This window comes from Cerasibacillus quisquiliarum, from assembly GCF_014202495.1.
GTDB lineage: Bacteria > Bacillota > Bacilli > Bacillales > Amphibacillaceae > Cerasibacillus > Cerasibacillus quisquiliarum.
Genome location: NZ_JACHHA010000001.1, coordinates 1 through 54183, shown reverse-complemented (window position 1 = coordinate 54183; position 54183 = coordinate 1). Strand labels below are relative to the sequence as shown.

The window sequence follows — 54183 nt, the reverse complement described above, 5'->3', positions numbered from 1 at the left end:
CCTTTTTTAATAAACCAATGGTACGATTTGAAGGAAAAAGAGAGGAACATTTGACATTCTTTTTGATCGACCCGGCGAATAACTTACTCGAATTCAAGTATTATCATGATGCCGAAATGGCTTATTAAAAAGGAACGGATGTTTAAATATATGTATTTATTGATTCAAACGACATATTCTATAATTAGAAATCCATAGCATAACAAAAGACCGCCCTTGCTGTAACATGAAACGGTCACCAACAGACCGAATCCTGACAAGAGAGATAGGCTCTATGATAAAAAATCCCTCACTGACCTGCTAAAGTGCATGAGGGATTTTTTATTTTTATCAGACATAATGAATGCTATTAACATAACGAATGAAATTATCAGCGTTAGCACAGCTTCCATACTCAGCGCCCAAAAGCGCTTGAACGGAGATTATTCGATTTATCCATATTTTCTTTCTGGCATCTCTTTTTTCGTTAGATGTCCTGCGCGTAGTTCATACATCGTATCTCCATATGCTCCAAGTTCCGGATCATGTGTCACAAGAATGATTGTCACCCCTTGAGCGTGTATTTCTTGCAATGCTTGAATGACTTGGTCTCTATTTTCGATGTCTAAACTACCTGTCGGTTCATCGCACAATAACATTTGTGGATCGTTCATAAGGGCTCGCGCAATGGCGACACGTTGCTATTCCCCACCTGATAATAGAGTAGGCATATGGTGAAGCCGTTCGGTCAAGCCAACGAGATTAAGTAATTCTTTTGCACGCTTCTCGATTTCAGACCAGTTGTGATCGGGAAGTTGAGGAATAATCACATTCGTTAACACATCAAATTGATCAAACAATTGAAAGTCCTGAAAAATATAGCCGATATTTTCCCTTCGAAAGCGACGTCGTTCATCGTCTGACGCACTTTCATACGACATGCCACCAACTGTAACAGTTCCTTCATCCACTAATTCAATCGCGGATAAACACCGTAACAACGTCGTTTTTCCTGAGCCAGAGGGACCTGTAATTGTCAGCCACTCCCCATTTTCAACCGTACAGGAAATATCCCTTAAAACATGAATCGAATCCACATTCGTTTCATAGGTTTTATGAATATTACGAAGCTCCATGTGCATCTATCGTTCCTCCCTTTACGTTCATTTTACTTAACGTATATAATGAAAATGTGATTGCTATACTGATGATGAGCACCAATCCGGCACTTTGTAATAGGACGATTGTCAGTGTCAGATCAAACAATAATAGCATTGTCCCCATACTCACAAGCATGCCTAGTACCGCCGAACCTCCTGCCCAAATTAATATTTCCTTTAAGAAATAATGGCGCACAAACTGCTTATCCCAACCGATCGTTTGAAATAACTTGATTTCAGCACCTCGCTGCTCCCACAATCTACGAAACGTTTGATAGATCGTCGTTAAACTCAGAGCATACAATAAAACAATAACAGCGGCAACTGGGCATGCTCTTCTAAAAAAATAGAACTATAATTTTTGTTGGTTTTATGTTGGTTTTTCATCAAAAAACGAGGTCTGTCATTAGACAAACCCCGTCATATCAACGTTTATTAAGTTTTAATTACATCATGCCTGGCATATGTCTTGTGTTTTTACATGGTTATTCACACATATAATTCTGTATAAAAATATAGGTTTATCATTATTTTTTTAGAACATCCGTTCTTATAGCTATACGCAGTTACAAATTAGCGTGATATTTTTGTGATATTTTCTTTTCTGCCTCTATAACCGAAACTAAACTCGGTTAGGGGGGATTATGTTAAAATATTTTCGAGGTGATCAGATGTGTCAGAAGTGTTCAATTTGTGGAACTTATTCAGATGATGGAACTATAAGAGATGGCGAATTGATATAAAAAAGACCGCCCTGGTGGGTGGTCTATTCCGTAATAATAGTCTTTTATTCTATTTACTACTTTTCATGTGATTATTTATCAATAAAAATATTATCATAATAACGATAAACAGGAGAAATGATAAAATGTAAATGCCTGAACCATTCAACATTATTCTATCCAATAAAGGTATTCCTCTTAAATTTTCTGTTTCATATCCATGTGATATGACTCCTATTAAAAATAAGTATAAAGTAGTCATCATACCAGTAAAATATATAGGGTGTTTTTGAAAAGGAGTATGATTACAAGGGTCATCCCTTTTACATCCACAATTTCTAATCGGTAACTGAACTATATTCGATATTGCTGTTAATAACATGTAGAGTATTGTTAAGATAGATCCTATAACTAAACTTGAAAACATTAACAATTTTGGAACTCTAACCTCTACTATATTAGACATGACATTTCCCAATATTTCCATACCGCCAAATACACCAAATGTTATAGCTGTAAAAATACCTAATATTGTTACAAACTGAGTATAGATACTCGATTTATACTTGTCTATATCAGAAGAAATTTTATTATAGTTTTCATTAAGACTTTCTTTAGTTTTAACTAGTTCTTGTGTTAACTTTTGAGACTCTGACCTGACATTCATTGTTGATTGGTGGATCCCTCTCAATAAACGTTCGTTCTTTTTTACTTCATTTTCTATGTATTTTCTTTGAATATGGGCTAAGTCAGTATGGTCAATTAACTTGTTAATGTTATGTTTAATATTATCTTCATTTTTCTTTTCAGCAAATTTTGCGATTAAATTTAAGTTAACAGCAAGAACATCAATATCCGAATCTCCTAAATTGAAAATATATCGACTTACCTCTGAATATTTATGTCTTCCGTTCTCTTCATAATAGTTTTTAAGTCTAAAAAAAAGAGACTCTTGACCACGTTCATCAGAGTCTAATAACTTTGATTTTGTCATCAAATCTAGGATATCTTTCATACCATTAACTTCCCCCTAGTACTTCATATAGCTTTTCTGGGAACTCTGTAAAGAAATCATATATTTCCTCATTTGAATATTTCAATCCCTTTTCTCCATCTTCAATACGCTCTTTATATTTCTTCCATGGATGGTGCTCATGAGTTAAATCAACTAATTTAAAAGGATCTTCATTTAAAAGTGAAATTATATCAGGCGTAATATTCTCTTTGGTTCCATCTTCGATATCGTTTTCATTAAACTCTACAGGTTTAATGTCAAATGTCTTATCATCGAAAATTATTTCGGTTGCAATTTTTTCAATAGGCTGCGATCCATACTCTTTGTATTCATGATATACTTGAGGAACGACTGGGCCTAATTTCCATTTTTCAATTGTATCATTAAACAAAGGAATTCCTTCAAAAACAAGTTCTTTTGCTTGTAAATAATACAATATCTTTTGTAAATGTAAGTTAGTGATTGGTCTTCCAATCCTAAATGCTACCGACACGATATAGTTAGCGATTTGTAGAGCCCGATACATATCCATCCCTCCTTCTAGATATTAAAAAGCATCTTTCTATACATAACCAACTACTACTACATAGTATGAGTATATGTAACAAAAAGATGTATTTACATGACATTTCCAACTGTTTATATGCGAAATTCCGTACAATGTTACTATTTCAAGTATATTACAAAGAATAGTAAATGTAAATTCAAAAGACGTTTTGAATGAATTTAAACGCAGTCAAACGTAATCAAACAAGCTCAAATGTGTTAAAATGCATTCAAATACAATCTATACGATACTGGACGAAACTATCTACAAAAGAGGGCTTAATTGCCCTCTTTTTTATTTTTTTAGTACGTATCCGATTTACGAACCCAGCTATATAACTCTTTAATTAGTACATCATCCTTACCCACCTGCTGAATTGTCAACGATTTATTTTTATACTTGCTAGGGATCGGCACATTGGATCGACTATATGTTTTAGCAGATGATTTTATGCGTACTCTTTGACCAACCTTGAATGTTCGTGGAATGTAGTTTTTGACACTTGTTGCAGTTGTTTTATTTCCACGTAAAGCGTTAAGTAATTTAGTGTTTTGGCTTGCAGTACCAGTATAGTTTTTTATGCCATGTTGCTGTGCTAACTTTTTACGATGTGCAAATGATGATGGTTGTCCGATTGACTTTAAATAATCAACAATGCTGTCTCCAGTGTAATTTGATGTTTGTTTATTGTTAGATTTGCTGGTTTTAGATTGTTTTGGTTTGCTAGGTTTTGACGTACTTGTACTACCACTACCGCCCTTTAATTTAAAAGCTTTAACAATACCTTTAGCATGTGCTTGGCCGATATCCTTTAGAAACTTATCATCTTTTAGTAAATTAGCATCTTCACGCCTGTCGATAAATAGGTTCTCAGTAAGTACAGCCGGCATCTTCGTTTCCCTAAGGACATGGAAGTTGGCTTTCTTTTTCCCACGGTTGGTAATACTGTATTTTGTCAACACCTTACTGATTTCACTATGAATTGTATTTCTCAATTTGGCTGATTTAGACGTATTACTTACCCCATTATAAATAAAGTCCTCGTATCCAGTTCCGCCACCAGCATTAATATGAACACTTAAAAAGAAGTCAGCGCCCCATTTATTAGCGTCATTAGTACGTTGTGCTAATGATAAAGTTTTATCATTTGTTCGTGACATTTTAACACTGCAATTATATCCCTTTAAATAATCTTGAGTGTGTTTAGCAATCATTAATGTTAAGTCTTTTTCACGTAAACCATTCCCAACTGCCCCTGGATCGGAACCGCCGTGTCCTGCATCAATATAGATTTTTGTCATTTTATCTACTCCTTTTTGTAATATAAAAAAGAGCAACCACCTAAGTGATTACTCTTTATCTACTGTGTTTTTACCTAACTCAAAAAGTCCTACAGATGCTAATCCACTAATACCGCCCGCCCATAATCGACTAGTTAAATTAATATCCATAAAAGTTGCTAGTAAGCCTAGTAACATACCGACAATAATCGCCATCAAAGGCATATATCGTTTGTCGACTAACTCCGTCATTTTGATTGCTTGGACAACACCGCTTGTGACTGCTGCTATAGCGGTGGCCATTGCTAGGATTTCAACCATGCTTTCTCACCCCCTCCAATTTATCGATACGTTTGTGTGCTGACTTCGTACTTTCATCTACACGAATAAGCTGTTCATTCATGCGACTCATTTGTTTTTCATTTGCTTTTAGATCGATGCGAATATCGTCAACACCTTTACCGATGGAATCTAGTTTCGTTTTGATCACTGCCCCATCCTCTGCTTCGTTTTTTATACTCTTGTCACGTCCTCTCATGAACGTGAAATAAGTGATTACCATACCGAATACAGTGCTAACTGCACCTAGTAATGCGAATTCCAATATTAATCAACTCCTTTATTAAAAATGAGCATGAAAAAAGAGCCCTTAAAGGACTCTTTCATATTTTTAGTTATTGCGCAGTATGTTCCAACTGTTTTATTTTTTCTTGAAACTCTATCACTCTATCATACATTTCGCTAATAGTCGCTGTCTCTATGTCTTTTTTAACGATATAATCTGTAATTTCTTCCAGTGTTTGCAAGGGTGTTTGATATTCACCCTCCCCAATCTCGTGACCGAATAAGATAATAATGGAATTAGTCTCAATTGCAAAGTCGATGTCCTCTTTTATTCCTTTAAGGTCGGTAGTGTCAATATTAACTGCATTTAAGCTTGAAAAATCAATACTATCCCATTCATTTGTTTTTCCGTGCGATGTAGAACTTACATTCCTGATTGTTTTTCTATGTTCCGCTACTAAATCTCTGTCTTTTTCATTAATTTGACCATAAGGCAATGCAAGGTGTTTTGGTTCGGGCAAGCCTAAATCTTTGAATTTTTGGTTGTTTTTTATTACCTGCTCCACCACTTCTTCGCTTTGCAGCTCTTTTAATCGTTTGTGTTCGAATGTATGCCCTTGAATATCCCATCCTCCATCTAACATTTCCTTAATCTGATCAACATTCATAAATCCTTCTTTATTAACCCAATCACCGACAACAAAAGATGTCCCTTTAATCCCCTTATCTTTAAACATAGGATAAACTATATTGTAATCTGTGCTCGTACCGTCATCAAAAGTAAAAACTAATAAAGGGTATTTAAGACTTTCAATTTTTTTCTTTTCTTTTTCTTCTAATTTTCTTTGTTTCTCTTTTGCTTCATTATATTTTTTTGCACTCTCGATTTGCTCTTCTGATAGTTTACCAAAGTTACTATATCCTATTAAGAAAACTAAAACTGTCAAAGAAAAAAGTGATACTAAAAAAATATATTGTTTTTTCATGTTGCACCCCTTGATTATATTACTATACATCATATTTTAATATAAAGTAAGGAGTAATTCCATTTAATTTACAACATTTTGATACTCTTTTACCCTTTCGTACATCTCATCTAATGTAACAAACTTCATGCCTTTTTCAATCGCGTAATCGACAACTGACAATAAATGTTCCAGTTTTGCTTCATATTGTCCGTTCGTTTCTAGTGAAACTTTGTGGACTATTAATATTAGTATTCCATTTTTTTCAATAGTTAAATCAATGTCTGATTTTCTTAAGTCTACTACATGAGGATTAGCATCAGTAATGTCCGCAGAGCGAGCATTTAAAGCGCTAAAATCAATTGTATCCCAATCATTGTAAATTCCGCTTGAATTAGAATGGATGTTTCTGCAACTCTTGCGATATTGCATAACAATGTCTTGTACCCTTTTTACGTTTCCACCACTACCAAAAGGCAGTGCGTGATGTTGAGGTAAAGGCAAGCCATAGCGCTCGAAATCTTGATTTACAGCCTGAAATTGTTCATGTATTTCTTGGTCTGATAATTCTGCTAAGCGTAGATGGTCTCTAGTATGACACTCAATACCCCACCCGTTTAACTTTAACTTAATTAAGTCATCGGGATTCATTGCTCCCGCGTAATTATCTGTTCTGTCAGTCCAAATATACGATGTTCCAGTAATTCCACGCTGTTTGAATTCAGGATAAACTAAATCTATATCACTTCTAAAGCCATCGTCAAAAGTTATAGCTATTAAAGGACGCTTTAAGCCAGCACCTCCTTTGTCCTTTTTATTAAAAACATAAGACATAAATGATTTCTGCACGTCAGCAACCTTCGCTCTATCGTCAAACCACTGATTAGGTAAGTTGTTGATAATTTCATCCATTTGTTCTTTTGTTGGCTCGCTTCCTGCTCCAAAAGTTTCAGTCAAGTCAATCGCGAGTACTTTTTGTACTTCAACAGAATTACCATCGCTAGATGTAGCGTCAGGATATTGCGCTCTAACCTGTACTCTGATATTCCCCTTTCCTTCTTCAGGCATTGTCACGGTAGCGCTAAACACCTTTTGTTCATTGACTTTAAAATCATTAAAAAACGCATACTGTATTGTGTTTCCTGCAACATCACTGTATGTTGCTATACCCAACCTTTCGCAACTTTGACTCGTTACTCTACCTAAAAATCTAATATACACTATCTTACCTGGTCTAAAAACAAAAGGTGTTTCTTGGCTAATTCTAGGTATGGTACTTGTTCCTAACCCGATGATCTTCATAGTGTTGTTGCTAATTTCCCATGTCGTTCCGCTTTCAGTTCGCCATTTTCCACCATTTTCATTTTCAAAATTTCCGTTGTCAATTCCATTTTTTAAGGATGAATTATTTATGATTTCTAGTTCGTTACTCATTCTTTCTATCTCCCTTTTATGGCTGATCATTTCTTTTAAGTTAGCACTGCTTAGGTTACCCGCATCTGACTCCTCGTCAAAATATCGATAAGGGTAGTTTTCTAAGAGTTTATCCATCTGATCTTTCGTTGGTTCATTTCCGTACCCAAAAAACTTAGTTAAGTTTATAGCTAAAATGTTGTCAACTTCCACTCTTTTCCCACTCGTGTTTTGCCCTGAAGGGTATATTCCGCAAGCGAAAACTCTAAACTCTCCTGTTAAATTATGTTCTTTTTCGGGATCGAATAAATAAGAAACATCATACCAAACTCCTTTTTTAACACTTCCTGCATTTTCTGAAACGGGATGTTTTATGCCTTTGATGCCTCTAACTCCTATCGTCAAATCATGCACATCTTCAACTGCTCTCATCCTCGCTTTAACGTACCATTTATCTAATTGAGGTATTTGTGATTGTAATGTCTGATATATCGAAGCTCCAAAATAATCACTACTACCGTTCGATGTCAAAACAACAGAATGATAGTCGTCAACATCATCTTCGAACTTCGATAATCGCATATTTCCATAAAAAACACCGAAATTATTTAAGTTATCTTCTTTAAAATCTCCGTTCTTCATCACGTTTTGCAAACTTGCGTTTGTTCGCTTTCTTATCTCTCTCATGTTTGCACCTAAGCTTTTTTTTCCTTCGCGAGCATTTATTATCTCTTGTTGGTTTACTCCATCTGCTGGAGTAGTGACTATATCGGCAATTTCTTTCCTAACCTTTTCTACTTCTACGTTGACGTATTTTTCGTCAGCCTTTTTGTTCAATTCCTCGCTAACTTGAGTCTTGGTCGCTCTTTTGTCAAGTTCTAAATCTGTATACTCTTTAAGGTTACTAAGTTCGCCCTCGACAAAAGTACCTAAATCACCAATGTCATTTCTGTTTTTGTTTATTAATTGCTTATTATCCGCCAACTGCGCAGAAACTTTTTTATTTTCCGCGTCTAATCTTTGACCTAAAGTTTGATGATTTTCTCCTGTATTTCTGTTTGTCCTAGCGGCAATCGTTTCCTCATTTGAAATAGGCTTATCACTTGTCCACTCGTTTAGCACATCATCAAATTGCTGTTCAACTGCATCTTGTCTTTGTTCAACGTTTACAGCTACTTCTGTAGCATCTTCTGTCTCCTTATTAATAGCTTCAAGACCATCTGCTAAAGAACCACGCACTTCCTTTCCGTAAATCGCTGTTCTAATTTTATTTAATAAATGTTGTATTTTAGCCAATCGGATCAACTCCTTCTGTATTTTCCAACGCTTGTAATCTAGCTTCGACATCAGCATTGATGTTCAATTGATTCTGATTAAATGTGTTTTGATTAAAATTAATTTGCTCTTGTGCTGTTCTAAAATCGTTTAACGCGGAAACAGATTCTTGCAGATTCGTTATTTCTCGGCCAATGTCACCAATGTTGTTATAAAGACCACCTAATTGATTATTAATCTGTTGCAATACCTGGTCCAAATTTTCAATGTCTGCATTATCAATAACCTGTTGCAGTCGCTCAATTTCTTGCTGTGCTTGTTGTGATGCTTTTGACAATTCGACAACTCGTTTGTTCTGGCGTGTGACTGTGCTTTCTAAGTTAACTATTTTGTTTTCGGCCTTTTTTGCATCGAGTTGATATTCAGATGCCTTCTTAAACTGATCCCCAATATTCAAGTCATTGTTTTCTGGTTCGATAATGTCAATTGACTTACCTACAATGCGTAAATTCTCATTAATGTTCATTACTGGATTTATAACTGGATGCCAGTTTCCTAATTCATAAGCGTCTGGATCAATGCCTAAAATGTGTAAATCTAAAGCAGTGATTTCGTATTGCACCTTTACGCGATTGTTATTTTTGATGTACTGTTCGCCACGTGTTTTTAGTATCGATGGAACGGTTATGTCATCCCAAACGACGCTTTTTGCAATAACACCGAAAACAGACATAGCCTCAGGATCATCAATATAGTCCTTGCCATCATTAACTTCTTCTATTGTTAAACGTCTTTGACTTGCGTCTGTTGCTTCTTCGTCTTCAGAGTCTAACGCTTCACCTAACGGAATCAGACGTGTAATTATTTCCGTTGGGTCAACTTCTTTGGTGATTGACTTCAAATTCTTGGCAAGTCTAATTTCAGTTGATTTACGCTCACCAATAGACTTCAAATAATCAAGATAGCGCACACCGTTAATTTTACGAACGCGTAATTCTCCGCCCAGTCTGTCGATTAACTTATCTTTTATCGTGTCAAATGTACTTTCGTAGCCTAAATAACGATAAAGCGTACCTGTCGAACTATCAACATCAACTATGCCAACTTTAAACGTCTTGTCTATCTCATCATCTGCTACATCTCGATTATGGTTATCAATAATGACTTGCAGAAAGTCTTTAACGGTAATATCGTGATACTCACCATGACGCTGTGCGCTGTCGTTTAGATAGCCTAATTCAGACTCACAAACAAATGATTTCGCAAATGATCCACTGTCAGACATTGATTCAGTTGGCATTAAAATACGCCCGTCAAACTCCATTTTCTGTGTCTTGTTATTAAACACTTGAATTAGAGTTTTTAATGGACGTATCAAGTTATATCCTGGATTATCAGGCAATATTGTAAACGTAAAGCTACTAGCAACATTGATTCCGTGTTTTATTGTTCCAGCCACTAATTTAAGTTCATTAAAATACGGACTATGAATAACTGTTTCTTTTCCATCGTTTACTAGAGTGACCTTGTACATTAGATCAGCTCCTTACGAAAATAAAAAGATATTTTTCCAATGCCTTTAATGGTCATTTTGTTTTCACCCTGATGCAATATAAAATCATGTGATTGTGATTCACCTACTGGAATATTGTAAGTGATGCCATCTTTGATTATTTCCATTGGTGATGATGCTTTCATTTTAGGTTTAACAACACTTGCTCCAGGATTGTATAAAGTGACTGTTTTGGTTCCTGCTACTTCAAAATCTGTTATTTGAGCAACGTCTAGCAAGAAATTGAATGGGTCCCATAAATCGTTTCCTTCTTCGTATTCGCCGATTTTAAATGGATACGCGGTAAAGTTCACGGTAAATACACCCCGAAATCGCAACTCGTCAAAATCGGGAGCTTCTTCAACTTCTGCTAAAAAGTAATAACCAGGTATATAGTCATCAAGCAACTGCACTTTTTCATTAGGTTGCATCAACCAATTAAGTATTTCAATCTTTTTAATTGCTAGATTTACCTTGTCGTAATCCCTTAAATTAAAGACGTATGTTAAATGTCTTTCCTCGTATTCTTGGCCACCATAAACACTACTAAAATCATATATTTTGTTAGAAAAAGGTACACGTTCTTTTCGTTTTATTTTAGAAGGGTTGCCGATGTGTTTTTCTAATACTCTTAGACCGAAATCGCGGTAACTATGCTTTCCATTGAATGTGATTCCAAAATGATTATTCAAGTGCAACCCTCCTTCCTTGTAAATTAATACGTTTTGCTTGTTCCTTGTCCATAAGAGAACCGACTTTTTCTAATCCCAAATATAAATCTGGATCCTTTTCAGCGATTATTTGAAGCAATCTAACAACTTTTGAATCATCATATTTGCTTGCATTTGATTGTTTAGAAATGATTTCTTGCTGTACCGATTGTGTTACTGGAGCCATTTTGCCTAGTGCTGCATTTGCGGTAAAGCCTTTTAGATCACTCAAAAGATTTAATTTTAAGTCTGATTCCGCTTCTTTTTCTAAATCGCTGGTTAAATCACTAATAGACTTAACAGCTTGTTTTGCATCCTCATCAATACCAATGGCCATACCCTCACTTATAAAACCACCAAACTCCATAAACAACCGTGATGGAGATTTGATTTTGAGCAGAGACTTAGCCTTGTCAACAACACTACCAACGACGCCAGTGATAGCGTCAATCGCGGCGCCTGCCATGTTTTTAATACCGTTAATAAGTCCGTTTATTAAATCTTTTCCAATGCCGATAAACATCTTTCCTGCATTTTTACCGATATCGAGCATATTAGTGAATATACTCTTTACAGCGCTTAACGCTTTTGACATCAATGACTTTATCGCGTTAACCATTGCACGGAATCCGTTAGATACAATGGATTTTAAACTGCTAACAGATCCAGTAAAAACACTTTTTATAGCATTCAAAATACTCGATATGACTGATTTAATAGCATTCATTATGCCAGTAATAACACTTCTAATAGCGTTAAATCCAGCTGTAACAACGCTTCTCACAGCATTCACAGATGCAGAAAATAGCGACTTAATGGCATTCCACAAACTTACAAAAACCTGTTTAAATCCTTGCGCAAACACCTTACCCGCTTTTAGAATTTTTCCGATAAACCACAAATTAATTAGATTCCAGACAACTTGCAAAGCGCCTTTAAAAATCTTCTTTGTAGCTTCCCACATTTCAGTCCAATTTCCAGTAAATAAAGCGCTAAAAAACTGTATAATGCCTAAAATAACGTCAAGTGCGCCTTGTATAACTCCTTTTATTGACTCCCACGTGTCAATAACTAGAAACTCGATTGCGGGCCATATAAATTGCATAATTTCCCATATAAACGTCATAACGTTATGCACTGTTTGACCTATCATTTCACCGTGAGTCTGAAAGAATTCAACGAATTGAGCCCAAATTGACGATGCAAAGGAAAACACCGCTTCGAAAGCAGGTGCAAAAAAATCAGTCAATGTTGATATGATGTTCATTACTGATGTTGTTACGCCATCTGTAGATCCTGTTAACTCTTGAAATTTACCGATAAGCCCACTAATAAATCCACCTACAAAAATTATACCGTCAGCAACCAATCTAAAAAAACCCTGAACAACAGGTTTTAATGAATTAATTGCTCCTTCAATGGATCCGACACCGCCAAGAGCTTCATCAAGTGCTGCAATAATATCAGTTACACCCATGACCACCCATGTTTTCATATTGGTCCAGGCTGTCTTTATTCCTGCACTTGATGTTTTTGCTGTTTCAGCAAATCCACCTTGCGCCTGATCTAACTCAATGAGTTTATCGTTAAATTCAGACATAGTGATTTCGCCACTTTTAAGTGCTTCATAAAAATCGTTAGTAGCTGATTTTCCTGTGAAACCAAATGCTTCAGCAGTTTTTCTTAGTGCGAAAGGCATTGTTTCTTGCAATGTACGCCAGCTCTGTAAGTCTACTTCGCCTTTTGATAGCATTTGAACATACTGATCAAGACCACGTTTTGCATCTTCTGTACTAGCGCCACTTGCTAAAAATGCGTTGTTTAGTGCTAATGTTGTATCAACAGCACCATCTAAATCACCAGTCATAATAGCAATGGATTGCGCTGTGCTTGCAACCTCATCTAAACGTGTCGGTAAACCCTGAATGCCATCACTTAACTTGTTTATCGCCTTTTGAGAAGTATCGGCATCAAATCCAATTTGAGCCATTACACGAGGGAAGTTATTTAACGTATCATAACGGTCAATAGCACCATCAAGAGACCGTTTTACCATATCAATACCTTTATAGGCAAGTCCAACAAGCCCCAAAGCTCCAGCTAACTTACCTACTGTAGCTATACCTCTTTTAGCAGCGCCACTAATGCCATTTAAACGTCCTTCGACTTTTTTAATACCACCGCTAACTTGTTTGTCGTCTAATATGACATCAATTACTACTTTTCCATCAGCCACATACTTCACCCCCATACTTTAAAATTAAAATTTGTTGAGTATAGGGGCTCGTGGCCCTCTTATTGTTCGAATTTGTTTAAAGTGTTACATCTTGTACACTTGATTTCAGCTTTACCTTTTAATTTAGCCAGTAATTTTGCACATTTTTTACAACGCACTTCCTTAAGTTGCATTACTATCATCTTCTTTTAACGCATAGTGTTCTTTCAGCTTTCTAATCCGTTCTCGCTCTTTTTGCATGCCTTTCCCTTTCGGCAATTCAGCTTGACGTATTTCAACGACTCGCATGAATTTAGACTTGTCGGTTAAACCGTTTAGCAACGCTTTAAACTTATACCAATGTAGTTTCCCTTGCACTTCAAACAAATCGATTCCATAGTCAGACATAAACGACGCATAAATGTATTCGGCGTCCTGAACTAAGTCATACGCCCTTTTATCATCGTTAGGTATATCAGGCATTGGATTTCCTTCCAAATCAACATTATTACGTTCTGATTCATCATTACCTACTGCATTTTTGAAAAGCTCAACGAATATCTTAGCTTTTACTTCAATTTCGTATTGTTCTAAATCATCGTTTATTAGCATTATTAGACCTGTATTGACTTTAGATGCATCGCTTAATGAATTATCTTTTAACAAATCGAACAAGCGCAATATGTTGTCATAAGACATGTCTAATTCATACGTAACTCCATCGATTTCAGCAATATCTTCAATTGGGTACGCTAAGTTCATAGCAGTCACTTCTTGCTGTTCTGTTTACTCTTTTGTTTATTAATCTTCTCTTTTGCTTCTAAGTATTTCTGTGCTTTACTTAGATTATCGTTCCCTAAACGTTTATTTATTTCTTCTTTCAATCCCTGCGCAATTTGCATGAAATATTCGACTACAATAAAAACAGATGGTGATAAATTATACAACTTATCAAATGATCCATCACCTAACGTTGCATCAATAATTTCTTTTATAGCTTTTTTCTGTGCATCAAAATCATTACTATCAACTTCACTAATTTTCTTCATTATTTCGTTCTCTGAATCGAACAATCTCTTAATATTTTCATCACTCATATCAAACTCTAGTTTGACATCGCCGATTTCAATCGGAATTACATGTGTTTGCGTTTGAATCTTAATAGCCAATTAAATCACTCCTTTTAAATTAAAAGAGGGCTGTGTTTAGCCCTCCACTCCACCGCCTGCATCATCATCACTCTTTGAAATATCTGGTTTTCTGTCCCAGGCAATAGCAAAGCTAAAATGTTGATATTCAGATGCTTCTCCACCTGTTACTTTCGGTTCGGTAACAGTTGCAGGACCTTCCAAAATTTCACCGCTTGTTCTTTCTTGTTTAAACCAAATTTTACGATCTTCTCCCACTTCAAATTCTAAATCAGCTATAAAACGGTGTGCTGGATCATCATTATCATAAAACCCCTCAAACGAGTACTTTTTCTTAACACTGATAACATCTTCTTCGGGTGTTCCATCGCCATCATAATAAGCTTCTTCTTCGACTTCTTCATCTGTATCGTCTTCAACCGCTTGGATCCATTTAGCTAACCTTAAATTAGCTTCTTTCTCTTCCAGGTCTCCAACATAATACTTTGTAAGAGCGTTTTTATATCTAGCCAATTAATTCAACTCCTTGATAGATAGTAATTTTACAACTAATGTTTAAAGCCCAAATAAAAAAGCCGTCCTCATCCTGTCCTACAAGATTGGGGAGCGACTTTGTCTCAATTTTATTAAATTCATAACTACCATTTTCAGATGGCAAATCATCTAGGTTTTCTAACGACTGATATATTGTCGTTAATGCATCAAAGCAGTAATCATTTCGTTTGCTTTTGGCATTTACCTGTATCTGATACTCCTTATCTCTTGTTCCATCAAAGTATACTGTTTCAACACCACCAGGCATTGCCATAATTGAAATACTTTCATCAGTTCCTAACAAACCAATTCTAGATCGTGCATAAAGGTCAAGACTATTAATCTTTTTATTTAACTGCTCTAATAAATCTAACTTCATAACATCACTCATTTCATCGCTCGTTTAGTGACTCGTTCCCACGACTTGCCATGGATAGCTTTAGCTTTTAAATCCCATCGTGGACCAGTGCCTGGTGTGGTATAGTTTTTGAACTGTGTAAAGAACTGAACCCGAGCATATGGCACGTTGTAAATTACAGACTTCGAATCAAGTGATTGGGTAGATTGGTTCCGTAAATCCCCACGTAAAAACGGTACATAATTATTCATGTCTGAATGTACTTGATTGATTAAAGCATATTGTCCTAATTTGGTCATGGTATTAACTCGCCTTGGTATTCTCGATAAATCTTTAGTTACTTTAATTTGCATTAGATCACTTCCAATTCGTAGTGTCTAATCTCGTTTTTATGAGGATAATAGCAATCTACTATTTTCTTGAGCGTGTAAGCTCGACCATTGAAAGTGATTTTTGAGCGTTCTTTGAATGTTGGCAATGGTTTACTATGCCTAGCATCTACAAAAACAATGGCTTCAGCTAGAATCTTATTTTGTGTACTATCACGACTAAATACAGTCGTATCGTCAAATCTCACGTATTTAATCGTAATTGGTTCAGCGTATTTATCATTGTCCCAATCGTCTTTACCTAAATATTCCTCGTATTCGATTGAATGAATAAGCCAACGCTTTGGTAATGGTCCAATACGCATTTAAACCACTCCAATTCCACGATATAAAAGGCCTGTACCACTTAAATACATATAAACATCTTCACTTACCAATTTGTTTTTATTATCTTCTACATTTGAATTAGAACGACCACCACTCGAAACGGTAGTTCTGCCAATCGTGACTGTTTCAGGCTCGTTTAATTCATGTGATGATGTACCGCCCATGTCATAAAAATAGGAAATTTGTGCAGCAAGTGCTTTTTTGAATTGTTCTTTTCTAAATTCAACATCTGATTCCAAGTCATTGTGCCTATAAAAATAGCGAGTGATGCTATCTAAAACACCACTCGCCCTTTTTAGTAGTTTTTCAAACTCGGATTGCTCCATTTCTTCAAAGCCTAGTTCTGTATATTCGTTGTAGGTTAAATAAGGCATTTAATCACCTTCTAACAGTTCAATCAGTTCCTTTTTCGTTGCATTTTTCTTGTACTCGACTCCTTTTTCGTCAAGCTTCTGTTTTAACTCGTTAACCGTTAAGTCGCTGTAACTTTCTTTTGATTGCGTTACGAAAGACATAATTTCCGCTTGATTTTGTGGCATGTTCCCGTATTTACGGACGATAGAAACAACTTCGCCAGCTTCAACTTCGTGTGTCGTATAGCCGACATGATTTCCTTGCGACGGATTATACGACTTGACACGTCCTTCTTCGTCACACATGACTAACGTACCTGCTGGAAGGCGTTGCGCCGCTTCTACGTTCCAAATAGGATTGTTTTTAATTACAACTTCTACCTCTTGTCCTTCTTCCAAGTCAACACTTGTCACAAAATCGGGTATCCAGCCTAATTCAGATTTTTTTAGATAAATTTTGTCATACTCACGATTCTCTACAGAACCTATTCCGGCTAATGCCACTAGTCGGTTAGCTGGAATATTCTGTATGACTTGCGCTTGGAAAGATGTCATTACCCTTCTACACCTCCGCCACTACCACCAGAAAACGTTACTTTAGCCACTGCCGCTTTGTTATCATCAAGGATAAATTCGCCTGCTTTACCCGCTCCTTGAAGTGCTACACCGTCAAAGTCCTCTGATTCGATGGTACGCGCTGTATTAATTCCTGTGAACGCTTTACCGATTCCTGCGATGTATGTGTAAGCAACTTCTCCCTCTTGCAATAAAGAGTCTGGAATTTCTGTGATAATAAAATCTTTAAACTTAATGACTTGGTTATTGTCGATGTTTGCTGTTGAGTTTTTGCCAGTTGTCATTAATGGATGGTCAACAATAGCATTGTATAAATCTGCGTTTACGTTTGCGACTTTAGTTCCTACAGCTTCAATGTTGATGTAGTACTTAGACAACTCGTTGAATAATTTCAACACTGCATCAGCGCTATAATCAGATAGTGTTTCTGTTTTTGTAGCAACGCTAGAAATGAACTTGCTGTGCGCATCATTGAATTGCTTGATTTTTGCTTGTGCTTGTAAATCCAAACGATCAGCGATAGTTGCGTTGAAATCATTATTTACTGTGTGGCGGTCAATACCTTCATGAATAACCCACTCCCAAGTGTACGGAACTGGTGTATCTTTGTAGATAATTTCAGTACGTGGACCAAATCGTGTGGAATTACCTGTTCCTGTGCCAAATGCCACATTTGCATCCTTGTTATATTCAGTTCCTACGACAACAGGGATGTCAGAAGTTTTGACATAGAAAGCTGTTTCATTATGCTGTACACCGTCTAATGCTTCGATTTCACCACCGAAAAAGTCACGGAAATAAGCCTGTGTACGAAATACCGCTTGTAATAACTCCTTAAATTGTTTTTGATAGCTACGTGCTGCTTGATTGTTGTTTGCTGTGCCTGCGAAAAACTGAATATCTAATCTTAATAGCTGTGTTTTTTTAGACATTTAAAATTACCCCTTTACTTATATTTTGCTAATTTTTGTTTGAACGGATCTGTTATCACATTTCCATCTGATTGATGCTGTCCAGTTGTAAATTGTGGTTTAGGTTCATCTTGTTCTTCTTGTTTCTGTGCAAAATGAGGGTATTTTTCAATTACTTGCTTAATAGCTGCTTCCATATCCACATCATCAGAAACATAATTTTTAGCAAGTGCTACAACATCTTCTACTGAGTCAGCTATAACCCCTTGTTTTAATGCACTTAATTGTGCTTTTAATGTTTCGTTTTCTGTGGTTGTTTGATTAAGATTATCTTGGAGTTGTTCTAACTGTTCAGCTTGCTTTTCTTGTTCTGTTTTCTGTTGATCTTGCCATTCTTTGAATTTCTGAAAACCCTCTTTTGCATTCTCAAAATCTTCAATTCCTAACTGCTTCAATAGTTTTTCTTGTGCCTTCTTAGCTTCACGAGCAACAATGTTATTGACATCCTCTTGTCTAAATGTCTTTTCCTCTGATTGTTGTTGGGAATCAGTACCCGATTGTTCTTCATTACCTCCAGATTGTTCAGATGTCTGGTCACCTTCATCTTCGCCCTGTTCAGCGAAAAACTGTAAATTCAGTGGTAAAAATCTATTTTCCAACATATAAACTCCTCCCTATTGGGTAATTTCCTCATGTTTTATTTAACGTCCACTACATGTAAACGGACAAAATAAAAAGTCGCTCTTAGACGACTTGTTCTCTTGAATATTCTCTTGTCCTACCAGTATCTGAAATAAATTTCCTCATTCTTGCCTGTCTATCCCTAACTAGCTTTTTGTAACGCAAAATAGACACTTCATCACCTGTTACTTTAGCTATATTTAATGAACGCTTAGCTTTTCGTATTTGGCGTTCATAATAACGTTGTTTTTGTCTTAACTCTCTATTTTTTGTCATTTCTTCTTCTGAATACTGAATCTGATTGTTTTCGTTGATTCCATCGATAAAAGGAAAAAACATATGACGGCAATTAACCCCTCTTAGGCCCCATGGTTCGCCATAACCAAATTCGTAAACAGATGGATATTTCGTGTCATTTTCTTCTGGTCTTTTAAGAGTTGCCACCCTACCTTGAATATGGCTGCATGCTTCTCTAGGATCAGGAAGGCTACTGACAAGTACTAAATCCAAGCCATATTCCTGCATTCGTTCTGTCCTTAAATCGTTGTAAACGTTATTTGTTGTTGTTCGTATAACAGATTCAGCATATCGTTCTAATGTCCACACGTTACCGCCTCTATCAATGAAACCAGTTCTAAGACCTTTGTTTCCCCACTCTACAATCGTTTCAGTCACTGCTTGATTAACTGTTTTTGTACCTGCTAGAACTTTACCTGTCGTTGTTTCAATGATGCGTCTATACATATCTGCAACAGTTCCATGACCATATGTTGTCGTTATAAGCGACTGATTCACGAAATTGTTATATTCTCGATATGCTTGTCTGACGAACGATTCAAGTACTCTATCAATATGTGATGGCATTGGCAACGGATCATATATGTCTTTTAATTCATGGTCTACACTTTCAATCGTAACAATGCCTGTATGTTTGATTGCTTTACGAATCTCTCGTTCAGTCTTTCCTGTACGTTTAGCAAGTAGTTTAACTGTTTCTTCGTTAATCATTCTTAATTGATTCATCTTTTCTATTTGCCATTGAAAAACAGTATCTTTTGTGATGTCCTCACTCGTTTTTAATCGTTTAGCTACCATAAGGAATATTTCCTCTTCTAGCGATCTGTATATCTCTATAACTGGTTCAGTAAATAGATTCAATTGGCTGGGTGTAATTTTTGGACGTTTAGGGTTCATTTACAACACCTTTTTCTGTATATCTAAGCATTTCCTACAATGGAATATGACGTACCCGCTTATTTCAACACTTATTTCACCGTTACCATACCTTATTTCATCAACATGAATGTTATCTTCAATTACTGCGTAATCGTGTTTACATTTCACTCAATCACCTTCTAACTCGACTGATAATACATCATCTTTGTTAAACATCTTTTTTATCTTGCCTTCTTCGTCATAAAAGACTATAAAACCGTTTTCTATAACAAAGCTTTTCACACCATCAATCAATTCGCTATAATCACTAGATTTCAACTTGATAACAAAACCATCAACGTTATTCATTTATTTACTCCCCTTCACCTAACAAAATAGAACTCAATTGTTCATCACGTTTGAATTCTTTAAAACCATTGCTTTCTTCAGCAATTTCCTGCAATATTTCAAGTGCTTCATCTTCTGTAACACCCTGAATCTTCATAATGGCTCGTTTTTTCGACTGCAACCCATTTAACACCATTTGTGATTGCTTATCAATTTCAGCCGCCTTATCTTCCGCAATCGAATCATCAAACGCTATCGACACTTCGTAATCATCTTTGGCGTTGAAAAGCGAATACTGTTTCGCTAGTGAAAGAATAGCGCCAATAAGCTCTTTCAATCCTTCTTCGATTATAACTTCATGACTTTGCTTTGATTTAAATGTTTTAGACTGCTCGGAAATAACCTCTGTTGCTGTTTTCATGCTTTGTCCATCAAATGTAAATGTACCTGATGAAAATCCTGTCTGCATTGCAAATAAGTTAAGCATGGCATTGATTGCAGCAATATGTTCATCAACCCTTAATTCAACGGAAATATCATGTACTTTAAAATCGTCCATTTCACCAGGAAGTGCTTCGTATGTTTCGTCTGATGTATCGAAATATCTGTGCATTCGTCCGTCAATCGGATCAACTACCGCTTTTACCATGTGTTCAGGCACGATTATTCTCTTTTTACCTAGTCTAAATTCACGGTTAAATGAATCAAACGCCACATCTATGGCTTTCATAGTATCTAATGCATTGGCAAACAGTGATATACCTAACGGACTTTGAGTATCAATGTTATTCGCTGTATTCGGCTTGAAGTAAACAAACAACGGTTTCTCAATCGCTGTCATTCCAACAATCGGTTCTAGATTTTCGTACTCTTTCAATGTGTTTAAAGGGACTGGAACACCTAGGTCTGTACCATTTCGTGATTCGTACAATTCATTGGTGACTGTATACACACCGTTTATCCATTCATGCCACTCAAGATGTGTGTATGTCTTGTCTCGTCTTTGTATCTGATTAATAAATACTCCTTCTCGAATCGTTTCATTGCTCCAGGAAATTGGCACGAAACAGTCAGCAGTAACAAACGATAACTTAATCTTGTCGTTTTCAACATAAGGTTTGATTACCACGCCACCCATAGCAAATGAATATTCTAAGTAGTCCTGGAACTTCTTGTTGAATTTGTTATCCTTAAAAACGTTATTAATGAATTCAGCAGTTGCATTTTTATCATCACCTATGCTAATCTCACATTTTTCGTTGTAAACCAGACTTGCCATTTCATTGGAGCTAACTTTGGCCATGTTCAATGTGTCCATTTTTCGCTCTTTTGTGCCTTCAATAGTTTTATATGTGAGTTTGTGCCAATCTTCGTGATAACCACGATAAAGCTGCTTCCACATGTCGATATACTGATACATTTCCTCATTGATCGGAATGTCTTTGTGATTTTCTAATGACTGCATGCCTTTCAAAATACCCAAATTGTATAGCCACCTCCTAACAGCGTTGATTGCTCGTTTAAACATTTTTTCACCACCTAAAATTTAAGCCCTAATTTGCGTAAATTGTCGTTTACGTAATAAATAAAAGCGTCGCAAGTATGATCATCAACTTCAATCACACGTGGATTGTCTGAATCTAGTGTTTTTTCATCCCACTGGTATTTCTTATGTTCTTCGATGAAAACCTTATTATTAGGTGTATCCAAATAATAAAAACGTCCATCAGCCAATAAGCTATGCACGTTATCAATCATTTCTATTTTCTTTTTCTTTGCAATTGGATGTAGTCTCAATCCATAATCTTTAAATATTTGATTTCGTAACGCTCCTTCTGCTGAATCGATGGTATGAACATCATATGGCTTTTTGAATGTTTCTCGTGTTTTTGTATAGAAATCGAAAAAGCCTTCCGATAATTCACTTGGCGCTTTCTTGTTAACTTTACCTTGTGGACTATAGTAATACGTATCTAGCAAAATAACCTTTCGTTTTGCAGTCAGTCCGAAAGCAAGATGAGTAGTTGCGCTCACTTGGTGACCAGTATCCGTTGCAGTATCGATTAAAATCAATGGATCATCGTCAAATAATTCATCAATCGGTTTAAACAATGACATATTATACACGTTTGTTCCCAAGCCCACAGGTTCACCCAAGTACAAGTAACGGTAATAATCATAATCATTACGTTTAATACGCTCTATGTCCGCAAGCATCTGTTCAGTAACGAAACCCAGTTCGTCATCTTGATAACTAGAATGATGCACTAAATAGTCATCTTCACCAATCATTGAATCTGACCACTCATTTATCCAGCTATACGGGTTACGCGGTGGGTTGTACGACCAAAAAAACTGTACGAACGGTGCTAATTCATGAACTTGTCGCATAAACGTTACGTTTGTTTGGTCAAATTCCTCTTGATTCTCAAATTCAGCACTTTCTTCATACCATACAGCTATAATGTCGTTAATGTCATTAGATTTGAGCTTCTCAAACTGATCTAGTCCATAGAAATAGAATGTAGAACCAGTAGCGTTGTGCGTAATCTTAAACGGTGCTACTGTCGCTTTAAAGTCGCCACTTTCGTTACCTGCAACAACAGTAAAACCAAATTTACCAATTGCCCACTGTATTTTGTTATAAACACTATCACGTATCGTACTAGCGACTTTACGCAATACTACAACGTTAGCTTTTTCGCCTTTACGGATATATTGCAACATCATATAAACTAATTTCAACGCAATAACAGACGACTTAAACGAGTTTCTACCGCCTTTCAATATGTTATAAGGCTTATTACTCGTCCACACCGATTTAAACGCTGGATTAACTTCCTTCTGGATATTGATAACATGTTTATTACTCATCGTCATCAGTCCAAGCATCTACTATTGTTATTTCTGGTGGAGCGTCTGTTGTGTTTTCTTTATTTATTTGTTCGATTTCAGCATTAGTCTTATCAATCTGTGCCTGCATACGTTTAATTTCAAGCAACCTGTCATCATCATGAGTAGATAACTCAACATATTGCTTTAACATATTTCTTAGTTCAGCCATAGAACGTGATAATGAATTCATGAACGTTGCTTGTTTATCCCAAGCGAACTGTAATTCATATTCTTTTTCAATCGGAACTTGAATCTCGTTCCCTTCTGAATCAATCACATTTTCTACTTTTAATTTCTTTAATTCCCTTGTTGTATCTTCTTTATTTTCAACAAACATAATCTGTTGCGCTCGAATGATAGATGCGAATTGCATTTGTATATTAGTCCACAATATATCAAGTGGATCTATGTTATTAATGCTGTTCATGATTTCAAGTGTTTCGCCTGGAAGGTACTTAGCAAATAAACCATGTGTTCTAGCGTTACTATTCTTCTTCATCTTTGCAGGTGGAGCGCCGGTGGACTTTCCGCCATGCATTCGACAACGACCGTTTGCCATTGCTCTATTTCTGCAAGGTTTACCACTTCTTGTCTTAGCTCCGCAATAATTATCTTTTTTGTTTGCATGGGGTTTGTTTTGCATTTACATTCGCACCTACCTCCTAAACTCATTGTTTTTAATTAGCTGATGTAGTACTTTACCAATCCTAATAATCATTTCTTCATCCTGATCATCGTATCCGGCTTCGTAAAAAATGGCGTGAGTTACCTCATGGAAAAATACATCTTCTTTTCTTTCTTCGCTTAAAGATTCCAGTATCTTTATCTTTGTATTTTGATAGTCACAAACCCCTTGAAAGTTTCTATCCGAATCTATTTCTATAAATTGTTGAAATTCAATATCGTATTCTATTCCGCCAACTAATATTTTACTAGGTATATTCATGTAATCACCTTATTTATTGGTATAATGTTCCTGAAGGGGGGTGAAAATGTATTGTCGAAAAAGAAATGTAACCCTAGCCCGAAAGTAAGAAAAGCTGGTCGAACTTTATCGACAAGCAAATCAAAAGCTAGAAAGTCTCAAGCTGGGAGAACTCTAGCTAAACACAAAGCTAGGAAACATTGAAAATACGAGCTAGCGTTATGCTAGCTCAACTATTATTTTAAGCATGAAAAAAGCACCCTGTTAAGAGTGCTTAGATATTTTCTTCGATAATTTTTGTTTTTAGAACGATCATAGATTTATCATTCTTATCTAGTGGAACTAAAACATCTTCAACCATTGCCATTGTCGGTATGACTTTATTTGATTTCTTGAGTGTTACTACAGCACTCATTGCAACTTTTGCATCTTTATTTGGAAACTCTTCAAGGTGTTTAATAAGTTCACTGACTTTCATTCTATCACCTCCTTTACCCCATCATACAACAGGGATTTTGAAGGCGGAAGGAAAAGTGCCGTTTTTTTCTTAATATAAACTCTATCTATGTTATGTGCATGCTATTACTACCACACACCAACACCGATTAATCTATGAGTTTGTTGCGTGATTTCTAACTATATTAGTAATAATACCCTTTCACCATTCATATGGGAATGAATGGCAATGTAAGGCAATCATACGGCATCTGTAAGGCAAGAAACTTTATTCTTTATCTTCGCTTTTGCTCTTTCGATATACGATTGAATCGTTCCTTTACTTAATTTCAGTTCATCTGCAATTTCTTCAAACGACAATTGATTTACAAAATGCAGCAAGTAGCATTGTCTTTCGCGTGGTGACAAAACTAATAAAATATCTGCAACTAATTCTTTTTCTTCATTCGTTAATTCGTTGTCATCTTCTTTCAATGAATCTGGTACTATATCAAGTGACGGGAATAGATCCATGTCGTATAAAACCCTTTTTTGATAGGCTGACCTTCTATCAATGCCTCTTAATTTGAATGGGTCCCTTCCCGTCTTTAACCACTTGATGACATCTGATATTTCTCGAATCATGCTGTTTATCTGTGTTTTGTCTATTCTATCTAATTCAGAATCACCCAAGGCGTCTTTCATAGCATACAGTGACTTTCTGCCTTCTTCGTATTCTATTATCAGTCTATCAACCCAACTCACCAGGACCACCCCAATTTGTGATATAATCTTGCTAAGGGTAGCCGGGGTGATTCCTGGCTTTTTTAATACCATTTTGCTAACATCAGGAAAATGGTCTTTTTTTCGATAAGAAGTAAAGAATTTTCACATCATTTACATCTACATTTTTATTACGTGATATATCTTCACGTATAAAATCCGTATCCGACTTAGTTACATTTTTATAATCTGCATAACCAGATTGAAACATTTTTCCGTTGTCTATCTCAAAGTAAACTCTCATACTATCCCACCTTAATATCCGTTTTCTTGCCTTTCGTGATTCACCTTATTTTTATCAAAATAGGCTTGTTCGATTTGTTCCCAAGTGAAGCCTAGCATTTCGCCCAAACCTACAAAATGTTCTAACATAACGTCATATCGTAAATAATCCTCGTATAGTTGTCCGTTTCTTTCTTCACATTTCAAACAAGAAATTTCATAAAATAAATCACTAAACTGCTCTGTGACGTTTGCGCAAAATATAGGCTCTGCATCTAATTCCTCTGGACAAACACCTATTTCCAACCCAATACTCAAAATGAAATGCAAACAATCGACGAACTCTTCAAGCAGTGGGTTATATTCTTTGTAAACATCTCCCGACGATTTGCAATCAGGACATATACCTGTACCGTCGTCGCCTGAACCATTACACCATTTGCACTTTATCTGTTTATAATCTTTTGTTCTTGGTTCTTGGTCATGGCTCCAAAACTTAAACCCTCTCCATTCGTTTGCTAACTCCCCTAATTCAACTAGCAAGGCTAATATCTTCTTATTTAGCAAGTCCTGTCCTTCCAGTCCTTTTTCTTTTTCGATTCGATCATCTAGTTTCTTTTGTATCGGAAATAGTTTTGAAAGATTCATTAGTATCCCTCCATAATTCTTGTCACAAACTCAACAGCTTGATCGTATTCTTGTTGTTTTTGTTCTTGCTCCTTAGCTTGTTTTATTAACTCGTTAAATTCATCAGATCCCCATTCGACATTTTTCATTGAAATTTCCTTTTTCTCTGGAATAGGAATATTCATTGCTTATCTCCTTTCAATGCTTTACGTGCTTTATTTCCATAATCGAGAGTTATTTCTGATTCTGGAACACCTAACCCAACCTTGTATTCTTTTTCATCAAAGAAGTAATTTTCTTCATTTGCATAGAACTCCAACGCTTCACGATAGCGTTTGTTTTGTTCTCTACATTTTGCATATTCTGCATTTCTTGCTACTACATTTTGTGTTACTTCATTCCGCCAAACTTCCAGCTCCTGCACTCGTTCTTGTAACCTTAAATTTTGTGCTTGCAATTCGTTATAATTCCTCTTTATTTCTTCCAAACGCTCTTTATCAGTCATAATAATCGTTCCTTTCTATCTCTTGCCTACGTCTGATGTACGCTTTTCTAAATCCGATCAATGCTGAAACATACAAAATTCCTAAAATCGTCAATAAAACCGTCATATTACCACTCCTCTGTCGTCAAACCTAGAAAAACTAAGATAATAAACACAATCACCATTGCAATCGCCATAAAATCACCCCAATTTATAGGCAATTCTTTCCGCCTGTCGTTTTTTAGTTGAATCTAGTATCTTTAATCATCTTTATAATAAAATCGCTAGAATCGCTTTATTTTGCTTTTATGTGACAATCTTCCAGCCATCACGTAACCTAGCCGTAATCTCGTATTTTCGTAATGGCTCGTACAGCCACACCTTGTGGCCTTCTTCATACCGATATAGCAACATCCAGATTCGCTTACGTCCTCTCATTCACTCACTTCCGCTCGTTTTGGCATGTGCGACTCGTTTTCTTTTGTGTTTTCTATCAAGTAATCTAGTATTTCGATTTTTTCGATTACATAGTTCGGATCGTTAGCATGTGAAACTATTTTGGTTAATTTATCTCTCCAAGCGATTGCTTTTTCGAGTGTTGTCATATCTCCACAAACCTCCCTTTTTCGAGTTTCAAAATACTTAACTTATGCGGATACTTCTTGTTAAACATTTTTTCCTTGATACGGAACACATCCGTCTTATAGCCTTTTATGTCCACAACCTCGATAGAGCCGTCCTTGTGATGTATTTCAAAATCTGCTATGTAGTCGATGGCTCGATGTTTTTTGCCATGCTTTTCAAACCCATCTAGCAATCTATATCTAGGTTGCAGGCGGAAGAATAATATTTCTCCCGCTCGCTCCATTAATTTTAATTCTTGGTAATATCTCGCTTCTGCCTTTGAATCGAACGTATGACCATCTAACTGAACCTTTTTGTTACGATACTTGGAACGCCTTTTGCTCATTTTGCGATATTGCCTTGCTGTCATTCGTTGCATTGTGTTCATCCCCTAAATACTCATCAATCGTTGTCTGATTCTTCTTAAATTCCTTGTCTGCTTGTTCTTGCAAATGCTTTTTATAACAAACTGGACCGAATCCTAACTCTCGACTTTTTACAGTTTTTAATCGTCTGTTACAACGTAAACAGTTGATAACTTGTTCCATTCACTAAACCCCTTTTTCATAATAAGAAAACACATTTATTTTTTGGTTTTCCGAATTTATTTGAAACCACTTATCGACATGATCTACTTCTCTAATTTCTCCATACTTCTCAAACTTTTTAATCCTACTCAATGCCTTCTCTCTTGTATCGCTTAAAAGCTCTATATCAATATGATTCGTGTGCTTTAACAAGTCTTTTAGCTTTGTGTTGTCATCAATTACTAAGTTGTCGCCAAAAAGATTCATTTGTGCATTATCCATCAATATCACCTCGAACGCTCTTTCGTTTTCTTAAAAACATGCTCACGTATTTTCTCCGCTGTCTTAGGTCCGATCCCTTTAATGTTCTCAATACCTTCAAAATTTTTTGCTATAACATTAGCAGCATGTTCGATTCCGTCCTTGAAACCTTCTTCGTATCTTTTGATTAACAGTGGATTTCTCAATTTCTTACGTCTTTTTGTATGAATCACGTCTGCCACCGCCTTTTAGATAATTCTCAATTTTGGCGTTTGTACTTGAACGTTTTATCCATTCGTTTATTTCTCTTGGTATAATCACTGGCGATGGTCCACGTCTGCGTTTTGATTTTTGTTTAGTCATGGTAATTTCTCCTTTCAAAACCACCTATTTTCCGGACTCGCTATATTAACTTCTCTAGCTTGTGATTCGGTTTTAGCCGCTAGAATCATAGCTAGTTGTCGATTGGATTTACCTTCTGTGTTGTAATAACCAAGTTGATTTAGTTGCTCAATGTATATCTTGCGAACGATTGACTGTTCTTTCACTTGATTCACCACCCTTTAACTAAATCTTGAATATCAATTCTGCTTTTAGTCGCTTGGTGCAGTAACATCAATGTGACTTCCATTTTTGGGCGTTTAAGAAGTCTTGAAATCTGCGACACGTCTTTGCCTGCATTAAATAAAGTAGCTGCCTCTCTCACAACGTCGTTTTTATGCCTAAATTCTTGGTTTTCAAGCAGTATCGTGTAGTCTGTAAACAATCCATGACTCTTTAACTTCGGTTGTTTTTTTAAATTCACACTCATGCTGTTTCCTCCATTTTTTTCTTATGAATCTCCCCACGACAATGACCCGCATTATGTCCAAGCTGAAATATCTTTTCCATTCCAAGGCTAAGCTGTCTTTCGCTTAGCCTGTTACTTTTGAATAAATCGATAATGGCTTGCTTCCACATTTCCTTTTCTTGCTCTTTTTCAAGGGCTTGCCGTTCCAATTCTTGCATTTGCATCATCCTCCGAATAACGATAGTCAAGATTTAAAAATGCACCGTATTCCTTTAAAAACGCTAGTTCCACTGTTCCTGTAGGTCCGTTACGTTGTTTTGAAAGAATGATTTCAATGATGTTCTGCTTTTCCGATTCCTTGTCGTAATAGTCATCACGATATAAAAAGCCAACAACATCGGCGTCCTGCTCAATGTTTCCTGAATCACGTAAATCAGACAGCATTGGTCGTTTATCTTGTCTTTGCTCAACTCCACGTGATAACTGTGATAAAACTACAATCGGAATATTTAATTCCATCGCTAACAATTTCAAATCTCTTGTCATTGATCCAACTTCTAGGTTTCGATTTTCATATCTTCCAGTTGTCTGCATTAGCTGCAAATAATCTATTATGACAAGATGCTTTTCGTCTGGTGCGTCATTAACTGCTTTTCTTACGATTGCTCTAATATCATTGATTGTCCTGGTCTGGTCATATATGTTTAGTTTCCAATTCGAAATGATTCCTATCGCTCTCATGGCTTTGCTGTAGTCATCTGTCGAAAATGCCATCGAACGCCATTTTTGACCGTTTATGCGTCCCTCTGATGAAATCATTCGTTGTAATAACTGTTTAGCTAACATTTCTAAGCTGAAAATATGTGTTGTTCCACCGTTTTTACAATGACCCGATCCCATGTTTAGCGAAAAAGCTGTTTTACCGACAGATGGTCGTGCGGCAATGATGACTAAATCACCACGCTGTAAACCACCTGTCATGTTGTCGAAATCTGTAAATCCTGTTTTAAATCCATTATTAAGTTCATCTGATGATGCTGACATATCATCGACAATCTCAGATAAGTGATCGACTAATGTTTTTTCTTGTGCTTGTACACCGACTTCTTTCAGAGTTTCTAACTCCGCAATAAGCTCATGTAGCCTTTCATCATTTGGATTTTCTGCATACTGTAAAGCAATCTGTCTAGCTGTTCTATTCCTGTACGCTTCAAATACCGCTGATTCATAATGTCTTAAATTTGCTGTTGTTGGAATAGACGTTGCTAAATTCGTAAGATAACTGACACCACCGACGCTGTTAATATCATCAGCTAGTTCAGTTGTAACTGTTACCAAGTCAATGCTTTGCTCTTTATCTGCGACTCGTTCAATAGCTTGATATATTTTTTGGTGTATAATACTACCAAAATGCTTATGTTCCAGTCTTAAGTCCTTATATAGTTCACCTTCCATAAGCACAGATCCGATAACTGATTGTTCCGCTTCCCTGTTTTCCATCATTGCCTTTTCACCTGTACTAGCTGTAAGAGTTGTTGTCTAAATCGATGTTTGACTTCATCAGGCACTTGTTGTGCTTCGCGTTTCCACTGCTTCATTTGTTCTAAATGTTTATTTTCATCTGGTGCATAAGCTGATAAATCTGCGATTGTCGGCGGAAAGCGATTTTCGGTTACGTATGTTTCTGCTTTTGCCATTACTCGATTAAAGTCCATATCTTTCATCATCCTGGTCCACACATCAAGTTTGTGACTAGATACTTCAAAGTTTGGATATATACTTACTAAGAACTTGAATAATTGCTTAACTTGTTCCCGATTCATATCAACACCCCCTACAAATTATCCCAGTCAATGTCCTTTTCCTTTTTTGGTTTACGTTTATTCTTAAATTCAACTTCTGCAGCTTCAACATCTTCCAATGTTTTAATGTTATTTGAATGCCACTTTTTAAGAATCCCTTCAGCATAGTTAAATCTTTTACCTTCTTTCAAAGCTATTTTCATAGATTCTATTACTAATTCATCTGATAGATCGTTGCACCATTGTTTAATGCTTTCTGAAATGAAGGGGCTCAACACTCCAAAGTTCGTTTCATAAAAATGAAATGGATTTCCCTTACTACTACTTTCTATGTTGTTAGTCTCTGTGTAGTCTATGGTATTGGTCTGCTCATTTTGAACAGGTGCATCTGTCCATTTTGAACACTCCGTCTGCTCATTTTGAACAGATGGTCTGCTCACTGATTTTATTTGTTGGTAATTGATCGTGTACCATTTTGTATTATCGAATCCCGCTTTGTTATAATTTCCCACTAAAAGTAAGTTTTGTTTTTCTAAACTTGTTATTGCTCTTCTTATTGTTGATTTACTCCAAAACGGAAACTGTTCCACCCATCCGTCATAAGTGTTGTAAATCCAATATCGTCCATCCCTGTAGTGTTTCTTCTTTCCTAACCAAAAATGAATCTGTTGCAGCATAATCGCTTCGTTCAAACCAATCTCTTTTGCAAGTGATGGCAATACTATCAAAGGATATTCATCAACTAGCAAACTTCTCACACCAACCACCGCCTTTAAGCTATATAAACTGGTTTACCAGTAAGTTCTTGTATTTCTCGCTTGAAGCGTTCTTCATCTGAATTGCTATCCGATAAGTGCATCAAATGAATTTCTTGCACTCGACTTAGATCATTCGCTTTAAGAAATTCCTTGACGTTCTCTAAGCTGAAATGCGACTTAACTAATCGTTTTTTCATCAGCTGTGGAACACGTCCGCTTTCTATGTTTTCATTTAGAATATCCATGCTATAATTACACTCGACCATGATATGAGTAAGCCCTTTGAATCGATAACGAACATAGTACGTGTCCGTTGCAAATAGAAGCTTTTCGCCTTGCTGATTCATAAAAAGGAATCCTAATGGCTCGTTAACGTCATGTTCAACATCAAAGGACAATACCTTCCATGTACCGATTTGAAATGCCTTCTTAGGCTCAATAACTTTCAATCTATGATGTTTAATACCTTCTGCTTCTGCTGTTCCTTGTGACGTATAAACGTCAATTCCTGCTTTTAAAACGTCTTTAATACCTTTCGAATGATCCTTGTGCTCATGACTGACCAAGCAACCTGCTAGATTGCTAGTTTTGAAATCTAATGCTATCTGTATGTCTCGAAAGTTGATTCCGCATTCTAGGAGTAGTGGGGTGCTACCATCTGTAACGTGGTAGCAATTCCCCGAACTTCCAGATGCTAATGTTTTAATCTCGATCATTAGAATGCAGGCCCTTCATTCGCGAACATATCTTGTTGCTGTGGCTCTGGTTCAGCTTTTTCAGTCTGTTGTTGTGGCTCTGGTTCTGATTCGACTTCTGTAAACTCCGCATCTTCAATATTTTCCTCTTCAAAATCAAGCGTTTCCTTATTTGCGTTTTCTTCTATTTCTTGCTGTGCTTCAGCTTCAACGATTGCATCATCTTGTCTATTGAAATGCTGAATAACTAAACTTCCATCATCTGAACTATTAATAAATCTCTTACAAGCACGATTGATTACTGTCTTCTTAGCCATTTCCTGTCTAAATTCGTCATGTGTAGATCCTTTTCTTTCTTCCGTTTGACCTTTGCCCCACATTTGAGATTTGGACCAGGCTTGCCGAATTTCATCAATTGTCATTAACTCGTGATAAACATTGCTTGAATCGAGAACAATTGTGCAGTAGGCACCGATAATCTTGTCTTTATTGATGTTTCCAAACTTTTGCTTGTGTTTTAAATTAGTGATCTTACCGTTAACCATTTCATAATCAACTTCATCGCCTTCATAGATCACGTTTGCATTTATTTCTTTGGCACCTGTAACCCTTTTTGTCACTGCCATAGTACCGAAATATGAACGTTGGAAAACTAATGTATTTCCATATGCAATAAAATACCCTTGTTTCTTGGCTGGATTTAGCCCTTGAACAACCATGTCTAACAATGCGTTTGCGATACTGTCTCTAGTACATGACTCTAATACTGGACGCTTATTTCTGTCTTTTGTTTCCTGTAAAATCAACCATGCTGATTTCATTGCGTTATCAGGTGAGTAGTTAGCAGGGAAATGAATTTCCCCTGCTTTTTGAAACTCACGAACTTTATTTTCAACAACATCTACTACATTCTTTTTCATAATTGCTAACTGGTTTTGATTACTCATTTTTTGTTTTCCTCCTTGAATTGGTTATAAATTTTTTGTAATAAATGCTTATTTAAGTCGTGCCATGTGCACCCTGATCTGACCAATTGACTAATCACTGGATTTCCTGATTTAACAGCATTGCCCCAAACTTTGTCCATTTCATCCATCGTTATTCCGTTGTCATAGCAAAACGACTTTGCTCTATCGATTTTTTGTACCATTTACGCCACCTCGCTTTCGCTCTGATTTACTGTTTCGATTCGTAATTTTTTATCTTGTTCACTTACAATCAAGCTAATAACCTGTGCATCGATATCTATCAAGCTGGTAACTGATTCTGCGTTATCAACAAAGATTGGAGCAGACACTCCATAATGCTTAGATAGTGTATTGATGATGTCTAAACCAACGTTGATACGTGCAGCATTGTTCAAACCACCGCTGTATGGAATACCTTCATAAGTCGTTTCACATACTTCTTTTAATCCACCGTTAATCTGTTGTTCAAATAGCTTGAATCTCGCATATTTAAACTTGCTGTTAATCTTTTCTTCTAGTAGATCAACCTTCGTTCTGATAAATTCTTCTGTTAAATAGAGTTGATGTTCTAGTTCTTCAAACTCTTGTGCTAGTTTCCTTTCTTGTGCTTCAAGTTCTGCGATTCGTTTTAACGATTGTTCTGTTTGCTGTAGCTTGGTAAGGTCCATTTGTAAAGCGTTTTGTTGTTCTTTTAGCGAAGCAACTTCTTGCTGGACCTTTTGAACTGATTCATCAACTGATTGTTGTAATACTTCAATCTTTTTTTCTAATGCTTGCTTTTCTTCCTGGAGCTTGATGTACTGCTCATTTTCTTCGACTGGTTTAACAGTTGATTCAGCATGTTGAATCTTCTCTTTGAGCCGTTCAACATCTTTAGCTTTCTTCTTTCCGATTTCTGTCGTTTTGTCGATTTCTCTTTGAATCTGTTCGTTTTCTTGCTTCAATTCATCAGTTTTCTTTTTAAGATCGACACCTTTTTTATTGATGGACTCAAGTTCATTTGCTTTGTTCAAATTAAAACGTTGCTTGACTTCTTCTACCTGTTCTTGTGGTAAATCCTGTTCGCAAGTAGGACATTTGCAATTTGATGAATGATCAAATTCTTTAGCATTAACTTCCGTCCATTTATTTCTTAACTCGTTCATCTGCTGTTCAAAGTCTTTAATTCGTGATTCGTTTATCTGTTTTTGCTGTTCTTTGTTTCGTAAATCGTTACGCAATATGGTTAGGTTTGATTCTTCTTCCTGTAGCCTAGTCTTTAGCTTGAATAACTCCTGCTGTTCATTTTGAGTATGTTCGTTACGGACATTTGCAATCTGTAGATCAATGTCACTGATTTTCTTTTTAATTTCATTCACTTCTGAACCGTTGCGAATGTTGTTTATTTCTTCATTTTTAGCGTCTATTTGCTTGGATAAGTCATTCAGCTTAATTTCTATCGCTTGTTTATCTAAACCGTTCACGTCTGGTAAATTTCGATTGATTTCATCAACTCTTACTGGAATCATTTCTAGTTCTCGATTGATTTCTTTACGCTTAGCAGCAATCACTTTCTTATGATCATCAATCGAACGATTGCCAAGTATTTCTGTTAGTTTTGAAAGTGATTCGTTGGAAGCAATAACTTCTTCATCTGTAACATCACCTGCAATTTCAAGTAATGTTTTTCTACGGTCCTGCCATTTAAGTTGCTCGTTGAAGTGCGCTGGATTTGTCAGTAACTTAAATACTTCTTCATCAACGATTTCGCTTATTTTGCCTTCATACTCTTTCTTTTTGCTTGGAACACCGTCGATATAATAATCAGTTGTATGACCACTGAACGACTCGGTTACTGATCCACGTTTCTTAGTCCATTTTTCTTTAAACACTTTCTTTAGTGTCAACTCTTGACCATCTACAGAAAGAGTTGCTTCTACTTCATGATTAAGCTTATGGACTGGCTTTCCATCTACAAGCGTCTTAATTTCAAACTGTGTTGAGTTTTGACTGTCCTTGCCGAACAACAGCCACACAAATGAATCAAATACTGTTGTTTTACCTGTAGCGTTATCTCCGTACACTTTAATGTCTTGACCATCAGCATTTAATTCGAACGATTTGATACCCTTAAAATTGGTTAGCTTTAAATTAAGCAATTTGATTTGCTTCATTTCTTAATTCCTCCGTTCTATCCAAAAACTGATTAATTAACTTATTAAGCATTTCTGCTGTATACTCCATCCCGAAAACGTGAGACGAATAAATGTCTAAAATGATATCCATTAACAATTTTTCTTTTTCATAACTGGAAAGTTTTTGCACCTTAGAAAGCATTGAATCGTACTGCTCTGTAATACTCATGGTTTTTCACTCCTTGCCCACACCCTATAAATGTTTTAAAATATAGGTGTGGAGTATTTTTGTAACACTTCCCTTTGCCTGTTGCTGCAACAACAGGCATTTTTTTATGTCTATCCTCCTTTCGTTAGGTTTAGGGTAATCCACCCTTATCAGACCAGGAACAGTGGCACAAAACAGTGAATTAGGAGGTATCATGTGTTCCCAGTCTGACAAGGAAGGACTAGCCTTCACTTGCTACATTTGATATAATGTAGGTAATTCAGGATTCCTTAAAACTCATCGTTTACGGCACGATGGGTTTTTTCTTTTAAATAAACGATCTCGTCTAAATTAGCAGTCAACATAACGTCTGCATTTCCTTTGTTGTCTTCGAGGTTATACTCACCATTAGCGTCTTTTTCGTTAAACACCGTGTATGCTTTGTCGTTTTCGTCTCTGAATGTGATGTTAAAAATTCGATGGGTTGTATAATCCCAAACGATTATCCCAACTGGATACTCATTACCCCAAACTTTAATAAAAGCTCTCATATCATCACTCCTCATCAACTTCGAATATTTCATAATTTGTTTTATGCAATCCTTTTCTGTATCGATAAACATAGGAATATATAGATCCAATTGTTAAACCAGTTGCTTTCGATATTTCTTCAGCTGTTCCTTCCATCAAATACTCATCATTTTTGTAAACAACGTATACAGTTCGCTTACTTTTGCGACGTTGAAATTGACGTGTATTGATAATTTCATCAAGTGTCCAACCTTTAAGTATTCTGTGATAAACAGATGATTCAGTTAGCGTTATTCCTTTTTCCTTAGCCATTGCAACAAGTTGATCAGTAGTCAGCATTTTTACACCTCCTATGAGTTAATCAGTGCAAACCACAAAAACGCTAAACTCGCAACAAACAACACTGTATAAATCCAGTCGTACTTATTTTCCATATAACATCATCCTTACAACCTTAATTCCGTTCGCTTCAATAAAGCGCCGCAATTCATCTTCCTTTAACTTTTCTCGATTCATCTTAAGTAGTTCTTCAATCGATCTAAGTGCGTCATAAACTCGATTTCTCGCTATTTCAATGTCGCCTTTCTCTATATAACAAATTGATAGTTTCAATAGGTCCTTTGCACACTCAAACTCATTGGTTGCGTGTTTAATATCACCAGGTAAAAAGTGCTTAGAAAAATCCATTTATAATACCTCCTATAAATCCAACTGCCATTGTGGATATTAAATCTAATGCATGCTGCAACATACCGACATCAACACCTAGCACCATTGCTGCTAAAACTTCTTGTGAACCTGTAACGTTGACCCAATTTAATAGGTCAATTGCCTTTAATTCGTATTTGCCTGTTTCTAAGCGACTAATATTGCTAATTGACATGTGCAATTCATGCGCCATATCTTCTTGACTCAATCCTGCTGATTTGCGCATCTTTCGTAAAATAGGGCCAAATTCCAAGTGATCACCCCCTTCCAATTTGCTTTGTAAGCAAATTTGCTATGACAGCAAAGACTAAAGTCACAAAATGGTTTATATTAGACTTACACCAACCACCCGATTAAATTGCTTGATATGGATAATTAAGCCCAAGGTCCTTCCTGTTATCGATATCCTCGTTTAACCACTCAAAAAACTTCTTGGTCGGAACTCTCGGATGGCCAAGTTGCCTCGTAACTGGAAAATCTTTTCTGTTAAATAATTCGTTGCATTTGCCTGGGCTTATTCCAACAAGCTCCATAAACTGTTTTCTAGTAAGTAATGGTGGCAACTCTTGTTGCTTAAGTTCCTGCACTAAGACAGGAACTAGCTGATTCTTAATTTCGTTAGTAAGTGATTGAATAAATTCTTCACTGAATTCAACTTTTAGCATTTATGACACCGCCTTGTTAGTAATTCCGTATCTAATCGCCATTTCTTTAACGATTGTTAGGTATATTTCTTTCAATCGTTCATCGTCTGCAATAACATCCATTTTGTTAATGCGATTGACAGCTGTTTTAGAAGAACCTGCTTTTTTCATTCGTTCACGTTTGTTTTCCAGTCGTCTGCCTAAATCACATCTAGCACGTTCTTCTAACCGCTGATAACTTTCATTTCTAATGTCTCGATAAGCATCCAAATCATTACGTGTTTTAGAGATTTTAATAATGATGTCGTTCACTTCACGTCGCCAATTTTTTGGATTGAGAACAAATACCTTTCTTACATCTGACAACTCTTTTTTAGTCTCTTGAATTTCTTGCTTCATTTTCTTAGCTTCAATCTCTTGTTTAGCTAATGCCTGAACCATGTTATTCATAATTTGGAGTTCAGGACTAAGTTGTCTAATGTCTACACTTGTTGAGTAGCTTCCTGTTTTTCTAATCGATGGCAACACTTCTGATGTGATCCACTTTCTAAATCGTTTTGCTTCTGGTTTACGACTATCGAGAATGACATCGTATAGACCATCTTCATTTACAAACGTTGCTTGTTGCTGCCTGTTTAGGTTATCAAGGATGACCTCATTACTAATGACCCCATCTTCCAATCTCGTTTTTACTTGCGACGGATTACCAAGGCCGAGTATTTTACAAACATCACTCAACTTAAAAATTGGTTCACCACCTTTTTCAATAATCGTTAATTTGTGACCATCAAACATTTTTGTTAGTTGATTCATTTGATAACCCTCCTGATTAATAGTTAGTTTTCGTCATCACACCCGAGAGTCAGCATCTAATGTCTTGGCGTGGGCCTATGTGGCTGTCGCTCGTCATCTCTAGTGGTGAGTCATGGCGAAACTCCGCTCGATTAGACACTCAATCTCGAGTGTGATGTATTCGATTTAAATAGCTTGTCCTTCGCTTTGTTCACTTTTGCAAGCATAATCTATAAAAAAAATATCTTCAAATTTCACTCCTAATAGATCTGCTGTGTTTTTTGCTATTTCCGGGCCTGGATTTCTTGTTCCGTTTGCTATTTGGTTAGCATACGGTTCTGAAATGCCGATTGCTCTAGCATAAGCCCTTTGACTATATCCACTTATCATCAACAAGGATTTAAACTTATTGACATCTTTTAATTTAATCTTCAAAAGCATCAACTCCTTTCTAGTTGCTTGCTTTTGTGAACTTGCTACTGTAATCATATTAGCATGTTTTATTTACAATTGCAAGCACTTTTTTATAAAAAGTATATCTTTTTTTGTAAAGTTTACTAAAATAGTATTTAGGTGATTACAATTGGAAGCAAAAGACTTTGGTTTATATATAAGGAAGTTGAGAAAAGAGCGCAATATGACTATAAGGCAACTCGAACTTTATTCGGGTGTGTCTAATTCGTATTTGTCGCAAATGGAAAACGGTAAACGTGGTATACCATCACCTGAAATCATTAAAAAGTTATCGAACGGATTAAATGTTGATTATAACGAATTAATGAAACGGGCCGGTTACTTAGAAGAAACAGAGAGTGAACAACAAGAATTCGAAAACTTCATAAAAGACCCTGAATTAAAAAGGTGGGTAAAAGAACTGCCTAAATCAAAGGAAGAAGACTTGGCTCGACTTAAAAAGATTTGGGAGTTCATCAAAGAAGAAACAGACAATAAGTGATCTACATCATTATGATGTTTAGATAATATTATTAAGGAGGGTACATAAAATGAAAAGATTACTTCTATTGCTTTTTGCACTTATCTTATCTATTGCATTAGTTGCTTGTAATGAATCAAGTTCAACCACTGATTCTAAAAAAGAGGACAAGCCTGAAACAGAAGAAAAAGAAGACAAAAAGGAAGAAAAGAAAGAGGAAAAGAAATTAGGTCTGGGCGACACTGCTGAAGTTGATGGAGTGAAAATGACAATTAAAAGCGTTTCTACTACAGACGAAAGAAATGAGTTCGCAGAAACTGACCCAGCAACTGTTATCAAAATCGAGTATGAAGTTGAAAATACAACGGATGATGAGATTCCAATCGGAATGGACTTATCAGTATATGACGGAACAGGAAACAAAATGGAATCTTATCCACTAGACAACACGATGGGGTCATTGGCTCCAGGTAAGAAAATTCAAGGAACAGAACATTTCGGTATTGAAGAAGGGCCAATCGAAGTCCACTTCTTACCTGCCGTATCATTTAGCGACGCAGCAATCTTTGAATTAGAAATAGAATAAGAACCTTTAGGTGTGCATTAATTTGTACACCTAATATTATAAACCAAAATAGAACAGATGTTCCTATTAACTATAGTCAATGGAATTTTGGAGGGATAGCATGAAGCAACAACGAACCAACGACCTAAGCGCTCTCGCCAATCAAAATATAAAAATAGTGCAATGGAATTACCCGACGGAGGTGGTTATATACAAGAACACCAAACTTATTCTAATAAATAGTATGTTGTCTGAAACGGAACGTATCAAGGATTTGCGTTGGGCAATAAAAAGATTGGAGGATGATGATAATGAAATGCAATAAAGTTAAGATTAAAAGTGGATGGGTTTGGGAGTGCGTAGGCGAAGCGCCGCGCAATCCGCGGACTGGAAGAAGACGACAAATAAGAAGGCGTGGAAAAACTCAAAAAGAAGCAAAACAACGTGTAGAAGATGCGATTCGTGCATTAGAAGAAAATGGAATAGATGAAAATGTAAGTAAGTCTATTACATTTGAAAAAGTTGCCGAAAGATGGTTGGAAGTATATAAAGCGAGTGGAGTAAAACGCGGTTCAGTAAGAATCAGAGAAAAAGAAGTGAAAATACTAAATAGATACTTTGTTAAAGCTCCGATTATCGAAATAAGTCATCATATGTATCAACAAATGTTACTTAATTTAAATAAAGAAGGATATGCACATAATACAATTAGCGGTGTTAATACATGTGCTAATATGATATTTAAATATGCAATTCGTAATAAACTTATAAAGGAAAATCCACGTGATGGCGCAGTCGTTCCTAAGAAGGCAGTTACCGTTGAAGATTTGGAAAGGGATAGTGTAGAGGAAACTTTTTTTGAAAGTGATGAGCTTGAAAAGTTTTTAGATGCGGTGTTAAAAATTGGGCTAGAGCTTGATAAAGAATGGTTTTATACCTTAGCTTTTACTGGAATGAGACCAGGAGAATTAGTCGCACTTAAAAAAGATGATTTAAACTTCGAAAAGAACACAATACGTATAACTAAAACACTATACAGCGAAACGAACAACATGAGAAAATATACGTTAGACACAACGAAAACAAACAAGGCTCGAATCATTGATATAGATCCACGTATTATGAACATGCTTAAAAAATTGGTTAGGGAAAACGACAAACATAAATTAAAGTATAAAATGATGTTAGATGATTATCATGACGAAGATTTCGTTTTTCAGCGCCCGAACGGATACCCTTATTTAGTTAAAAATATCGGTGATAGAATGAGAAGGCTCATGAAGCATATCAATTTAGAAAAGAAACTAACACCTCATGCATTTAGACATACACATATATCGATGTTAGCGGAAGCAGGAACCGAATTGCCGACGATTATGGAAAGAGTAGGTCACGAAGATCCAAATACGACATTAAAAGTATACACACATGTTACAAATAAAATGAAAGTAAAATCAATCGAAAATATCTCAAATAACAACAGAGAAATACTCAAAAAACTAAATTTGTAAAATAAATGTGATATTTTTGTGATATTTCCATCAAAAAACGAGGTCTGTCATTAGACAAACCCCGTCATATCAACGTTTATTAAGTTTTAATTACATCATGCCTGGCATTCCGCCACCCATGTCAGGCATTGCTGGTTCTTCTTCTGGGATATCAGCAACTACAGCTTCTGTTGTTAAGAACATTGCTGCGACAGATGCTGCGTGTTGAAGTGCGGAACGAGTCACTTTTGTAGGGTCTACAACACCATCATCAATCATATTGACCCACTCACCAGTTGCAGCGTTAAAGCCGATACCTGTTTTTTCATTTTTCAAGCGGTCTACAATGATTGAACCTTCTAATCCAGCGTTATAAGCGATTTGACGAACTGGCTCTTCTAAGGCACGTAGAACGATGTTTGCTCCTGTTTGTTCGTCACCTTCTAGTTCAAGTTCAGCTACTTTACCATAAACATTGACAAGAGCTGTTCCACCACCGGAAACAATGCCTTCTTCAACTGCCGCACGTGTTGCGTTTAATGCGTCTTCAATGCGAAGTTTACGTTCTTTTAATTCTGTTTCTGTTGCTGCCCCTACTTTAATAACAGCAACTCCACCAGCTAATTTAGCTAAGCGCTCTTGTAACTTCTCTTTATCGAATTCAGAAGTTGTTTCTTCTGCTTGTGCACGAATTTGCGATACACGTGAAGCAATAGCTTCAGAATCACCTGAGCCTTCAACAATAGTTGTGTCATCTTTTGTAACTACAACTTTTGAAGCACGACCTAATTGCTCAATTGTTGCGCTCTTTAGATCTAAACCAAGATCTTCTGTGATGACTTGACCACCAGTTAAAATAGCGATATCTTCTAACATCGCTTTGCGACGGTCACCAAATCCAGGTGCTTTAACAGCAACAGCGTTAAATGTTCCACGTAGTTTGTTAACAACAAGTGTTGCTAACGCTTCACCCTCTACATCTTCTGCAATAAGAAGAAGTGGTTTACCTTGCTGAACAACTTGTTCTAATACTGGTAATACTTCTTGGATATTGCTAATCTTTTTGTCAGTAATTAAAATATATGGATCTTCTAAAACTGCTTCCATTTTATCTTGGTCTGTTACCATATATGGAGAAGCATATCCACGGTCAAACTGCATACCTTCTACGACTTCTAATTCAGTTGTGAATCCTTTTGATTCTTCAATTGTTATAACACCATCATTACCGACACGTTCCATAGCTTCTGCGATTAAGTTTCCAACTTCTTTATCGTCAGAAGATACGGTCGCAACTTGTGCAATTGAGTCTTTGCCTTCGATTGGTTTTGAAATCGTTTTTAACTCTTCAACTGCAGCCGCGACAGCCTTCTCAATTCCACGACGAACACCAACAGGATTTGCACCTGCGGCTACGTTTTTCAAACCTTCGCGAATTAAAGCTTGTGCAAGCACTGTAGCTGTTGTTGTACCGTCACCAGCAACATCGTTTGTTTTTGCTGCTACTTCTGATACTAGCTGTGCGCCCATATTTTCAAAACGATCTTCAAACTCCATTTCTTTAGCTATTGTTACACCATCATTTGTGATTAATGGTGAGCCAAATTTCTTATCTAAAACAACGTTACGTCCTTTTGGTCCAAGTGTCACTTTAACAGCATCTGCTAATTTATCGACACCACGCATTAAAGATTGACGTGCATCTTCTGAGAATTTAATTTCCTTTGCCATTTAAATGCCCTCCTTAAAATCTAATGCCTTATTTTTATCGTTAAGTATAGTTAGCTTAAAACAGCTAATATATCGTTTTCACGAAGAATTAAGTATTCTTTGCCTTCATATTTCACTTCTGTACCAGCAAATTTGGAGAAAATAATATGATCTCCTTCTTTCACTTCTTGTGCCTTGTTTTTACCTGTTCCAACTGCAACAACTTTTCCTTCTTGTGGCTTTTCTTGAGCAGAATCAGGTAAAACAATTCCGCTTGCTGTTTTCTCCTCTTGTTCTACGAGTTCGATTACAACTCGATCTCCTAGTGGTTTAATCATGTAGACAACCTCCTTAATTCCTTTTCTCATATTTTATCATTTTTAGCACTCACTGACTTCGAGTGCTAACACCAATTAATATAATAATTAATAACAAAAGAAAATGCAAGTGAAATAAACTCGTTATTATTATTTGTGTTAACTTTATTCGTAACACACTCGGCTAAAGGTGGAAACATATGTTTATAAATATATGCATAAGTACGTTTCAAAAGACAGACAATATATACTGAAACAAATACTAATATCGTTTCTTTAGTTAACACAATTTTAGACGACGAAAGGAGAACATGAATGAATTACAAAAACATTACTGTCGCCGGGAGCGGTGTCTTAGGTAGTCAAATTGCCTTTCAAACTGCTTTTAATGGTTTTGATGTATCTGTATATGATATCAATGACGAAGCATTAGAGAAAGCAAAAGGACGAATATTAAAACTAAAACCCCGTTACCAGCAAGATTTAGGAGCATCATCTGAACAAGTAGATGCTGCATACAATCGGTTAACCTTTAGTAGTGATTTAAAAGTTGCTGTCAAAGATGCTGATTTACTTATCGAAGCAGTACCGGAACTTGTTGATATTAAAATGGATTTTTATAAAAAACTGGCTAAAGTTGCGCCTGAAAAAACTGTCTTTACAACAAATTCTTCAACTCTATTACCTAGTCAATTCGCCGAAGCAACAGGACGCCCCGAAAAATTTTTAGCCTTACATTTTGCAAATGAAATTTGGAAAAACAATACTGCAGAAGTAATGAAACATCCAGGAACAGATATGAAATATTTTAATGAAGTTATTGAATTTGCTAAAGCAATTGGTATGGTTCCCTTACCTCTTCACAAAGAGCAGCCTGGTTACATTTTAAATTCATTGTTAGTACCGCTCTTAGAAGCGGCACAATTACTATTGATAAAAGGAGTTTCAGATCATGAAACGATAGATAAAACTTGGATGATTGCTACCGGAGCGCCGCTTGGTCCATTTGCTATCCTCGATGTAGTAGGAATTAATACAGCATTTAACATAAGTCGTTCAAAAGCAAAGGTAACAGGTGATAAAGAATTCGAGAAATTATCCGAACTTCTTAAAACAGAATATATCGATAAAGGAAAGCTCGGGCGCGAAACCGGTGAGGGCTTCTACACATATCCTAATCCAAGTTTTGAACAATCAGATTTTCTAAAAGTATAAAAAAGAGTAAAGGTCGGTGCTTCATTGGCCGGCCATTTTTATTATAATCGTTAAGTTAACAAATTATTATTCAGTCCTTCTGTAAATATGATAAAATACATAAGTAATACTTTTTGTAGAAGGGGACGTTCATTCATTGACGAAACATTATTGGTGGATTATTGCGACATATATATTAACATTATTCTCTGGTATTATTGGTATACCAGTGGTATACTTCTTATTCCATTTTGATGTGCAAACCATAGCTATTTACTATCAAATTATCAGCTTTATAATCGGAGCGATTGTTGTACTTATCTTACTTAGACCAGATATAAAAAAAGAGCCACATCCTAAAGCGGCGTCTTGGAATACCGTTATTCTCTGGTCGATTCTTGGGGTGTTTATGGCTTACTTTGCACAAATGATTGCTGTCTACATTGAAACGATGATTATTGGTGTAGATATAGGATCGGAAAACACTGGCATGATTATGGATATTTCACGCCATTATCCACTCTTTATGATTGTACCAGCTCTAGTCGCACCATTTTTAGAAGAAATTGTCTTTAGGAAGATTATTTTTGGTACTTTATATAAAAAAACTAATTTTATCATAGCAGCATTAATCAGTTCATTTATCTTCGGGATTATTCATGGTGAACCAGAACATTTATTGATCTATTCTTCGATGGGACTTGTTTTTGCTTACTTATATGTGAAGACAAAGAGAATTATTGTTCCTATTATCGTTCATATGTCAATGAATACAATCACCATCATAGCACAATATAATTTAACACCTGAAGATATTGAACGTATGCAACAACAGCTCGAACAACTGAAAACTATTATATTCATTGGGGGCTAACGACAATGCGATCTTTTAAATTTCAAGCCATTATTTACTTTATTTTAGGAGCTATGTTTTTATGGTTAGCCATTCAAACAGCTGATGATACAATTTGGACGTTTAAAACGATATTCTTGGCTGGAATTGCAACACTCGATTTCGGTTTAGCCATTAAACTGATACGTATGCATAGACAACAAAATGAAAAAGAAAAGTAAAAAAGGGTAGTTGTATAACTACTCCTTTTTATTACCTTTTTCGTTATCTAATGGATAATGTTTTAAAAAATAGACAAGAGCTTGAAGCTCGACGGCTAAATCAATATGATGCACACGCACATGACTTGGAACAGTAATCCGTGCTGGTGTAAAATTAAGAATTCCTTCAATACCATTTTCCACTAAACGCTCTGTCATTGTCTCTGCTTCACTTGCGGGAATGGTTAATATGGCAACATGAATATCGCCTATTTTCTCCTCAAGATCATCTATATGATAAACTGGAACACCACCAATTTTCGTTCCAACTTTATTTGCATCACGATCAAAAGCCATTACAATTTTTGTGTTGTTATTTTTTAAGAAATTATACTTTAGAAATGCAGTACCTAAATTACCTACTCCAATTAATGCTACTTCTGTTAATTCATCTTGGTCTAATGTTTCTCTAAAAAAGTGAAGTAAGTATTCAACATTATAGCCATAGCCCTTTTTTCCTAGTGCTCCAAAATAAGAAAAATCTCTCCGAATAGTAGCAGAATCCACCTTAACTGCATCACTTAACTCCTGTGATGACACACGGGTCTTTCCTTGGTGTTGTAAGTTATTTAAATAACGATAATATAGAGGTAGCCTCTTGGCTGTTGCTTGTGGTATCTTATGTTGTTCCATGTTATTTCCCCCTTATGAAAAGAGTGAAGAATTATTTCTCTTCTCGTCGAAAATCCCCTGATTTCCCGCCAGTTTTTTCTAATAAATAAGTCTTCCCTATCACAATCCCCTTATCTATTGCTTTTATCATATCATAAACAGTTAAAGCAGTTGCTGAAGCTGCAGTCAATGCTTCCATTTCCACACCTGTGCTTCCAACTGTTTTAACCATCGCACGTATTTCCAGTTCATATGTCGATTCTGAAACATGCCATTCAAATGAAATATCCACTGCTTTAAGACTGATGGGATGACACATCGGAATCCATTCAGATGTTTTTTTAGCTGCCATAATACCAGCCACTTGAGCAACCGATAATACATCTCCTTTTTTAATAGCATGTGAAGTCATTTTTTCATATATTTCTTTTGTTACAAAAACACTAGATTTAGCTATTGCGGTTCGCTCTGTCGGTTGTTTATGACTTATATCAACCATATGTGCTCGACCGTCCACATTGAAATGTGTGAATTCGGACATGACGTTTACCTCCTCAGATAATAAAATAAGTATTATCTGCCATTGATTTGACACAATTACTTATACTATATCTATATATGTAGACAAATAGCAAGTTTTTAGTGAGATCATTCACAAAAGGATTGCCTGCCTATTGATAGATAAGCTACACTAATAGAAGCTGGTTGATTAAGTTTCTATCCAGCTTATGAAATGGGGAGAATGAATGATGATTATTATGCAATTGAGTCATATCTCTAAATATTATGGAGCAGATAAAATATTTGACAATATAAAACTAGAAATAAAAGACCATGATCGAATTGCTATCGTAGGTCGAAACGGTGCTGGAAAATCAACATTATTAAAAATCATAGCTGGCTTATCATCCTATGATCATGGGGAACGTTATATTAGAAAAGATATAACAATTGGCTATTTATCACAACATACAGGACTTGTTTCAAACAAAACGATCTGGCAAGAAATGCTCGATGTCTTTAAACCTTTATTAGAAAAAGAAATGGAATTACGTCATTTAGAACAACAAATGGCTGAAGTCGATTCTATGTCGCCAACAGATTATCAACATTTATTAAGAACATATGATGAAAAGCAACAACAATTTGAATCTTTAGGTGGCTATACGTATGAAGCGGAAATACGATCTGTATTGACTGGTTTAAATTTTGCTCAATATGATGACAAGACACCGATCAATGAATTAAGTGGAGGCCAAAAAACACGCCTAGCACTTGGAAAGTTACTATTAAAAAAGCCGGATTTATTAATTTTAGATGAACCGACCAATCATCTTGATATCGAAACATTATCATGGTTAGAAAGTTATTTAAACGGTTATCCTGGTGCACTTGTTATCGTATCACATGATCGTTATTTCTTAGATAAAACAGTAAATATCATTTATGAAATCGCTCATCAACGAATGAAAAAATATCATGGAAGTTATTCAAAGTATCTTGAACTTCGGACAAAAGAAATAGAATTAGCAAACAAAGAATATGAAAAACAACAAGCTGAAATTAAACGAATGGAAGAATTTATCCAACGAAACATCGCCCGTGCCTCAACAACAAAACGGGCACAGAGTCGTAGAAAACAATTAGAAAAAATGGATATTATGGAACGACCGCTCGGCGATGAGGCATCCGCAAACTTCTCATTTAAAATTAATAAAAAAAGTGGAAACGATGTATTAAAGATTGAAAAGCTTTCCTTTCAATATGATGGTACAGAAACACCACTTTTTAAAGAAATTAGTTTCCACGTTAATCGTGGAGAGCGAATTGCCATTGTTGGTCCGAATGGTGTCGGTAAAACGACCTTATTAAAAACGATTGTCGGAAAGCTCCAACATACAAATGGACACATTCAATACGGAACAAATGTAGATATTGGTTATTATGATCAGGAACTAGAACAATTATCAGCAAATAAAACCGTTCTACTTGAATTGTGGGATGATTATCCAACTGTTGATGAGAAAGATATTCGCCAAGTTTTAGGACATTTTCTTTTTAGTGGTGATGATGTATTGAAACCAGTCTCTTCATTGAGCGGTGGAGAGAGAGCGCGCCTTGCACTGGCTAAATTACATCTGCAAAAGGCAAATTTACTCATACTTGATGAACCGACTAACCATTTAGACATCGATAGTAAAGAAGTTTTAGAGTCAGCATTAATAAACTTCCCAGGAACAATTATCTTCGTATCACATGACCGTTATTTTATTAATAAAATTGCTGACCAAGTCATTGAATTGTCTCAAGACAAAGCAACTATCTATTTAGGAGATTATGATTACTATGTTGAAAAAAAGTTAGAACAACGTGAACTTGAAGCTCTTGAGGAACAAGAAGGAAAAGAGAATTCAACTGCTCAAACAAAGAAACATTTCCAACAAGAAAAGAAAAAACAAAGTGAGATACGGAAATTAAAACGACAGATTAAACAAATTGAAGAGAAAATAGATAGACTTGAAGGACAACATATAACATTAGAAGAAAAAATGACAGATCCAGAAGTCTACCAAAATCATGAAAAATCATATAAACTTATGCAAGAAACAGAGTCCATTATGAATCAGATTCATAAACTAATGGAAGAGTGGGAAATACTAGAAGAAAAATTAAATCATTTTGAGTAAAAAAAGTTGCCTCAAATAGGCAACTTTTTTATTTAAATAAATAATCGTCTTGAATCGATACTTCAACTGCGACACGATAAACTAAACCATAGCCAATCATTGTCGCCATAATAGAACTTCCACCATAACTAAGAAGTAGTAATGGAATTCCAGTAATTGGCATCACACCTACAATCATCCCGATATTTTGGAAAGCATGGATGAAAATCAAGCTTAAATAACCGAAACAAATGTAAGCAGCAAACTTAGAATAATCATATACTTTCATACCCAAAATTAATAAGCGGTATAATAAAATAAAGTATAAAAGAATGACGAGAGAACTACCAACAAACCCAAATGTTTCTCCAATTATTGAAAAAATGAAATCCGAATGCGCTTCAGGAACATATACTTCTAAATTGCCAATTCCTTTTCCAAACAGTTGTCCCGATCCAAGTGCCATAATTGATAAATCAAACTGATACGTATCGCGATCTTCGTGACTCGGATCAAACCAGTTTAATACACGATTAATCTGATACTGTTCTAATCCTAATATATTTTGTGATAACTCAGGAAATGTAACGATAATCCAAAATGCTACCCCTAGGAAAGTAGCTCCTCCAATAGCCAATGTAATAATAATTCGCCAATTAATCCCAGAGAGTAGGATCATTACGCCAGCTATAAACACATAGACCATTGATGAACCAAAATCCGACTCTTGACTAATAAAAGCAATTGGTAATAATGTAATACCAATGATTTTTGCTAATAATATAATATCCGATTTTAATGTCGCTGTTGCAAATTTATTTTTGTGTTTACTAATAGTTGACGATAAAAATAAAATAAAGCCTATTTTCGCAAACTCTGAGGGTTGTATCGATAATGGTAAAGGCTTTCCATTTATTTGGTTAAACCAACTTTTCGCTCCCTTAATAGGCTTTGCAATACTTTCTGGACTTAAAAATAGCGCTATTAGTAAAAGGACCGAAAAAAAATATATATATATACTCGCTCTATTCAACTGATCTAAATCAAGAAATTGGATGATAACTAAGAATCCAATCCCTAATAAATACCAAAGCAGTTGCTTTATAACAAAATTATTACCTGAATACTGCTCCATGTGGTCAGCGCTATATATTCCAAGTAAACTAACACTTATAAATAAAATTAAAATGATAATTAAATCATACTGCATATAATGTGAATGTTTTTTTATCACGGTTCTTCACCAGTACTCTCTAACTATAGGTTCACTTCTAAAACATTATAACATACCTCTAAACGAATGTCGTTTATAACAAATAATATCCTTGTCTTCAATTCTTAAAATATTATCCACAGAAAACATCATCTCAACAGTTGTTTTAACAAAAAAATCACACAGTTATGCACATTATCCACATATACAACTTAAGTTATTAACATTTTTAATCCACAATTTTTTCCCTTAATACGAGCATTTTAAAAGGATATCCACATAATTGTGGATATCCTTTTGTTAATTGTGGAAAACTATTTATTGTAAAGGTAAAGATGGGTTAGCATTCAGTGTTAAATCTGATCTTTTTCCTTGTTTAAATTTTATTGTGCCTGCTGCAGCAATCATTGCCGCATTATCTGTACATAAATGAAGTGGTGGTACAAGCAATTCAGTCGTTTTAAATCTTTTCTTAAGACTTGTCCGTAACCCTTTATTAGCTGCAACACCACCGGCCACAATAACTTGTTTTACTCCGAATTGTTGTGCTGCGTGATATGTTTTTTCAGTTAAAACTTCCACAACACTCGCTTGAAAACTAGCTGCAATATCAGCCTTATCAATTTCCACATTTCTCTGTTTAGCATTATGGATATAATTAATAACAGCCGATTTCAATCCACTAAAACTAAAATCATAGCTCCCTCTTTCGAGCCATGCACGAGGAAAATCAATTTTTGCTTCGCCTTCTTTAGCTAAACGATCGATATATGGTCCACCGGGATACGGAAGACCAAGCATGCGGGCAACTTTGTCATAAGCTTCCCCAGCTGCATCATCTCTCGTTTCACCAATCTTTTCATATTGCCCGTGTTTTTTCATTAAAACTAATTCTGTATGTCCACCTGAAACAATTAATGATAGTAATGGGAATTCAAATTCCTTAATTAAACGATTAGCATAAATATGACCTGCGATATGATGAACGCCAATGAGGGGCTTTCCCTTAGCAAAAGCAATAGCTTTTGCAGCATTAACTCCGACTAGTAGAGCTCCGACTAAACCCGGACCTTCTGTTACAGCTATCGCATCGATATCATCCCAATCAAGTTGCGATTGGTTGAATGCTTCCTCTAATACAATCGTGATTTGTTCCACATGATGTCTTGATGCAATCTCTGGAACAACACCACCAAATCGTTTATGACTGTCAATTTGTGAAGCGACAATATTTGTTACGATTTCACGACCATTTTTCACAATGGCAACAGCTGTTTCATCGCAGCTCGTTTCTATTCCTAATATATATATATCTTTATTTTTGTTCATGATAAATTCACCCACATGACAATTGCATCTTCCTGTTTATATTTATAGTAATTTTTACGAATTCCACCTGGTATGAGACCAAACTTCCTATACATTCGTTGTGCAATGATATTTGATTTTCTAACTTCTAATGATAAACGCTTAGCTCCATATTGAATGGCTTTTTGCATGGCGAATCCAAATAGCTTTTCTCCAAATTTACGCCCACGAAAATGTGGTGATATAGCGATATTTGTTATTTGTGCATCGTCAATAACAATCCACATGCCAACAACGCCAACATAAATATCACCTAAAAGCATGACGTAATAATGGGCAAAATGATTTTCAATGATTTCATGCCGATAAATCTTTCGAGTCCACGCATCTCCAGGAAAAGAATCTCTTTCAATTTCTAATACAGCATCAATATCTGCTTCAACCATTTCTCTAATTAATAAATCATCCACCATGTTTATTCTCTCTCTTTTGGGCTTGTCTCCATTTTGCTTCTGCTTCTGCTAAACGTAAATAATTAGGTGTTAATAAATGAGTCGATTCTTCTCTATAATGTGTAGCAGCTAATGCTAAGTGAGCTGCATTTGCTATATGATAAGGTGCTTCAGGAATAACTGCCAACATTCCTAACTTGTCTTTAATTTGCTCATAAAATACGTTCATATCTGGGCTTAAAAAAACGACTTCCTTTTCTTCCTTTAACAAAATATCAAGCCAGTCTGTCATTAATATATTCGTTTCATCTAATTGACAACTCATTTTTCCATCATGCCATATATATCCTGCCGTATAAACTGTTCCACGACGTGCATCAAAAAACGGGCAAATAAGAGCATCATGAAAACGTCCTTGATAGGCGAGAACTTCAAGACTAGATACGCCAATTACCGGTATATTCAATGCCCAAGCCAGTGACTTCGCTGTCGTTAGCCCAATACGGACACCTGTGTAAGAACCTGGTCCTTTTGCAACGACTATTTTCTCTAATTGAGATGGTTTTATCTCAACTTGTTTCATTAATAAATCAATCGTCGGCATTAAACGTACAGAATGATTCTTTTTTAAATTCGTTGATATTTGTCCTATGACAACGTCTTTTGTCGTAATAGCTACACCTAATACATTATTTGAGGTGTCAATAGCTAATGTATACATGTTTCATAATCCTTTCACATTTGTAAATAAATTTTCAACGATGGTGCGATAATATGGTCCATAAGGAACAAATTCAATCACACGTGACTGATTTTCTCCATAATGCATCGTAATAGATAATACTTCATTTGGTAAATAATCTTTAATAAATTGTGCCCATTCCACTACGGTAATGCCTTTACCGTAAAAATACTCTTCAAAACCGATATCTTCATCTGAACCTTCTAGACGATAAACATCCATATGATATAGAGGTAGCTTACCATCTATATACTCTTTTATAATCGTAAATGTAGGACTACTTATATTTTCTCTTATGTTAAGTCCTTTAGCAATACCTTTAGTAAACGTCGTTTTCCCTGCTCCCAAATCTCCTTCAAGTGTTAACACGTCACCACGATTTAAAAAAGACGCTAATTTTTCAGCTATTTCCTTCGTTTCATCTTCACTATATGTCGTTAAATTAAATACATCCATGTTATCACCTACCTTGAATGAATATACCCTTTCTTCTCAAGCAAGATTTCCTTTCCATCTTTATGTAAAATAACATTTGTTGTTTCCAACGGCGTCGTCACATATCCTACCTTTTTTATCGGTGTATCTGTTTCTATTGCCGCTTCAATGACTTTCTCCCATTCTAATTCAGCGACTGTTCCTAGAAGTTCAAAGTCCTCTCCGCCAAAATACTTCCATTGATATTGTAAAGTATCTGGAAACTGTTGAAAAGACTTAACAGAAGGCATTTGTTCATCAATTAAATGTATAGACACATCCGACGCTTCTGCTATTTCTAATGCTTCATTAGCAATGCCATCACTAATATCATTTAGAGTCACTCGTTTTATTTTTTGTAATCTTCGAGCAAAGTCTATGCGTGGCGTAGGCATACGATGTCGTCTAATAAAATATTCTTTTTGATCATATTCATTTGGATACGTTAAAATATGAAGCCCAGCTTGTGAATCACCTAATGTACCTGTAACAAAAACAACATCTCCTGGAACACTTGTATGACGATAAAAGCACTTCTCTTGTAATACATAACCTATGACATTGATTGATATCGTAAGCTCACTTCCTTTGACCGTATCGCCTCCAATTAAATCTATCTTGTATTGGTTCGCAAGTTGTTTCATTCCTTTTATAACATCTAATAACTCATTATCAGACCATGATGATGGAATAACAATTGAAGTAAGATAAAATGCAGGCTCAGCTCCCATTGCTGCTAAATCGCTTAAATTAGCTGCAAGAGCTCTATAACCTATGTGAATTGGATCCATTGTTTTTCTTGAAAAATGAACACCTTCTACAAACGTATCAACCGCTGTTACAATATCTCTTGTCCCTTGGCGAATAACTGCCGCATCATCACCAATTCCTTTAATTAGTGATGACTGATTATAATAATCTTGTTTAATAGCTCTTATAAACGAAAATTCATCCATTTATTTTCACTTCTTCCTTTGGACATCATCTTTTTATTGTACTAGAGAACCTATCATAAGCCAATGAGAATAGCTGTTTACATTTTAACATAGATGTTCCGTCCTAATATCAGCTTAAAATGATGCTTTCGTGATAAAACTATTCTATAGAAGATATACGTAAAGAATTCTGCTTCATCTTTATTCTTTAGACATAAAACGCTTAATTAATAATTCTTTCCTATAATAAGTATCATAATTCGTTTATGAATTCATTTTTGCTTCTTAAATCTAACATAGCGACCTATATGATTCCTAAGCTGTTAAAATCTTAACCATAAAAAAACATGATTTCATTATATATGAAATCATGTTTATATGTATCAGATTAACATGGCGGTCCGGACGGGACTCGAACCCGCGACCTCCTGCGTGACAGGCAGGCATTCTAACCAACTGAACTACCGGACCAATTTGGTTGCGGGGGC

The 54183-nt window shown here is 35.8% G+C and carries 78 protein-coding genes, 1 tRNA gene and 1 pseudogene (1 of these 80 only partly in view); 9 read left to right on the top strand and 71 right to left on the bottom strand.

All coding sequences use genetic code 11. From position 1 onward, the window contains the following. On the top strand, positions 1-128 hold the end of the coding sequence (locus tag HNQ35_RS00395; RefSeq protein WP_146935282.1) for a VOC family protein. It extends 271 nt beyond the left edge of the window; 128 of the gene's 399 nt are visible here — the last part of the coding sequence; its start codon lies beyond the left edge, outside the window; the stop codon is at positions 126-128. A 303-nt stretch (positions 129-431) separates the two neighbouring features. Here HNQ35_RS00395 and HNQ35_RS14365 read toward each other — a convergent pair. From HNQ35_RS14365 to HNQ35_RS00100, 60 genes and pseudogenes are all read right to left on the bottom strand, one after another. Next, a pseudogene (locus tag HNQ35_RS14365) lies at positions 432-1115 on the bottom strand (ABC transporter ATP-binding protein). After that, positions 1102-1398 (bottom strand): hypothetical protein, encoded by a 297-nt coding sequence (locus HNQ35_RS00385; RefSeq protein WP_146935284.1) that lies wholly within the window; start codon positions 1396-1398, stop codon positions 1102-1104. Before HNQ35_RS00385 ends, HNQ35_RS14365 begins: the two are co-directional and overlap by 14 nt. A 533-nt stretch (positions 1399-1931) precedes the next feature. Continuing rightward, complete coding sequence (locus HNQ35_RS00380; RefSeq protein ID WP_146935286.1) at positions 1932-2876, bottom strand: hypothetical protein; 945 nt, start codon at positions 2874-2876, stop codon at positions 1932-1934. Positions 2877-2880: 4 nt separating this feature from the next. Then, entirely contained in the window at positions 2881-3402 is a 522-nt protein-coding gene (locus tag HNQ35_RS00375; protein WP_170226575.1) for a Panacea domain-containing protein, read from the bottom strand. A gap of 323 nt (positions 3403-3725) precedes the next feature. Beyond that, a complete protein-coding gene (locus HNQ35_RS00370; protein ID WP_146935290.1) occupies positions 3726-4724 on the bottom strand; it encodes an N-acetylmuramoyl-L-alanine amidase in 999 nt (332 codons plus the stop codon). Between the two features lie 48 nt (positions 4725-4772). Continuing rightward, positions 4773-5024 carry a holin gene (locus HNQ35_RS00365; protein WP_146935292.1) on the bottom strand — a complete coding sequence of 84 codons (252 nt, stop codon included), beginning with the start codon at positions 5022-5024 and terminating at the stop codon, positions 4773-4775. Further along, positions 5017-5307, bottom strand: coding sequence for a hypothetical protein (locus HNQ35_RS00360; RefSeq protein ID WP_246118028.1), 291 nt, complete (start codon positions 5305-5307; stop codon positions 5017-5019). Before HNQ35_RS00360 ends, HNQ35_RS00365 begins: the two co-directional genes overlap by 8 nt. 70 nt (positions 5308-5377) lie before the next feature. Beyond that, positions 5378-6253, bottom strand: a complete 876-nt coding sequence (locus HNQ35_RS00355; protein ID WP_170226577.1) for a polysaccharide deacetylase family protein — start codon at positions 6251-6253, stop codon at positions 5378-5380. 63 nt (positions 6254-6316) lie between these two features. Continuing rightward, positions 6317-8941 (bottom strand): polysaccharide deacetylase family protein, encoded by a 2625-nt coding sequence (locus HNQ35_RS00350; RefSeq protein WP_170226578.1) that lies wholly within the window; start codon positions 8939-8941, stop codon positions 6317-6319. Further along, the gene (locus tag HNQ35_RS00345; RefSeq protein ID WP_146935298.1) at positions 8934-10454 is read right to left on the bottom strand and encodes a phage tail protein; all 1521 of its coding nucleotides are present in this window, start codon (positions 10452-10454) and stop codon (positions 8934-8936) included. The genes HNQ35_RS00350 and HNQ35_RS00345 overlap by 8 nt, the downstream gene beginning before the upstream one ends. Further along, a complete protein-coding gene (locus HNQ35_RS00340) occupies positions 10454-11164 on the bottom strand; it encodes a phage tail family protein (protein ID WP_146935300.1) in 711 nt (236 codons plus the stop codon). Before HNQ35_RS00340 ends, HNQ35_RS00345 begins: the two co-directional genes overlap by 1 nt. Further along, positions 11157-13427 carry a phage tail protein gene (locus tag HNQ35_RS00335; protein ID WP_170226579.1) on the bottom strand — a complete coding sequence of 757 codons (2271 nt, stop codon included), beginning with the start codon at positions 13425-13427 and terminating at the stop codon, positions 11157-11159. The genes HNQ35_RS00340 and HNQ35_RS00335 overlap by 8 nt, the downstream gene beginning before the upstream one ends. A gap of 50 nt (positions 13428-13477) precedes the next feature. Then, positions 13478-13591, bottom strand: a complete 114-nt coding sequence (locus HNQ35_RS00330; RefSeq protein WP_146935304.1) for a zinc finger domain-containing protein — start codon at positions 13589-13591, stop codon at positions 13478-13480. Beyond that, positions 13581-14159: a Gp15 family bacteriophage protein gene (locus HNQ35_RS00325; RefSeq protein WP_146935305.1), complete on the bottom strand. Its 579-nt coding sequence runs from the start codon at positions 14157-14159 to the stop codon at positions 13581-13583. The genes HNQ35_RS00330 and HNQ35_RS00325 overlap by 11 nt, the downstream gene beginning before the upstream one ends. Positions 14160-14164: 5 nt before the next feature. Then, positions 14165-14566 carry a hypothetical protein gene (locus HNQ35_RS00320; RefSeq protein WP_146935307.1) on the bottom strand — a complete coding sequence of 134 codons (402 nt, stop codon included), beginning with the start codon at positions 14564-14566 and terminating at the stop codon, positions 14165-14167. Between the two features lie 36 nt (positions 14567-14602). Further along, positions 14603-15058 carry a phage tail tube protein gene (locus HNQ35_RS00315; RefSeq protein ID WP_146935308.1) on the bottom strand — a complete coding sequence of 152 codons (456 nt, stop codon included), beginning with the start codon at positions 15056-15058 and terminating at the stop codon, positions 14603-14605. Further along, positions 15051-15458, bottom strand: coding sequence for a minor capsid protein (locus HNQ35_RS00310; RefSeq protein ID WP_183330104.1), 408 nt, complete (start codon positions 15456-15458; stop codon positions 15051-15053). The genes HNQ35_RS00315 and HNQ35_RS00310 overlap by 8 nt, the downstream gene beginning before the upstream one ends. 8 nt (positions 15459-15466) lie before the next feature. Continuing rightward, on the bottom strand, positions 15467-15790 hold the full coding sequence (locus tag HNQ35_RS00305) for a minor capsid protein (RefSeq protein WP_146935311.1): 324 nt from the start codon (positions 15788-15790) through the stop codon (positions 15467-15469). Then, complete coding sequence (locus HNQ35_RS00300) at positions 15790-16131, bottom strand: putative minor capsid protein (protein WP_146935312.1); 342 nt, start codon at positions 16129-16131, stop codon at positions 15790-15792. Before HNQ35_RS00300 ends, HNQ35_RS00305 begins: the two co-directional genes overlap by 1 nt. Beyond that, the gene (locus HNQ35_RS00295) at positions 16132-16527 is read right to left on the bottom strand and encodes a head-tail connector protein (protein WP_146935314.1); all 396 of its coding nucleotides are present in this window, start codon (positions 16525-16527) and stop codon (positions 16132-16134) included. After that, a complete protein-coding gene (locus tag HNQ35_RS14080) occupies positions 16528-17061 on the bottom strand; it encodes a HeH/LEM domain-containing protein (protein WP_218026185.1) in 534 nt (177 codons plus the stop codon). After that, positions 17061-18014 (bottom strand): phage capsid protein, encoded by a 954-nt coding sequence (locus HNQ35_RS00285; protein WP_146935315.1) that lies wholly within the window; start codon positions 18012-18014, stop codon positions 17061-17063. Before HNQ35_RS00285 ends, HNQ35_RS14080 begins: the two co-directional genes overlap by 1 nt. Positions 18015-18028: 14 nt before the next feature. Continuing rightward, a complete protein-coding gene (locus HNQ35_RS00280) occupies positions 18029-18655 on the bottom strand; it encodes a hypothetical protein (RefSeq protein ID WP_146935317.1) in 627 nt (208 codons plus the stop codon). A gap of 82 nt (positions 18656-18737) precedes the next feature. Then, complete coding sequence (locus tag HNQ35_RS00275; protein WP_146935318.1) at positions 18738-19868, bottom strand: phage minor capsid protein; 1131 nt, start codon at positions 19866-19868, stop codon at positions 18738-18740. A 150-nt stretch (positions 19869-20018) separates the two neighbouring features. Next, positions 20019-20198 carry a hypothetical protein gene (locus HNQ35_RS00270; RefSeq protein WP_146935320.1) on the bottom strand — a complete coding sequence of 60 codons (180 nt, stop codon included), beginning with the start codon at positions 20196-20198 and terminating at the stop codon, positions 20019-20021. 4 nt (positions 20199-20202) lie between these two features. Next, complete coding sequence (locus HNQ35_RS00265; RefSeq protein WP_146935322.1) at positions 20203-21705, bottom strand: phage portal protein; 1503 nt, start codon at positions 21703-21705, stop codon at positions 20203-20205. Positions 21706-21716: 11 nt separating this feature from the next. Beyond that, positions 21717-23057 (bottom strand): PBSX family phage terminase large subunit, encoded by a 1341-nt coding sequence (locus HNQ35_RS00260; protein ID WP_371862293.1) that lies wholly within the window; start codon positions 23055-23057, stop codon positions 21717-21719. Then, positions 23044-23715 (bottom strand): phage terminase small subunit, encoded by a 672-nt coding sequence (terS, locus tag HNQ35_RS00255; RefSeq protein WP_146935325.1) that lies wholly within the window; start codon positions 23713-23715, stop codon positions 23044-23046. The genes HNQ35_RS00260 and terS overlap by 14 nt, the downstream gene beginning before the upstream one ends. Positions 23716-23727: 12 nt before the next feature. Then, positions 23728-24018 carry a hypothetical protein gene (locus HNQ35_RS00250; RefSeq protein ID WP_218026186.1) on the bottom strand — a complete coding sequence of 97 codons (291 nt, stop codon included), beginning with the start codon at positions 24016-24018 and terminating at the stop codon, positions 23728-23730. A gap of 253 nt (positions 24019-24271) precedes the next feature. Then, positions 24272-24475 carry a hypothetical protein gene (locus HNQ35_RS00245; RefSeq protein WP_146935327.1) on the bottom strand — a complete coding sequence of 68 codons (204 nt, stop codon included), beginning with the start codon at positions 24473-24475 and terminating at the stop codon, positions 24272-24274. 218 nt (positions 24476-24693) lie between these two features. Beyond that, the gene (locus HNQ35_RS00240; RefSeq protein WP_246118030.1) at positions 24694-25197 is read right to left on the bottom strand and encodes a sigma-70 family RNA polymerase sigma factor; all 504 of its coding nucleotides are present in this window, start codon (positions 25195-25197) and stop codon (positions 24694-24696) included. 82 nt (positions 25198-25279) lie between these two features. After that, complete coding sequence (locus tag HNQ35_RS00235) at positions 25280-25459, bottom strand: hypothetical protein (RefSeq protein ID WP_146935330.1); 180 nt, start codon at positions 25457-25459, stop codon at positions 25280-25282. 11 nt (positions 25460-25470) lie between these two features. Further along, entirely contained in the window at positions 25471-26085 is a 615-nt protein-coding gene (locus tag HNQ35_RS00230) for a dUTP diphosphatase (protein ID WP_146935332.1), read from the bottom strand. Next, positions 26085-26249 carry a hypothetical protein gene (locus tag HNQ35_RS00225; RefSeq protein ID WP_170226581.1) on the bottom strand — a complete coding sequence of 55 codons (165 nt, stop codon included), beginning with the start codon at positions 26247-26249 and terminating at the stop codon, positions 26085-26087. Before HNQ35_RS00225 ends, HNQ35_RS00230 begins: the two co-directional genes overlap by 1 nt. Beyond that, entirely contained in the window at positions 26246-26569 is a 324-nt protein-coding gene (locus HNQ35_RS00220) for a hypothetical protein (RefSeq protein WP_146935334.1), read from the bottom strand. Before HNQ35_RS00220 ends, HNQ35_RS00225 begins: the two co-directional genes overlap by 4 nt. A gap of 285 nt (positions 26570-26854) precedes the next feature. Next, on the bottom strand, positions 26855-26986 hold the full coding sequence (locus tag HNQ35_RS14105) for a hypothetical protein (RefSeq protein WP_260173481.1): 132 nt from the start codon (positions 26984-26986) through the stop codon (positions 26855-26857). After that, the gene (locus HNQ35_RS00215) at positions 26983-27153 is read right to left on the bottom strand and encodes a hypothetical protein (RefSeq protein ID WP_170226583.1); all 171 of its coding nucleotides are present in this window, start codon (positions 27151-27153) and stop codon (positions 26983-26985) included. Before HNQ35_RS00215 ends, HNQ35_RS14105 begins: the two co-directional genes overlap by 4 nt. After that, positions 27150-27551, bottom strand: a complete 402-nt coding sequence (locus HNQ35_RS00210) for a DUF1064 domain-containing protein (protein WP_174771655.1) — start codon at positions 27549-27551, stop codon at positions 27150-27152. The genes HNQ35_RS00215 and HNQ35_RS00210 overlap by 4 nt, the downstream gene beginning before the upstream one ends. After that, positions 27490-27720, bottom strand: coding sequence for a DUF6011 domain-containing protein (locus HNQ35_RS00205; protein ID WP_146935336.1), 231 nt, complete (start codon positions 27718-27720; stop codon positions 27490-27492). The genes HNQ35_RS00210 and HNQ35_RS00205 overlap by 62 nt, the downstream gene beginning before the upstream one ends. 3 nt (positions 27721-27723) lie before the next feature. Then, positions 27724-27981, bottom strand: a complete 258-nt coding sequence (locus HNQ35_RS00200) for a hypothetical protein (RefSeq protein ID WP_146935339.1) — start codon at positions 27979-27981, stop codon at positions 27724-27726. A 5-nt stretch (positions 27982-27986) separates the two neighbouring features. Beyond that, positions 27987-28193, bottom strand: a complete 207-nt coding sequence (locus HNQ35_RS00195; RefSeq protein WP_170226585.1) for a hypothetical protein — start codon at positions 28191-28193, stop codon at positions 27987-27989. Beyond that, the gene (locus HNQ35_RS00190; protein WP_170226587.1) at positions 28171-28323 is read right to left on the bottom strand and encodes a hypothetical protein; all 153 of its coding nucleotides are present in this window, start codon (positions 28321-28323) and stop codon (positions 28171-28173) included. Before HNQ35_RS00190 ends, HNQ35_RS00195 begins: the two co-directional genes overlap by 23 nt. A 14-nt stretch (positions 28324-28337) precedes the next feature. Further along, positions 28338-28508 (bottom strand): hypothetical protein, encoded by a 171-nt coding sequence (locus HNQ35_RS00185; RefSeq protein ID WP_170226589.1) that lies wholly within the window; start codon positions 28506-28508, stop codon positions 28338-28340. A 5-nt stretch (positions 28509-28513) separates the two neighbouring features. Beyond that, complete coding sequence (locus HNQ35_RS00180) at positions 28514-28771, bottom strand: hypothetical protein (protein ID WP_146935343.1); 258 nt, start codon at positions 28769-28771, stop codon at positions 28514-28516. Further along, positions 28768-28968: a hypothetical protein gene (locus HNQ35_RS00175; protein WP_146935345.1), complete on the bottom strand. Its 201-nt coding sequence runs from the start codon at positions 28966-28968 to the stop codon at positions 28768-28770. Before HNQ35_RS00175 ends, HNQ35_RS00180 begins: the two co-directional genes overlap by 4 nt. Further along, entirely contained in the window at positions 28940-30253 is a 1314-nt protein-coding gene (gene dnaB, locus HNQ35_RS00170; protein WP_146935347.1) for a replicative DNA helicase, read from the bottom strand. Before dnaB ends, HNQ35_RS00175 begins: the two co-directional genes overlap by 29 nt. Then, complete coding sequence (locus tag HNQ35_RS00165) at positions 30250-30573, bottom strand: replicative helicase loader/inhibitor (RefSeq protein WP_146935350.1); 324 nt, start codon at positions 30571-30573, stop codon at positions 30250-30252. Before HNQ35_RS00165 ends, dnaB begins: the two co-directional genes overlap by 4 nt. Before the next feature lie 11 nt (positions 30574-30584). Next, the gene (locus HNQ35_RS00160; protein ID WP_146935352.1) at positions 30585-31310 is read right to left on the bottom strand and encodes a DnaD domain-containing protein; all 726 of its coding nucleotides are present in this window, start codon (positions 31308-31310) and stop codon (positions 30585-30587) included. A 14-nt stretch (positions 31311-31324) separates the two neighbouring features. Then, on the bottom strand, positions 31325-32026 hold the full coding sequence (locus HNQ35_RS00155; RefSeq protein ID WP_146935354.1) for an MBL fold metallo-hydrolase: 702 nt from the start codon (positions 32024-32026) through the stop codon (positions 31325-31327). Further along, the gene (locus HNQ35_RS00150; protein WP_146935356.1) at positions 32026-32952 is read right to left on the bottom strand and encodes a recombinase RecT; all 927 of its coding nucleotides are present in this window, start codon (positions 32950-32952) and stop codon (positions 32026-32028) included. The genes HNQ35_RS00155 and HNQ35_RS00150 overlap by 1 nt, the downstream gene beginning before the upstream one ends. Then, the gene (locus HNQ35_RS00145) at positions 32949-33155 is read right to left on the bottom strand and encodes a hypothetical protein (RefSeq protein ID WP_146935359.1); all 207 of its coding nucleotides are present in this window, start codon (positions 33153-33155) and stop codon (positions 32949-32951) included. The genes HNQ35_RS00150 and HNQ35_RS00145 overlap by 4 nt, the downstream gene beginning before the upstream one ends. After that, complete coding sequence (locus HNQ35_RS00140; RefSeq protein ID WP_146935361.1) at positions 33156-35126, bottom strand: AAA family ATPase; 1971 nt, start codon at positions 35124-35126, stop codon at positions 33156-33158. It lies immediately after the preceding gene. Then, complete coding sequence (locus HNQ35_RS00135; protein ID WP_146935364.1) at positions 35104-35316, bottom strand: hypothetical protein; 213 nt, start codon at positions 35314-35316, stop codon at positions 35104-35106. Before HNQ35_RS00135 ends, HNQ35_RS00140 begins: the two co-directional genes overlap by 23 nt. Positions 35317-35585: 269 nt before the next feature. Next, on the bottom strand, positions 35586-35846 hold the full coding sequence (locus HNQ35_RS00130; protein ID WP_146935366.1) for a hypothetical protein: 261 nt from the start codon (positions 35844-35846) through the stop codon (positions 35586-35588). Positions 35847-35850: 4 nt separating this feature from the next. Then, on the bottom strand, positions 35851-36165 hold the full coding sequence (locus tag HNQ35_RS00125; protein WP_146935368.1) for a DUF658 family protein: 315 nt from the start codon (positions 36163-36165) through the stop codon (positions 35851-35853). Positions 36166-36249: 84 nt separating this feature from the next. Continuing rightward, positions 36250-36513, bottom strand: coding sequence for a hypothetical protein (locus HNQ35_RS00120; RefSeq protein WP_146935370.1), 264 nt, complete (start codon positions 36511-36513; stop codon positions 36250-36252). Next, positions 36500-36787 (bottom strand): helix-turn-helix domain-containing protein, encoded by a 288-nt coding sequence (locus HNQ35_RS00115; RefSeq protein ID WP_146935372.1) that lies wholly within the window; start codon positions 36785-36787, stop codon positions 36500-36502. The genes HNQ35_RS00120 and HNQ35_RS00115 overlap by 14 nt, the downstream gene beginning before the upstream one ends. A 100-nt stretch (positions 36788-36887) precedes the next feature. After that, positions 36888-37199 (bottom strand): hypothetical protein, encoded by a 312-nt coding sequence (locus HNQ35_RS00110; RefSeq protein WP_146935374.1) that lies wholly within the window; start codon positions 37197-37199, stop codon positions 36888-36890. Beyond that, positions 37200-37991, bottom strand: a complete 792-nt coding sequence (locus HNQ35_RS00105; RefSeq protein WP_146935376.1) for a BRO-N domain-containing protein — start codon at positions 37989-37991, stop codon at positions 37200-37202. It abuts the gene before it with no gap. Positions 37992-38156: 165 nt separating this feature from the next. Then, positions 38157-38405, bottom strand: coding sequence for a helix-turn-helix transcriptional regulator (locus HNQ35_RS00100; protein ID WP_170226590.1), 249 nt, complete (start codon positions 38403-38405; stop codon positions 38157-38159). A 148-nt stretch (positions 38406-38553) separates the two neighbouring features. Between HNQ35_RS00100 and HNQ35_RS00095 the strand changes: the two genes are divergently transcribed. From HNQ35_RS00095 to HNQ35_RS00080, 4 genes are all read left to right on the top strand, one after another. Next, a complete protein-coding gene (locus HNQ35_RS00095) occupies positions 38554-38925 on the top strand; it encodes a helix-turn-helix domain-containing protein (protein WP_146935380.1) in 372 nt (123 codons plus the stop codon). A gap of 49 nt (positions 38926-38974) precedes the next feature. Beyond that, the gene (locus HNQ35_RS00090; RefSeq protein ID WP_146935382.1) at positions 38975-39490 is read left to right on the top strand and encodes a DUF4352 domain-containing protein; all 516 of its coding nucleotides are present in this window, start codon (positions 38975-38977) and stop codon (positions 39488-39490) included. Between the two features lie 100 nt (positions 39491-39590). Then, positions 39591-39794 carry a hypothetical protein gene (locus HNQ35_RS00085; RefSeq protein WP_146935385.1) on the top strand — a complete coding sequence of 68 codons (204 nt, stop codon included), beginning with the start codon at positions 39591-39593 and terminating at the stop codon, positions 39792-39794. Next, positions 39781-40980 carry a tyrosine-type recombinase/integrase gene (locus HNQ35_RS00080; RefSeq protein ID WP_246118031.1) on the top strand — a complete coding sequence of 400 codons (1200 nt, stop codon included), beginning with the start codon at positions 39781-39783 and terminating at the stop codon, positions 40978-40980. Before HNQ35_RS00085 ends, HNQ35_RS00080 begins: the two co-directional genes overlap by 14 nt. A gap of 90 nt (positions 40981-41070) precedes the next feature. On the opposite strand, the gene groL is transcribed toward HNQ35_RS00080, so the two are convergent. Together groL and groES are read right to left on the bottom strand one after the other, a co-directional pair. Further along, entirely contained in the window at positions 41071-42690 is a 1620-nt protein-coding gene (gene groL / locus HNQ35_RS00075) for a chaperonin GroEL (RefSeq protein WP_146935388.1), read from the bottom strand. 50 nt (positions 42691-42740) lie between these two features. Next, positions 42741-43007 (bottom strand): co-chaperone GroES, encoded by a 267-nt coding sequence (gene groES / locus HNQ35_RS00070; RefSeq protein WP_146935390.1) that lies wholly within the window; start codon positions 43005-43007, stop codon positions 42741-42743. Positions 43008-43301: 294 nt separating this feature from the next. Between groES and HNQ35_RS00065 the strand changes: the two genes are divergently transcribed. The 3 genes from HNQ35_RS00065 to HNQ35_RS00055 all read left to right on the top strand — a co-directional run bounded on the left by HNQ35_RS00065 (position 43302) and on the right by HNQ35_RS00055 (position 45254). Beyond that, complete coding sequence (locus HNQ35_RS00065; protein WP_146935393.1) at positions 43302-44201, top strand: 3-hydroxyacyl-CoA dehydrogenase; 900 nt, start codon at positions 43302-43304, stop codon at positions 44199-44201. Between the two features lie 136 nt (positions 44202-44337). Continuing rightward, complete coding sequence (locus HNQ35_RS00060) at positions 44338-45054, top strand: CPBP family intramembrane glutamic endopeptidase (RefSeq protein WP_146935395.1); 717 nt, start codon at positions 44338-44340, stop codon at positions 45052-45054. 5 nt (positions 45055-45059) lie between these two features. Then, positions 45060-45254, top strand: a complete 195-nt coding sequence (locus HNQ35_RS00055) for a YdiK family protein (RefSeq protein ID WP_146935397.1) — start codon at positions 45060-45062, stop codon at positions 45252-45254. A gap of 18 nt (positions 45255-45272) precedes the next feature. Here HNQ35_RS00055 and HNQ35_RS00050 read toward each other — a convergent pair whose 3' ends face one another. Together HNQ35_RS00050 and moaC are read right to left on the bottom strand one after the other, a co-directional pair. Then, positions 45273-45926, bottom strand: a complete 654-nt coding sequence (locus HNQ35_RS00050) for a redox-sensing transcriptional repressor Rex (RefSeq protein ID WP_146935399.1) — start codon at positions 45924-45926, stop codon at positions 45273-45275. 31 nt (positions 45927-45957) lie between these two features. Continuing rightward, complete coding sequence (moaC, locus tag HNQ35_RS00045) at positions 45958-46446, bottom strand: cyclic pyranopterin monophosphate synthase MoaC (RefSeq protein ID WP_146935401.1); 489 nt, start codon at positions 46444-46446, stop codon at positions 45958-45960. Positions 46447-46654: 208 nt separating this feature from the next. Between moaC and HNQ35_RS00040 the strand changes: the two genes are divergently transcribed. Continuing rightward, positions 46655-48592 carry an ABC-F family ATP-binding cassette domain-containing protein gene (locus tag HNQ35_RS00040; RefSeq protein ID WP_146935403.1) on the top strand — a complete coding sequence of 646 codons (1938 nt, stop codon included), beginning with the start codon at positions 46655-46657 and terminating at the stop codon, positions 48590-48592. A 28-nt stretch (positions 48593-48620) separates the two neighbouring features. On the opposite strand, the gene HNQ35_RS00035 is transcribed toward HNQ35_RS00040, so the two are convergent. The 7 genes from HNQ35_RS00035 to HNQ35_RS00005 form a co-directional block, all read right to left on the bottom strand. After that, on the bottom strand, positions 48621-49805 hold the full coding sequence (locus tag HNQ35_RS00035) for an FtsW/RodA/SpoVE family cell cycle protein (protein WP_146935405.1): 1185 nt from the start codon (positions 49803-49805) through the stop codon (positions 48621-48623). A 297-nt stretch (positions 49806-50102) separates the two neighbouring features. Next, positions 50103-51113: a tRNA (adenosine(37)-N6)-threonylcarbamoyltransferase complex transferase subunit TsaD gene (tsaD, locus tag HNQ35_RS00030; protein ID WP_146935407.1), complete on the bottom strand. Its 1011-nt coding sequence runs from the start codon at positions 51111-51113 to the stop codon at positions 50103-50105. Continuing rightward, complete coding sequence (rimI, locus tag HNQ35_RS00025) at positions 51110-51565, bottom strand: ribosomal protein S18-alanine N-acetyltransferase (RefSeq protein ID WP_260173480.1); 456 nt, start codon at positions 51563-51565, stop codon at positions 51110-51112. The genes tsaD and rimI overlap by 4 nt, the downstream gene beginning before the upstream one ends. Then, positions 51555-52265 carry a tRNA (adenosine(37)-N6)-threonylcarbamoyltransferase complex dimerization subunit type 1 TsaB gene (gene tsaB / locus HNQ35_RS00020; protein WP_146935409.1) on the bottom strand — a complete coding sequence of 237 codons (711 nt, stop codon included), beginning with the start codon at positions 52263-52265 and terminating at the stop codon, positions 51555-51557. Before tsaB ends, rimI begins: the two co-directional genes overlap by 11 nt. A gap of 3 nt (positions 52266-52268) precedes the next feature. Continuing rightward, positions 52269-52742, bottom strand: coding sequence for a tRNA (adenosine(37)-N6)-threonylcarbamoyltransferase complex ATPase subunit type 1 TsaE (gene tsaE, locus HNQ35_RS00015; RefSeq protein ID WP_146935412.1), 474 nt, complete (start codon positions 52740-52742; stop codon positions 52269-52271). A gap of 8 nt (positions 52743-52750) precedes the next feature. Continuing rightward, on the bottom strand, positions 52751-53716 hold the full coding sequence (gene thiL / locus HNQ35_RS00010) for a thiamine-phosphate kinase (RefSeq protein WP_146935414.1): 966 nt from the start codon (positions 53714-53716) through the stop codon (positions 52751-52753). 373 nt (positions 53717-54089) lie between these two features. After that, positions 54090-54166 (bottom strand) — tRNA-Asp (locus tag HNQ35_RS00005). Positions 54167-54183: the final 17 nt, after the last annotated feature.

What these genes read in the sequence shown, in the direction of transcription:
- tsaD (WP_146935407.1), bottom strand. Translation starts at nt 51,113, where the DNA reads ATGAACAAAAATAAAGATATATATATATTAGGAATAGAAACGAGCTGC.
- HNQ35_RS00090 (WP_146935382.1), top strand. Translation starts at nt 38,975, where the DNA reads ATGAAAAGATTACTTCTATTGCTTTTTGCACTTATCTTATCTATTGCA.
- HNQ35_RS00210 (WP_174771655.1), bottom strand. Translation starts at nt 27,551, where the DNA reads ATGCAACGAATGACAGCAAGGCAATATCGCAAAATGAGCAAAAGGCGT.
- tsaE (WP_146935412.1), bottom strand. Translation starts at nt 52,742, where the DNA reads ATGGATGTATTTAATTTAACGACATATAGTGAAGATGAAACGAAGGAA.
- HNQ35_RS00370 (WP_146935290.1), bottom strand. Translation starts at nt 4,724, where the DNA reads ATGACAAAAATCTATATTGATGCAGGACACGGCGGTTCCGATCCAGGG.
- HNQ35_RS00080 (WP_246118031.1), top strand. Translation starts at nt 39,781, where the DNA reads ATGAAATGCAATAAAGTTAAGATTAAAAGTGGATGGGTTTGGGAGTGC.
- HNQ35_RS00140 (WP_146935361.1), bottom strand. Translation starts at nt 35,126, where the DNA reads ATGAAGCAAATCAAATTGCTTAATTTAAAGCTAACCAATTTTAAGGGT.
- HNQ35_RS00130 (WP_146935366.1), bottom strand. Translation starts at nt 35,846, where the DNA reads ATGAGAGCTTTTATTAAAGTTTGGGGTAATGAGTATCCAGTTGGGATA.
- HNQ35_RS14080 (WP_218026185.1), bottom strand. Translation starts at nt 17,061, where the DNA reads ATGACATCTTTCCAAGCGCAAGTCATACAGAATATTCCAGCTAACCGA.
- HNQ35_RS00270 (WP_146935320.1), bottom strand. Translation starts at nt 20,198, where the DNA reads ATGAATAACGTTGATGGTTTTGTTATCAAGTTGAAATCTAGTGATTAT.
- HNQ35_RS00265 (WP_146935322.1), bottom strand. Translation starts at nt 21,705, where the DNA reads ATGTTTAAACGAGCAATCAACGCTGTTAGGAGGTGGCTATACAATTTG.
- HNQ35_RS00085 (WP_146935385.1), top strand. Translation starts at nt 39,591, where the DNA reads ATGAAGCAACAACGAACCAACGACCTAAGCGCTCTCGCCAATCAAAAT.
- dnaB (WP_146935347.1), bottom strand. Translation starts at nt 30,253, where the DNA reads ATGATGGAAAACAGGGAAGCGGAACAATCAGTTATCGGATCTGTGCTT.
- HNQ35_RS00105 (WP_146935376.1), bottom strand. Translation starts at nt 37,991, where the DNA reads ATGAATCAACTAACAAAAATGTTTGATGGTCACAAATTAACGATTATT.
- HNQ35_RS00055 (WP_146935397.1), top strand. Translation starts at nt 45,060, where the DNA reads ATGCGATCTTTTAAATTTCAAGCCATTATTTACTTTATTTTAGGAGCT.
- HNQ35_RS00375 (WP_170226575.1), bottom strand. Translation starts at nt 3,402, where the DNA reads ATGTATCGGGCTCTACAAATCGCTAACTATATCGTGTCGGTAGCATTT.
- HNQ35_RS00325 (WP_146935305.1), bottom strand. Translation starts at nt 14,159, where the DNA reads ATGAACTTAGCGTACCCAATTGAAGATATTGCTGAAATCGATGGAGTT.
- HNQ35_RS00245 (WP_146935327.1), bottom strand. Translation starts at nt 24,475, where the DNA reads ATGAAAGTCAGTGAACTTATTAAACACCTTGAAGAGTTTCCAAATAAA.
- HNQ35_RS00330 (WP_146935304.1), bottom strand. Translation starts at nt 13,591, where the DNA reads ATGCAACTTAAGGAAGTGCGTTGTAAAAAATGTGCAAAATTACTGGCT.
- HNQ35_RS00180 (WP_146935343.1), bottom strand. Translation starts at nt 28,771, where the DNA reads ATGAGTGTGAATTTAAAAAAACAACCGAAGTTAAAGAGTCATGGATTG.
- HNQ35_RS00275 (WP_146935318.1), bottom strand. Translation starts at nt 19,868, where the DNA reads ATGAACCCTAAACGTCCAAAAATTACACCCAGCCAATTGAATCTATTT.
- HNQ35_RS00110 (WP_146935374.1), bottom strand. Translation starts at nt 37,199, where the DNA reads ATGCTAAAAGTTGAATTCAGTGAAGAATTTATTCAATCACTTACTAAC.
- HNQ35_RS00150 (WP_146935356.1), bottom strand. Translation starts at nt 32,952, where the DNA reads ATGAGTAATCAAAACCAGTTAGCAATTATGAAAAAGAATGTAGTAGAT.
- HNQ35_RS14105 (WP_260173481.1), bottom strand. Translation starts at nt 26,986, where the DNA reads ATGAGAGGACGTAAGCGAATCTGGATGTTGCTATATCGGTATGAAGAA.
- HNQ35_RS00235 (WP_146935330.1), bottom strand. Translation starts at nt 25,459, where the DNA reads ATGAGAGTTTACTTTGAGATAGACAACGGAAAAATGTTTCAATCTGGT.
- rimI (WP_260173480.1), bottom strand. Translation starts at nt 51,565, where the DNA reads ATGGTGGATGATTTATTAATTAGAGAAATGGTTGAAGCAGATATTGAT.
- HNQ35_RS00230 (WP_146935332.1), bottom strand. Translation starts at nt 26,085, where the DNA reads ATGAATCTTTCAAAACTATTTCCGATACAAAAGAAACTAGATGATCGA.
- HNQ35_RS00175 (WP_146935345.1), bottom strand. Translation starts at nt 28,968, where the DNA reads ATGCAAGAATTGGAACGGCAAGCCCTTGAAAAAGAGCAAGAAAAGGAA.
- HNQ35_RS00120 (WP_146935370.1), bottom strand. Translation starts at nt 36,513, where the DNA reads ATGGATTTTTCTAAGCACTTTTTACCTGGTGATATTAAACACGCAACC.
- HNQ35_RS00280 (WP_146935317.1), bottom strand. Translation starts at nt 18,655, where the DNA reads ATGTTGGAAAATAGATTTTTACCACTGAATTTACAGTTTTTCGCTGAA.
- HNQ35_RS00345 (WP_146935298.1), bottom strand. Translation starts at nt 10,454, where the DNA reads ATGTACAAGGTCACTCTAGTAAACGATGGAAAAGAAACAGTTATTCAT.
- thiL (WP_146935414.1), bottom strand. Translation starts at nt 53,716, where the DNA reads ATGGATGAATTTTCGTTTATAAGAGCTATTAAACAAGATTATTATAAT.
- HNQ35_RS00145 (WP_146935359.1), bottom strand. Translation starts at nt 33,155, where the DNA reads ATGGTACAAAAAATCGATAGAGCAAAGTCGTTTTGCTATGACAACGGA.
- HNQ35_RS00295 (WP_146935314.1), bottom strand. Translation starts at nt 16,527, where the DNA reads ATGCCTTATTTAACCTACAACGAATATACAGAACTAGGCTTTGAAGAA.
- HNQ35_RS00220 (WP_146935334.1), bottom strand. Translation starts at nt 26,569, where the DNA reads ATGACTGATAAAGAGCGTTTGGAAGAAATAAAGAGGAATTATAACGAA.
- terS (WP_146935325.1), bottom strand. Translation starts at nt 23,715, where the DNA reads ATGCAAAACAAACCCCATGCAAACAAAAAAGATAATTATTGCGGAGCT.
- HNQ35_RS00155 (WP_146935354.1), bottom strand. Translation starts at nt 32,026, where the DNA reads ATGATCGAGATTAAAACATTAGCATCTGGAAGTTCGGGGAATTGCTAC.
- HNQ35_RS00355 (WP_170226577.1), bottom strand. Translation starts at nt 6,253, where the DNA reads ATGAAAAAACAATATATTTTTTTAGTATCACTTTTTTCTTTGACAGTT.
- HNQ35_RS00050 (WP_146935399.1), bottom strand. Translation starts at nt 45,926, where the DNA reads ATGGAACAACATAAGATACCACAAGCAACAGCCAAGAGGCTACCTCTA.
- HNQ35_RS00040 (WP_146935403.1), top strand. Translation starts at nt 46,655, where the DNA reads ATGATTATTATGCAATTGAGTCATATCTCTAAATATTATGGAGCAGAT.
- HNQ35_RS00215 (WP_170226583.1), bottom strand. Translation starts at nt 27,153, where the DNA reads ATGACAACACTCGAAAAAGCAATCGCTTGGAGAGATAAATTAACCAAA.
- HNQ35_RS00125 (WP_146935368.1), bottom strand. Translation starts at nt 36,165, where the DNA reads ATGCTGACTACTGATCAACTTGTTGCAATGGCTAAGGAAAAAGGAATA.
- HNQ35_RS00310 (WP_183330104.1), bottom strand. Translation starts at nt 15,458, where the DNA reads ATGAAGTTAGATTTATTAGAGCAGTTAAATAAAAAGATTAATAGTCTT.
- tsaB (WP_146935409.1), bottom strand. Translation starts at nt 52,265, where the DNA reads ATGTATACATTAGCTATTGACACCTCAAATAATGTATTAGGTGTAGCT.
- HNQ35_RS00300 (WP_146935312.1), bottom strand. Translation starts at nt 16,131, where the DNA reads ATGCGTATTGGACCATTACCAAAGCGTTGGCTTATTCATTCAATCGAA.
- HNQ35_RS00250 (WP_218026186.1), bottom strand. Translation starts at nt 24,018, where the DNA reads ATGAATATACCTAGTAAAATATTAGTTGGCGGAATAGAATACGATATT.
- moaC (WP_146935401.1), bottom strand. Translation starts at nt 46,446, where the DNA reads ATGTCCGAATTCACACATTTCAATGTGGACGGTCGAGCACATATGGTT.
- HNQ35_RS00365 (WP_146935292.1), bottom strand. Translation starts at nt 5,024, where the DNA reads ATGGTTGAAATCCTAGCAATGGCCACCGCTATAGCAGCAGTCACAAGC.
- HNQ35_RS00305 (WP_146935311.1), bottom strand. Translation starts at nt 15,790, where the DNA reads ATGCAAATTAAAGTAACTAAAGATTTATCGAGAATACCAAGGCGAGTT.
- HNQ35_RS00285 (WP_146935315.1), bottom strand. Translation starts at nt 18,014, where the DNA reads ATGTCTAAAAAAACACAGCTATTAAGATTAGATATTCAGTTTTTCGCA.
- HNQ35_RS00225 (WP_170226581.1), bottom strand. Translation starts at nt 26,249, where the DNA reads ATGAATATTCCTATTCCAGAGAAAAAGGAAATTTCAATGAAAAATGTC.
- HNQ35_RS00165 (WP_146935350.1), bottom strand. Translation starts at nt 30,573, where the DNA reads ATGAATCGGGAACAAGTTAAGCAATTATTCAAGTTCTTAGTAAGTATA.
- groL (WP_146935388.1), bottom strand. Translation starts at nt 42,690, where the DNA reads ATGGCAAAGGAAATTAAATTCTCAGAAGATGCACGTCAATCTTTAATG.
- HNQ35_RS00190 (WP_170226587.1), bottom strand. Translation starts at nt 28,323, where the DNA reads ATGACTAAACAAAAATCAAAACGCAGACGTGGACCATCGCCAGTGATT.
- HNQ35_RS00205 (WP_146935336.1), bottom strand. Translation starts at nt 27,720, where the DNA reads ATGGAACAAGTTATCAACTGTTTACGTTGTAACAGACGATTAAAAACT.
- HNQ35_RS00065 (WP_146935393.1), top strand. Translation starts at nt 43,302, where the DNA reads ATGAATTACAAAAACATTACTGTCGCCGGGAGCGGTGTCTTAGGTAGT.
- HNQ35_RS00200 (WP_146935339.1), bottom strand. Translation starts at nt 27,981, where the DNA reads ATGGATAATGCACAAATGAATCTTTTTGGCGACAACTTAGTAATTGAT.
- HNQ35_RS00260 (WP_371862293.1), bottom strand. Translation starts at nt 23,057, where the DNA reads ATGACGATGAGTAATAAACATGTTATCAATATCCAGAAGGAAGTTAAT.
- HNQ35_RS00380 (WP_146935286.1), bottom strand. Translation starts at nt 2,876, where the DNA reads ATGAAAGATATCCTAGATTTGATGACAAAATCAAAGTTATTAGACTCT.
- groES (WP_146935390.1), bottom strand. Translation starts at nt 43,007, where the DNA reads ATGATTAAACCACTAGGAGATCGAGTTGTAATCGAACTCGTAGAACAA.
- HNQ35_RS00135 (WP_146935364.1), bottom strand. Translation starts at nt 35,316, where the DNA reads ATGAGTATTACAGAGCAGTACGATTCAATGCTTTCTAAGGTGCAAAAA.